The sequence below is a fragment of the Micromonospora sp. NPDC049836 genome (assembly GCF_044465125.1).
In the GTDB taxonomy this organism is placed as follows: domain Bacteria; phylum Actinomycetota; class Actinomycetes; order Mycobacteriales; family Micromonosporaceae; genus Micromonospora.
The window spans coordinates 1-56668 of the sequence record NZ_JBITLH010000020.1; the positions used below are offsets into that span (position 1 = coordinate 1).

Here is a 56668-nt window from a genome sequence, read left to right on the forward strand (position 1 = left end):
CGGGGGTTTTAAGCCCGCCCCCCCCGGGGGTGGTCTGCGGGTTCCCCGCGGCCCGGGTTTACACCGTGCGCTAAACGCTGACCCCCCCCCGGGGGGGGGGGCCCCGCCGGGGGCGCCCCCGCCGCTTCCGTGACCTGACCCGACCCTGACCTGAGGAGCGAGAGATGAGCGACCTGATCTGCACCGAGCGCCTGGTGATCCCGACCTTCAACGCCGAGTTCGCGCCCGAGGAGGACCACGGCCCGTGCGCGGGCACCGCGGTCGCCCGCGTGGTGATCGAGCACGACGGCGAGAAGTGCGGGGACGGCGGGCTGTGCCTGTTCGACCCGGAGGAGGGCCTGGAGCTGGACCCGTGGACGCAGGAGCGCCTGCTGTGCGCCGACCACCTGTACGAGCACGAGCGGGCGGTGGCCGAGCGCGGCGAGCTGGTGGGGGAGACGCTGACCCGCCTGTGACGACCGAGGAGAGCCGCCCGGGACCCCCGGGCGGCCTCGACCTGTTGGAGGGGAAACCGATGGAGAGCAAGACGGTGCCGGACGTGCCGGCACTGCCGAGCGGCGGCCGTGCCGCCGAGGCCGCCGGGTAGGCCGGCGTGGTTCACGTGGAGAAGGTCGACGTGCCGGAGCGGCCGGGCAAGGGCGCGTGGGCGTCGGTGTGGCTGGCGTTCGGTGCCGGGATCGCGGCATCGCTGGCGGCGAACATCGCGCACGCCGGTGCCAGCGGCGGCGCGAAGGCGGTCGCCGGGTGGGCGCCGCTGGCGCTGCTGCTGTGCTCGGAGGTGATGACGAAGGTGCCGGCACCGCGGCAGCGGTGGCTGCGGCGGGTGCAGGTGGTCGGCACGGTGATCGTCGCCGGGGTCGCCGCGCTGGCCAGCTACCGGCACATGCGGGGCCTGGCCTTGGAGTACGGCGAGGACCAGCTGACGGCGAGCACGCTGCCGCTGTCCGTCGACGGCCTGGTGGTCGTGGCGTCGATCGGGCTGGTGGTGCTGTCGCAGCAGCGGCGCGCGGCGATCGCGGCCGATCGTGCCGCCGCCCTCGCGCCTGCCGTGCCGGCGCGGCCGGTGCCGCCGCCCCCGGCGCCGGTGCCGCAGCCCGAGCCGGTGCCGGTGCCGCCGGACGCCGTGCCGGAGCCGGTGCCGGTGCCGGAGCCCGTGCCGGTGCCGCCGGAGCCGGAGCCCGTGCCGGAGCCGGAGCCGGTGCCGCAGTCGGCGCGGGTGCCGCTGCCGTCGCTGGACGTGGTGGTGCCGCCCGAGCCGTGGCCGGCCGGGCAGCCGGTGCCGCCGCCGGACCCGGAGCCGGACCCGGTGCCGCCGGACGGTGCCGACGAGAACGCGGCGGCGCGGAAGGCGTGGCGGGACTCGCTGGCGACCGGCGAGCCGCTGACGGGCAAGGCGCTCGGCGACCGCTTCAAGCGGAGCGAGCGGTGGGGCCGGAACCGCATCGCGGAGGCGAAGGCGGAGCTCCAGGCAGAGCAGGAGGCCGGCGGCGACGTCGCCGGCGGAACCGACCAGCAGGACGCCCGGGTGCCAGTCGGCGCCGGGGTCGAGTAGAGGAGGAGAGACAGATGGTGTCGATGGCGATGATCGCGGCCGCGCGGGCGGCCGAGTTCCCGGCGAGCCCGTACGCCTGGGTGCTGACCCGGGACCGGGACCACGAGCTGCACGGCACGGCGGAGTCGGAGGTCGGCACGACCGGCCCCCGGCAGGCGACCGACGAGATGGTGGAGCGGGCCCGGACGGAGGGCCGCCGGTTCCGGCTGCTCGACGAGGGCGACATCGACGAGGGCGCGATTGCGGACGGTAAGGACGTCGACGAGGCGGAGCGCGGCGTGGTGTACGAGGGGCGGATCTGGACCCAGGACGAGCCGGGCGGCGATCAGGACTTCGGGCCGCTGTACGACTTCGGCACGCCGAACTACGGCTGCGTCGAGATCCAGTACCGGGACGAGCGCGGCCAGTGGGTTTCGCTGTAGTGGCGCACTGTCCGGTCGCAGTGGTTGAATGTGACCGGCCCCATCCCAGGGAGTCGTTCGGTACGCGGTCCCGGTCAGGTGAGCAGTCGGGGGACAGCGAGGTCTGACCGGGGCCGTACCGGCGAAGACGCGAAGAGAGCCCGGCATCCATGCTCAGTGGGTGCCGGGCTCTTTGCATGCGCGCGATTGGATGTCGGGGTGTGGGGGTACGGTGTCGGGAACGTGACAGTCACGCGATGGCAACTCCTACGTACCTGTACGTAGCACGGTGCGGTGGGGCACTGCTAGCTTATAGGCCGGTCGAGTTCAGGCCTGGGGTTGTGTGGGGGTCAGGCATGCGGTGCTACGGGTACGACGAGACAGGCAGGGAGATCATCGACGCCGAGGCGACGGTGATCCGAGACGTCGTGAAGCGGGTCCTCGACGGGGACAGTATGCGATCGGTCGTCGCCGATCTACGGGCGCGGGGAGTAACCACCTCCGCCGGCCGGCCGTGGACGCAGCAGTCGCTGTCGCGGCTGCTGCGCAACCCGCGGCTGGCGGGCCTGCGGACGTACCACGGCGAGGTGGTCGGCCCGGGCCAGTGGGCGCCGATCATCGACCGGGCGACGCACAAGGCGCTGCTGGCGCTGCTGGACGCCCCGGAGCGGAAGCAGCCGCACGCGACGAACGTGCGGAAGTACCTGCTGTCCGGCGGGTTCCTGGTGTGCGGGTACCCGCTGCCCGACGAGAGCGGGACCGGCACGCACATCGACGGGAAGCCGCTCTACACGCAGCCGAGCAACAGCGGCAAGCGCGGGTACGTGTGCCGGGCCGGCAGCCCCAGCTACGGGTGCGGGCGCATCCGGATCGCGGCGGAGAGCCTGGAGGAGGAGGTCGCCGCCCGGGCCATGGCGCGGCTGGCGTCCCCGAAGGTGCGGGCGCGGCTGGAGCGCGCGATCGGCTCGGCGAAGGACGGCGGGGCGACGATGGAGCGGGTGCTCCAGGCGATCGAGGACCGGCTGGCCGAGGCGGGGCAGGCGTACGCGCGGCGCGAGATCAGCCTGGTGACGCTGACGGCGATCGAGTCCGAGGCGAAGCGCGAGCAGAAGCAGGTGCGCGAGCGCCTGGCCCAGGCGGAGCGGTTGCAGTCGCTGCCGGCGACGACGCCGGAGGGCCTGGCCGAGTGGTGGGTCGACGCGCCGCTGGAGCGGCGCCGCGAGCTGCTGGCTCTCGTCCTGGACCGGATCATCGTGAAGCCGGCGACCCGGGCCGGCGCGGCGCAGCTCGACACCGACCGGCTGGAGTTCGTCTGGAAGTAGGAGTGTGACACTGCTCCATATCGGACTATCGGCGGCAGGCTGGCAGATGTAACCACGATTCGGGATTCGTGTGGGAGAAATCTTTCATCGCGGATAGTTGATCTGTTCCTCAGCGTGCCGCCGTGCCTATGATCCACCCCATTGGTCAGTCCAGAGGCGCAGCGTAGCCACCCTGCGGTGTGGGGCCGCAGTGGGATGGCGTGTGCGCATCGAGACGGATGCGGGGAGCTGAGCGGGTTGCATCGCAAGCGCACGATCGAGGTCCAGGAGTTGGCGGGGCGGATCGAGGCCGAGCTGGCCTCGGGGCGGGTGGACGACGCGGACGTCAGCGATGAGCAGGCAGAGAAGATCGCGGAGGTGCTGCGTCCCGCGCCGCCGGCCGACCTGGCGCAGCTGGCCCGCCGGGCAGCGCGCAGCGTGCGCCGTACCGCGGTCTACGTGGCGGCCGGCCCCCTGGTCCCGACGTTCGCCGCCGCCGTGGCGGCTGCCGGTGCGGTCGCGTGATGCGCTCCACGGTCCGGCGTACATAGATTATTGACGGCAAGATCGACTTTCGACTACAATGAATGTGTACGTTTTGGTACCCGTTCACTGTGGAGGAAGCGATGACTGCGACTGCGACCGCGAAGCGCACCGCGACGAAGGGGCCGGTGGTCAAGACCATCCCGGTCGCCAAGATCGAGGCGGACCCGGACCAGCCGCGCAAGCAGTTCACCGAGGAGGAGCTGGCCGAGCTGGCGGCGTCGATGCAGAGCATCGGCCAGCTCCAGCCGGTCGCCGTGCGCAAGACGGCGAAGGCGGGCCAGTACCGCCTGGTCGTCGGCGAGCGGCGCTGGCGGGCCGCCCAGCAGGGCGGTATCGAGGAGCTGCACGCGCTGATCTGGGAGATGGACGACGAGACGGCGTTCATCGCGCAGGTGGCGGAGAACGTCAACCGGCAGGACATGACGCCGATGGAGGAGGCCGCCGCCTACCAGCGCCTTGCGGCGGCCGGCTGGGAGACCGAGCGGATCGCCGAGCTGTTCGGCAAGAGCCAGCCGTACATCGGGTGGCGGATCGACCTGCTCGGGCTGATCGACGACGCGAAGTCGCTCGTCGCCAAGGGGCAGCTGCAGGTGGGCGTCGCCTGGTACGTGTGCCGGCTGTCCGCCGACCAGCAGCGGCGGTTCCTGGTGAAGTGGGCGCGGGGAGAGTTCAGGTCGGCGCGGGACGCCGAGGAGTTTGCGAAGGCGTGCAAGTTGGCTGAGGAGCAGGCCGGGTTCTTCCAGATCGACGAGGAAGAGCACAGCGAGGAGAAGCAGGCGGAGGTCGTCGCCAAGCGCAAGAAGGTGACGAGCAAGATCGACCGCCTGGCGGCGGCCGGCGAGATCCTGGCCGAGCTGGCGGCGATGGACGCGGAGGAGCTGGCGAAGGTCCTCGCCGGCGCCGACGGCGGCGTGGCGGCGTACCGGCAGCGGGTCGACCACCTGCGGTCGGCGGCGGGGAAGGTGTCGGCGAAGCTGCGCAAGGCGCAGGCCCTGGCGGCGTCGGTGACGGTGGAGCTGGACCCGGAGGCCGTGGTGCAGGTGCCGGCCGAGCTGGTCGAAGTGACGCCGGTGCCGACGGTGCCGGTCAACGACGGGTCGATCAAGGTGGACCCGGACTGCGACTGGCCGGGCCACGCCGACGCGGTGGAGGAGTACGGCTTCTGCTCGGTGTGCCAGCACTGAGGACGGTGACAGTGGACGCCCCGCGGGCTGACCCGCGGGGCATCCGCGTGCCGGCGATCCCTGTGCGGGCGCAGTGGGAGTGCGTATGCTCCCGGCGTGGGCGCGGTCATCGGGCCGATCAAGCTGCCGCCGTGCGGCGTCTGCCGGCGTGCCCAGGTGCGGGCCCGGCGGGGCGACCGCGACCCGGTGGTGCTGTGCCTGGCGTGCGACGGCGGGCCGCTGGTGGACAAGGCCCGCGCGGCGCTCTCCGACGACCAGCGGCGGGCTCTGAACCTGTGAGGCGGCCCCGTCGTACCCGCAGGCTCTACGGTCGCAGTTTGACTGCGCGTGCTCTATTGGATACAATGTTTATGTACGACCCCCGGCTGTTGGAGGCGATCGGTGCGGAGCGAGTGGTCACGGTCCTGTGGGCGTGGCCGCTGCCGTCCGGGTCGGCCCGCCTGCGGCAGGCGATGCGACGAGCGCAGGCCGAGCTGTACCGGCAGGCGCGAATGATGAACGCGGTCCCGCTCGGGCCGGCGACCTTCCGGGTCGCCCGACGCGCGGTGTTCGACACTCACGCCGGTCCGGCGCTCGTCGCGGAAGTCAGGGCAGCCCAGCTGCCGAAACCGAACGGAGAGGGGACCACTGTGTCCGCAAGCTGTACGGCCGCAATGGGAGACTGCGGCCAGCGCTGCACGAGGGGTGAGGCGCGATGAGCCTGACCGCGCAGCAGGAAGAGCAGGCCCGCCAGGTGAAGGCGGCCCTGCCGGGCTACCTGGCGGTGCGGGAGACGGCGGCCGCCGTGCTCCTCGCGGCCGGGAAGGACATTGGGCTGCGGCTCGACGAGCGCGACGCCCGGGACCTGGCCGAGGCCGTGGTCGACGCGATCCACAAGGGCGCGGAGGTGCGCGGGATCTCGTTCGCCTGCGACATCGCCGACCAGGAGATGGCCGCCCACGAGCGGTACCTGCTGCGCCCCGCGCGGGAGAAGGCCAAGAGCGGCGACCCGCTGGCCCGCGCGGTCCTGCGCGACCTGGAGCAGCACGTCGAGGGCACGAAGAGGCTGCGTGACGAGCTGGTCGAGCGGCTGGCCCGGGTCGGCGGGCAGTGGCTCGCCGAGCGGCAGCGGATCGTCGCGGTGGTGCCGATGCCGACCCCGGACAAGGGGCAGCACCGGGTCAAGGCGGCGTAGTGGCCGACGAGCCGCAGACGGCGCGGGACCGGGCACTGGCCCGGGCCCGCGCCACCCGGCACGAGACGGGGGCCGAGCTGCCGCCGCGCCGGGGCCGGCCGATGGTGACCCGGCCGCCGGCGGACGCCCCGCCGGTCGACGACCGGGTGGCGACCCTGGCCACGGCGTACATCGTCGAGGGCTACAGCGCCGACGAGGTGGCCGACCGGCTCGGGGTCGACCGCGGATGGTGCCGGGGGATCGCCGCCCGGCTGCGAGGGAGGAGGTAGCCGATGCCCGACCAGGTGGCGGCCGCCGAGGAGATCGTGGAGTGCGAGGACTGCGGACGTCCGCTGCGGACGCCCCGGGCCCGTGCCGAACGGCTCGGACCGAAGTGCCGCCGCAAGCGGCTACTAGCGATGGGAGCAGCAGCGTGACGGCGATCGTGCGGATCGGGGACGGCGTGTACACGCCGATGGTGGAGGCGAGGGCGGTCCTGCCGCTGCCGCCGCTGCCGGACGCGCAGGCCGTCGACGTCGCCCACGGCGACGGGATCCACGAGCTGGAGCTGCTGACCGTGCGGGGTCCGGCCTCGGTCGTCGCGTCCGCCGTGGACGCGCTGGGCGCCTACCTGGACGAGCTGGTCCCGACGATCGGGAAGCTCTACCACGACCACGAAGGGCCTCAACATGGAGGTTGAGTTGCAGCTGTTCACGAACCGCTACCAGCGGTTCAGGCCCGACCAGGGCGCGCCGGTCCGGACGACGGTCGGCAAGCCCCGGTTCCCGTTGCCGTACGACCTGGCCGGGTTCGCCCGGCTCCTGGCGCCGACGTACGGGATGTTGAAGATGCAGCAGGGGCCGTACCGGCACATCTACCTGGAGCGGCTGGAGGCCGCCGGGGTGGATCTGATCTCCGAGCAGCTGGCGGAGATCGCGGACGCGGGCGGCAGTGACCGCCTGGTCCTGCTGTGCTTCTGCGACCTGAACGTGCCGCCGCCGGACAACTGGTGCCACCGGCGCATGTTCGCCGCGTGGTGGGAAGAACAGACCGGGCACGAAGTACGCGAGCTGGACCGGCGGCGCGAAACGCCGGCAGCGACCTTGTTCTGACGACGAAGGAGTTCACGTGGAACTGACTCTTGAACGACCGGAGGCGGGCGTGCCGCTCGACCTCGACACCGACCTCCAGCACGGCGAGTCCGCGTACTTCTCGGGGGAGTGGCTGGAGTACCCGTACGACGGCGGCCGCCGGTTCGAGTCGGCGTACGCGGGCACGCTGGTCCGCCGGTGGAACGGCTGGGCGGTGTGGTCCTGCACCCGCGAGGTGGCCGAGGCGATCGTCACCGACCAGGAGATGTCCCGGCGGCACAACCGGGCGCTGCTGGCGGCCAACGGGCTGGCCGGCGAGAAGCTGGAGCGCTACCTGGACCAGGACGTCGTGCCGATGCGCTGGGACGGCGACGTGATCGTGGTCGACCGCAGGGCGCTCGACGAGGAGGAGCTGCGCATCGAGCCGGACGAGCACGGCCGGTACGTTGTGATGGGCGGCAACTGGATGTGGGAAGAGGTGCCGGTCGACGCGGCCGACACGGTGCATGGGGTCGCTGAGCGACCGTAGCCGTACAGCTGGGGGCCGGTCCGCTGGGCCGGCCCCCTTCGCGTGGGCAAGATCAACGGTGATCCCAGGGGGAGCACCGGCGGGAACAGAGGGCTACAAGCGGCCACAACGGGGCACGAGTAGACACAAGCTGAGCAGGCCGGATACCATCGTCGCAGGTCAACACGTTGGATGTGCGGGGTTCAAGTCCCCCCTCGGACACAACTTTGCGGCACCTGTGCCGTACCTGACGTACTGGTGGTCAAGCGTCATTGACCACGCGAATCTGATCTTCCCCACCACCTTCACCGGCCTCGTGCCGGCCGACGGTGGTGGTCGGTGTGGCTGAGCCCTCGGTGGCTTCCGTCGTCCCTCCGGTCCTGCTTCCGGACCAGGGGCGCTCAGCTCGGACCGGCTCTGGTGGCCCGCTGCGTCGGGCGCCGTTACCGATGCCTGCACTCCCGCGGCAGCGCACCGAGGCGAGGATGTATCGCCTGGCTTCGGTCGACAGCAGTGGCCGGCTCCGTGATCGGTCGATCATCGGAGCAATGGGCTGGGAGCCCGGTGCCCGCCTGGACATCCGTCAAGGTGGTGGCGTCATCGCCGTGCGCCGCGACCCTCAGGGAGTCTTCACTGTCACCGGCCAGGGGCACCTGTTGCTGCCGTCCGCGGTACGGCACTGGTGCGGCCTCTCGGCGGGGGACCGTGTCCTACTGACCGCAGACCCCGCCGCGAACCTGCTCGTGGTGTACCCGCCGATGGCCTTGGACGAGATGATCGCCCAGGCCAAGCGGGCAGTGCTGGGTGGTGATCCGACATGAGCGCGAGCACGGCGAGCAAAGCGGAACTGGAGGCTGCCCGACTGCTGCTGTCGCGGATGGGCATCTCCCCGGCGGACCTGCAAGCAGCGGCGTCGGACCGTCCGCCGGCACCGACGTTCGCCGAGTACGTGCCGGTTGTGGCGGCTGCCGTCACTGCGGGCACGCGGCGGGCGTACGGGTCGTACTGGAAGCGCGTGGTCGAGCAGTGGGGCGCCCGGCGCATTGACGAGCCGACGCCGTCGGAAATCGAGCGACTGGCGGAGTACGTCAAGACGCACGTGGTGGCCCGGCGAAACGCCCGCGGTGGGCGCAGCGCGGCGGAGCATCTGATCGCGTCGTTGCGCTGCCTGTACCGGCGGGCGGTCGCCGACGGGCTTTTGTCGGAGGCGGACAACCCTGCGTTGAAGGTGGCGAAGCCGCGGCGGTTGCCAAGCACCCGGCGGGCGTTGGCGGACACTCGTTTGGCGGAGATCAACGAGGTCGCGGCGTCCACGGGTGATGACCCGGCGCTGGACAGCCTGCTGCTGCGGCTGCACACCGAGACGGCGTGCCGCCGGGGTGGGGCCCTAGCCTTGCGGCCGGTCGACCTGGACCCGGATCAGTGTCTGATCCTGCTGCGCGAGAAGGGCGAGACGGTGCGATGGCAGCCGGTGTCGCCGACGCTCATGCGGTACCTGCTGCGGCATGCGGAGCAGCGGCACGCCACCGAGGCGGGCCCGTTGTTCCGGTACCGCAGCGGGCAGCCGATCACCTACCGGCGCTACGACCATCTGTGGGTGCGAATCGGTGAGCACCTGCCCTGGGTACACGCGCAGCAGATCAGTACCCACTGGCTGCGGCACACCACGTTGACGTGGGTGGAGCGGAACTTCGGCTACGCCATCGCCCGCGCCTACGCCGGCCACTCAGGTAGCGGTGGCGACGTCGGAACCACCGCCACCTACGTACGGGCAAGCATCAACGAGGTAGCCGCCGCGCTGGCGGCACTCACCGGCGAGCCACATCCAATGGCGTAACGGGGTGTCGGGGGCGGGCCCTGGCCAAACGGACTGGGCCCGTCACAACCGGCGGCCGTCGGCACGCACAGGAACCGCCGCTCGAAGAGGTGCTCAACCGTGACGCACGGGCCGCGCACACTAACCGAGGCGCCATCATCGACGCAGCCACCGCCCTTGAGATCGCCCTCGGCCGGCACATCCGCAGCCACGCCGACCAACACGTCAGCAGCTCGCCTGGTGCGGCTGGAGCCTCCGCGCGCCAGGCCAGTTGGACATGCCACCACCTGCCCTCGATAAGGCAAAAGACGCTCGATGTCGACAATGTTGTTGGTAGAAGGCGGCGATGCCGTGCATCCGTGCTGAGGACAACGCCACGGGCTTGTTTGGCCTGCAGGCCATGAATCCTCTGGTCTTATAGATCCTCGACCCGCTGGCCCTTGCCGACGCCGGTGTTCATGACGCCGGGAATGACCGAACGCCCGGAGGTGAGTTCGATTGTGCTGTGCGAGGTGACGACATCGGCGGGGATGTCGTTGTCGGCCACGATCAGCTGAATCCGGTCTTGGTATGCCTGGGCGAGGGTTACCAGGCGGGAGTAGATGCGGCGGCCGAGCGCAAGGTCCGGCTCCGAGTTGCCGAAGCCTTTTCGCGGAGAGTCAATGATGAGCAGGCTCGGCAGCAGGATGTCCGGATGGTCGATCGCGGTGGTGAGCAGGGTCAGGTGGTAGGCGACGTTGAGCGCAGTGCTGGCTCCGCCACCGCTCGCCTGTAGGACTTCGAAGTCGGTGTTCCCCACCAGCGGGAGGAAGCTGTTGGGATCGATGTGTGCGTCACCATCGGCGGGGATGCCGATGCGGTCCACCTCGTCCTTGAACGCCGCGCTGATGTCGTCGAGTTGGGCGCGGGCCTGCAACGCCCGCTCGCGGGAGGTGATGTCGACCTGTAGTTGGCGCTGCGTCTTGCGGTGGGCGGCGACCTCCGCGCGTAGTTGGTCGAGACGGTGCCACATCGTTGTGTGGCGGCCGATCTCGTCGATGCTGTGGCGCAGGGCTTCTGCCTGCCGACTTAAATGTGCGACCGTCTCGATCCGCGGCGATGCGGCTGCGGCGGTCGCCTGGTCGTAGTCGCGGCTGAGCGTGTCTAGTTCGAAGTCCGCGCGGTGTGCCGCCTGCCAGGCTTTATTGAGGGCGGCGTGGTCGGAGGCGAGCAGTGCCTCGGTCTCGGTGACTTGCTCACGGATCCGGTCGAGGTTTCGGTCAGACGGCGCGACATCCGCCACGTCCACCGGTGGGATGGGCTGGCAGCACAGCCGGCAGTCCGTCTCGGGCACATCCCGGGAGTCGAGATCCTGCATGCATCGTGGGCAGGTAACGAACTCGAAGGGTGCGAGCAGGCCGATCGCGGTGCTACGTCGTTCGGCCTTGGTGAGATCGAGGCGCAGCTGGGCAAGGGAGGCCTCGCGTCCACGCACAGTAACGGCGAGCAGGTCGGCTTCTTCGCGGAGCTTCTTCGAGGCGGACAGAGCCAGGGAAAGTTGGGCGCGGCGTTCCTCCTCGGCAGAGGTCAACGCATCGACCTCATTGCGGGTTGCCTGCAGGCTGTCCTCTGCCGCCGCGAGCTGCTGTAACAGATCCATGCGGCGCGCACGCAGCTCGTCGGGATCGGCGATGCCGGCATCGCGGATGAACCGGTCGATCGCTGCGGCGTCCTTTTCCAGCTGCGCGGCGCGGTCACGTGCGATCCCGCGCTGGCGCTTTAGTTCGATCAGCTCTGGGTCGGTCAGGCCAAACATCAGCTCGAACGCGGCGATGCGTTTCGGGTTGTTGTGTGTGTCGAGGTGCCCAACCACTGAGCGGTCGATCTCTTTGGCCTGCAAAAAGCAGTAGCGGAAGATTTCTTTGAAGGTCAGGGCGACTGTCCGGGAGTTGACACCCGCCCGGGAGGTTGGTACGCGTTCGACCGGTATTCCCAGCGTTTCGAGTAGGAACCGGGAGAGGGAGGGCCCGTCGGCTGGCTTTGGGCTCACCGGCCATACGTATTGCACCAGGTTGGAACCTGGCTCGAGGACCTCCACCGCACCGGAATCCGTGCCGATTCTGCGACGCAGAACCAGCGACTGATCTCCCGCCTGGATTGCGACGTCGACGTGGGTGACGTGCTGTACCACCGCCGGCGTTAGGGCCGCGTTGCCTCCGAGGGCATGCTTGATCAGCATCAGCAGCGTCGACTTGCCCATGGTGATCGGGCCGGTGACGAACGTCAGCGAGGACTCGAATCCGAACGTGTGCATTGCGGTGTTTGTGGACACGGTGAGGGACCTGATGCGCAGATTCGTGGCCATCTAAATCTCGCTTCTGAGGGGGAGCGCAATGACGTCCGGCAGCTGGGCGTAGATCATGTTCTTCAGGTCCTGACCGGGCATGTCGAAGTGTTCCCACAGAAACCGCGCTCGCTCGGCAACGATTCCCCACGGGTCGGTTGCTTTGAGGTCGTTGCTCACCTCGCGCCCGGGTCCTGTCAATGTAATCTCAGTTGAACCTTCGACGCGCGCGAACGTCGCCAGCTCCTTACCGACAAGGGCGCCGAGTATGGAATAGTAGCGGTTGTCCCACGGTCCGTACTTGTAGCGGATCATGCGGCTTTCCACCGCCTGCCGTTCGTCGAGAGTCGGCGCGCTATCGGGCCACGACGTACCGGCTGGCAGCAGACGTTCGGCCATGACCGGGTACCGTAGCAGGAAGTCGATCTTCGCCAGCTTGGTCAGGCCGCGGAACGGTTCGCCGGGCGAGGTGAACTCGCTGATTAGGATGAGTACCCGGGCCTCGTGGTAGAGACTTTCCTGGCGAATCGCCAGGGAAGCGGCCGGTGGCAGCAGCGCGGCCATCGTTACCCGCCTGCCGGTCGTGAGAACCCGAACCTGCATAGGTCGCTCAACTCGTAGGCAAATCCGAGGACGTGGAAGTCGTCGAGGGGCACACTGACTTTCGAGCTGAGGTTGGCCTGCCGTAGTTCCTGGTGCAGCATCGCCTGGAAATGGATGCCGTAGTGACCGCTTTTGTCTATCAGCTGTTGACGGATCCGGCGGACGATGTCGAGGATCTCCATCTCCAACCGAAACTCTGTCTCGACATCCTCGGGAAATCCGGTCCTGGCCTGCGGCCAAGCGTGCATCCAGAGGTCGCGTAGGCGCAGGGCGTTCTCCTGCTCGTCAGCGTCGATCCGTGCATCGCGCATTTTCTCGACGAGGCGGTGGCCTCCTGGCGAGCGGGGTGGCGCCTGTCCTGAACGCAGCAGGAGTACCGGGTCGCCGGCAGCCCGTCGCGCGCCGAGGCGCACCGCAGCGAGCACGGCGTCACGCGGCACCGTCCGCCGCTCTATCGTCTGCGCGATCTCCGACTTCGGGTCGTAGGCACCGGGGTTGGTCAGGTACTGGGCCAGATCAGTCGGCCGGCCGCTGTGGTCGCGGGACGCTTCTGAGACGAGGTCGGCGACGGCCCTATAGACGTCGGCGGCTGCGGATGCGGAGAAACCCAGTTTTCCTGTCGCTGGCAGTGCTAGTTGCCGGATGTTGACGTCCTGGATGTCGCGCTTCTTCGGCCGTTCACAGTCGAACTGGCACGCCAGGATGAAGCGTAGGAGCATGTCGAACAGGCCCGCCGGCAGGCCGGTTGGGTCGTGTCTTTTCGCCTTGAGCGGGGTCGGACCGGTGGGTTTGGGGATGTTCTCTAACTCGGTGGACTTCGCTGCCATGTCCATCATGGCCCAGGCCAGGTGTGCGAGTAACGCGGTTCCCCTAGGCGTGGCCAACTTGGCGGCCCGGCAAACCTCGTAGAGAGCACGCGGTGTGTGTTCACCCGGCCTGCCGCCGAGGGGCGTGTTGCTGGCCAACCGCACAGCCGGCCTGCTGGTGTAGCCGAGCCACCGGTCGAAGAGGTGCGCTATCCCACCTTCATCGCACAGCGACTTCATCGTTGTGTAGACGAGCCGGTCATGGTGCTTGACCGACACCAGCTCCAGGAAAGGCGGCTGGTTGCGCACGATGATGAAGTCTTCGTGCCACTCACAGATGATCTTCACGATCGAGGTGTCGGTGGGCATACTCAGGCAAAATGAGGCAATAATTTCGGTCTGATAGTGAGCCTTTTCCAGCCTGATCTTGCAGGTCAGCCCGGGTCGGCAAGGGGTGCTGATCGATGAGGGCGAGGCTCCAGGTAGGACAGCAAATCGACCAAAACCCGATGCCCCGACCGGGAGCCTCGCCATGCTGTCCTACCCTGCCACGATCCCGTTGTCCAACCGGACCCTGAACCACCTCGCCGAGCGAATCCGCGGCCACCGCCAGCAGCGCAAATCCCGGTGGAGGCGACTGACCCCGGGCCGCCAGGCACTACTCGCCCTGGCCCACCTGCGCAACGGCGACACCTACACCCGCCTCGCCGCCGGCTTCGAGATCGGCGTCGCGACCGCCTGGCGCTATGTTCAAGAAGCAATCGCCCTGCTCAGCGCTGCCGCCGAGGACCTGGAAACCGCCATGCGGCGCATCCGACAACTGGCCTACGCGATCCTGGACGGCACGCTGATCCCGATCGACCGGGTCGCCGACCAGAAGCCGTACTACTCCGGCAAGCACAAACGTCACGGCGTGAACGTGCAGGTCATCGCGGATGCGGCCGGGCGTCTCGTCTGGGCATCGGCCGCGCTGCCCGGTTCAACGCATGACCTGACCGCCGCCCGCGCCCACGGCATCATCGAAGCCTTGACCAGCGCCGATGTGATGACCTTCGCGGACAAGGGCTACCAGGGCGCCCGTGGCAGCCTGCGCATCCCGTTCAAGCGGCGCCGCTTCCGGCCGAAGCTGTCACGCCGGCAGAAGACGGTCAACCGGGCGCACGCGAAGATCCGCGCCCGCGGTGAGCGCGCGATCGCCACGCTCAAGACCTGGAAGATCCTGGCCAAGCTTCGCTGCTGCCCGCGCCGCGCTACCGCGATCGTGCAGGCCACCCTCGTCTTGCACCACGTCGAAGCCGCCCGCTACGCAGGATGAAAAAGGCTCAGTGGTAGTTGCCCTGAGTTGGGGCACCTGCGTCCTCGGCCGGCGTCCGAAAGAGGTCAAGCTCGAGTTGCCCGGTCGGGTCCGCGTCTGCGTCGAAGCCATGCCCCTGCTCGACTCCGGCTGCAGCGTCTCCCGTCACGGCAAGCCCACCGTCCTTGCTTCAGGTAAGCAGAAACTCACTAACAGCGAACCCGATCATGGGGTAGTAACGCAATAGCCCATCGGACACCAAAACCGACTTCCGGCCTGATCCGCCGCCTCGGCCCATCTTCAACGGCCGTCCCGGCGACCGGGGGTCAAGGTCTCTGCCGCTTCCTCGTCGGCGTTGCTCAGGTGCAGATACCGCACGAGGCAATGGTTGAGGCGCGGCGGGCTGCGACTGCGGCCGAAGAGTCTGCTGATGTCGCCCCGCAGGTCCTCACAGGTCGAGGCCCGACGCGCGGCGTGTGGCTGAGGCGAGCAGCGCGAGCAGGAGTGCTAGGGGGCGGGATTCATGGACCTGCTCGGATCCGTAGGCGCGGAACGCGGTGGGGGAAGCGCCGCGGCGAGGCCCGAGCAGGCGTGGCCTACTGCCTTGAGCTGTCCGGCTCCTACTCAGTGCCAGGGTGGTGGGTTGGCGTGTTGCTATCGCCCCCTCGGACGGTTTCCTCGACCTGAAGGAGGTTCTCGATGATCACGGCGATGCCGTCTTGGGCGGCCGGTGAGAGCTTGGTGATGGATCGTGCCATCACGCGGACGCGTCGGCTGTGTTCCTCGGGTTCTTCCTGGTCGCCGAGTAGGTAGCCGGCGGGCACGTCAAAGAACTGGGCGAGCGCGCGGAGCGTAGACGCTTTGGGGTTGATCCTGGGTGCGCGCAGCAAGTTGCGGATGCCCTCAGTGGTGATGCGATGGCCGGCCTTCGTGAGTTCCCGGGCAACCTCGGCCTCTGTGTAAGGCGGCCGACCTTCGGTGCTGGCCTCGAAGAGGGTTCGGAGCCTCATCTGGATCAGGTGTGAGGCCGCAGCCTCGGCTTGGTCGGCTGGCATGTCCTTCATGGAGTCCCCCAACTCCAACCACAGTTGGTCACAACAAAAACTGCGGTTGACGCTCTTCTGTGACCTGTGCTTAGCTCTCGGTATCGCTCCCACAACTCCAGTTCGGCTAAAACCAAACTGGAGTTGCCTGGAGCGTAGCGGATCGGGTCGCCGTACGCGAGATGGCAACCCGGCACGCGAGCGACGGCGCAGGAGGGGACGCGTCGTCGCTGCAGGGCCTGCTTCGTCTGGTCAACGTCCAGGTCGTGACAGTAACGGGGGACCGGCCGCCTCGACATCGATGGCGGTCGGTGCTGTACGGCAAGCCTTACGGGGAGGCGGACGTGCAAGGTCCATCGGACGGGCAGCCCAATCAGCTCGCCGCCCGCGTGCCTTCGGGCGGGCACGGCGGTGAGCACGGGGAGCCGGCGGGCAGGGAGAGGGCCCTCCCGCCGGCTCCCACCCCCGAACAGATCGCGGCCCGGGCCCTGGCCTCGGTGCCTTCGGGACCGCGCCTTGTCGGTGAGGCGGCGGTGCGGGAGATCCCGCGGGAGTTCGGCGCGGGGACCCGGGTGGAGAGGCTGTGGTGGCGGGCTGCGTCGCTGCGGTCGGGCTGTCCGCTGGTGTGCGTGTCCTCTGCGGATGGTGGGGTAGGGCGGTCGGTGTTGACCCTCGGGCTCGGCGGGCTGCTGGCTCTTGCTGTTCCCGGTCCGGTGGTGGCGGTCGACGCGACCCTGCGGGCGTGGGGTGGGCTGGAGCATCGGGTGGCCCGGCGCAGCTCGTCGACGGTGTGGGACGCGGTGGCCGCGGATGCCGGCTTGGCGGAGAGCGGGACCGCGGAGCGGCTGACGCAGGTAGGGCCGACAGGGCTGCGGGTGCTGGTGGGGGAGAGCAAGTTGACCGCGCAGCGGCGCCCACCAACCTGGCCGGAGATGTTCGGCGTGATCGGTCATCTGCGGTCGGTGTACCCCTTAGCGCTGCTGGATCTGCCGACGGCCGACAGCACATCGACGTGGCGGGCGCTGGGCTGGTCGACGGTGCCGGTGCTGGTGTCGCGGGCGACGGTGGACGGGGTGCAGCACACGCTGCGGCTGCTGGCCCACATGCGCGGGGCGGGCCTGGCGCATGTGCCGGCCCGGGCAGTGGTGGTGGTTATGGCGACCTCGCCATCCGTGGCTCGTGAGGTGCGGGCGGTGGAGCAGTTGGCGCGGCAGACCGCTGCGGAGCTGGTGCGGGTGCCATATGACCCGGGGCTCGCGCGGGCGGACCTGCTCGACCCACGGGCGCTGAGTAAGGCCACTCGGTCGGCGTTGACCGAGGTCGCCGCAGCGGTGATCGACCGGTGTCCGGTCGAGCCAGCGGCTGTCCTTGGTCCGGGATCGTCGGCCTCGAACGGGGAGGAATAATCGTGTTGCATCAGCTTGCGGCGGCCTTGACCGTCCGCGCCCCGGCGGTGACGGCGCTGCTGGCGCCGACGCCGACGCCCGCACCGTCGGGTGAGGGTTTCGACTTCAGCCGGATCAGCCCGGACCCGTCGGCCGTGCCGCGGTCGGACCTGTTCTACAAGCTGGCCAACGCCGCACTTTTCCTCGGGGTGATCTCGGCGGTGGCGGGGCTGGCGGCGGGGGCGATCGCGTTCGGGATCGGCCCGATCTTCGGCGCGCACATCATCAGTGATCGCGGGAAGTCGATGATGTGGAAAGCCGGCCTGGTGGCGATCGTCGTCGGGTCAGCCACGTCCATCATCGCGTTCCTGCTCACCGAGATCTAGCAGGTGGCGGCCATGAGCAGAGCGGAATTCAAGCCGACTACCGGCCGCCGGATGTCGGTAGTGGTCACCGTACTGGCGGTGGCGCTGTTGGTCGGTGTGGCGGTGTTCGCCGCCGGGCGCGCGAGCACGCCGGAGCGGCAGGTGACCGTGCGGTATGTCGAGCGGATACAGGCCGGGGTGCCGGTGGGTTTCCCGGGCACGCCTCGCGGCGGTGGGGATGCGGCGGCGGCATACACGCAGGCGCTGGCGTCTGCCGGTACGCGACCTGCGACAAGCCGGCAGGCGATGGTGGACCTGATCGCCGCCGAGGGAGCCGCCGCGGCAGTGCAACCCCTTGTCGGGCCGACCGTGGACGGCGAAACGATCTCACAGACAGTCGTGGCGCGGGTCTGGGCGCCTGACGCGGACCTCGACGCGGTGGTGCCCGAGGACCGTGAGGTATCGGTGCGGATGCTCGTCTGCGCCTTGAGCGGCGCCACGACCAGCAGTCCTGCGGATCCGAATATTGGATTGGCAGGCGGCTGGTACGTGCAGTCGGTGACGGTGCGGTGGTCGCAGAGGCGGTGGCGGCTGGTCACCGCGGAGCGCCCGGTGCCGATGCCGCCGCCGGATCAGCGCGGTGCGCGCCGCGACGGCGGACCGCGGGACACGCAGCCCCTCGTCGATGTGCTCAGCGCGCGTTCGTGGGCGCCGGGGACGGTGTGACGGATGGCCGTGGTGCCCGCGATGCTGCGGCTACTGCTGGCAGTGGTGTCGCTGACGACGGTCGGGCTGACTGCTGCGGGACGGGCTGCGGCGGCACCGACCCCAGCCCCGTCACCGTCGGCTTCGGCCTGCTCAGCACCTCCAACCGATGGCCGGCCCGGTAGTGGCGCGGAGCCGCTGGCACAGCCGCAGGTGAATTGGTGCCTGCCATGGGTGCGGTGGCAGACGGGCGATGGTTGGACGACGGTGTGCAGCGCGGCAGCCAGCGCCGCCGACCAGGAACGCTGCGACGCGGTGGCGCTGACCGTGCAGTCACCGTCCCCGGACGGTACGCCATCAGTGCTCGACGAGCGCCTGCCTGCCGCTGGTAAGCAGCCGGTGCGCTGCGAGCGTCTGGACGCGAAGGCAACACAGGACCAGGCGAACGCTGAGCGGTGGAAGGCGAAAGCGGACCGCTGCCGTGCGCTGCGCCCGGTGCTGCTGGCGTCGTCGTCGCTCAAGCCGTCGTCGGAATGTGGCCTGGTGGACGTGTCCTGCAAGGTAGGAGCGCAGGTCAAGGAGGCGGCGCGTACGGGCTTCGAAGGATTGGCCGACGTTGCGGTTGCCGGGTTCGCGTGGGCGCTGGGCAAGCTGGCCGAGGTCGTGTTCACGCAGTCCTCCACCGTCGCCGACGAACCGTTCTACGGCGTCTACAACGACATCAGCGGGGTGCTGATCGTCGTGGTGCTGGTGGTCTTCGTGCTCTCAACGGCGATCAACGGGCTGCGGCTCAGTGGACCTGGGCCGTTGTCGAGCCTGGGCGGGCTGGTCCGGGCGATGTTCGGCATCGCGTTCGCCGGCGGGATCGCATACCTGCTGATGGCGGCCTGGGACGAGGCGACGGTGGCGTTGATCGCCCGCAACCAGCAGCGGGACTGGCAGCCGAGCATGTGGGTCGAGGCGCTCAATACGCTCACCGCCGACACCGGCACGATCCTGCTGGCCTTCATCGTCGCGGTTGTCGGCGTGATCGGGCTGGTGCTGGTGTTCGTGATGCTGCTGTTCCGGTCGTTGCTGGCCGCCGGGGCGGCGCTGTTTGGGGCGATGGCGATGACCGGCCAGGTCATGGCCGAGACGCGCGCGTGGGGCCGGAAGTGGTTCTGGACCTGCAACGCGCTGGCCAGTAGCAAGTTCTTCATCGCCGCGCTCTGGATCTACGGCACCCGCACCACCTACGAGAGCGACAACGTGGTCAACGTGCTGCGCGGCCTGTTCATCATCGTGCTGATGGTCCTCGCGCCGTGGATCCTGCTGCGGCTGACGAGCATGTGGGACGGCTACCTCGCCGACGTCGATGCCCGGGGCTTCCTGACCTCGGCGGCCACGGCCGTGGGGATGGACGCCGCGTCTCGGCGTCTGGCCGAGCCGTTGAGCGGCGGCGGTGGCGACATGGACGCGACGTCACAGATGCAGGGCAACTCCGAGGCCATCCCCACCAGCCCGACCAACCCCGGCGGGCCAGTCGGCGCGCTCGCCGGACTGCCTGACACGGTCGAGGCCCTGCACGGCCGGGGGGACAGTGACCAGTTCGGCGAGCCTGCTGGGCCGGCGGGTGGCGAGCAGGGCGGGGGCGAGAACGCCGACGAGACGGCCGGGGTGGAGCGCGACTCGCGTACAGCGCAGGGGGATATGGCCCACGGTGAGCTCACGCTGCCCGGCGACGCCACCGGCGAGCAGGGTGCGCTGCCGGTGACCCCGCAGGCGGCGCGCGAACAGGCAAGCGCGTTCACCGGGACCGGTGCCCCGGTCGCCGGCAGCCCATCGTCTGCTGGCAGTGGCGCGCCGGGTCCTGGCGGCAGCCCCGAGCTGCCGCCGGTCGACGAGGCCGGTAGCGCAGGCGCGACGCCGACGAGCAGCGGCGCGGCTGCCGGCCAGACGGGCGGGGCGGCGGTAGGGCAGGGCGGTGCTACCGCTGCCGGTGGAGCCGCCGAGATTCCGATCGTGCCCGTCTAGGCGAGCAGAGGAGTAGGGCGTGACACAGTTCCACTTTCCTCCGCGGTCCACCCGCGGGTCGATCCTGGGCTTCTCCTGGGGGCAGATCGGTACGGCGGTGGCCGGGGTGATCTGCCTGGTCATCGCCGCGAACATGCTGGCGGTCGGCCGGCAGGGCGCTGCCGGTGGCCTGCTGCTGGCGGCGGTTTTGCTGCTCACGATGGGGCTGTTGCGGATTCGGGGTCGCCGGGTCACCGAGTGGACGCCGATCGTCGCGGGGGCTTTGGCGCAGCGGGCTGTCCGGCAGGACCGCTACCGCGGCGCGGTGTGGGCGGCGAATCCGGGCACGAAGCATCTGCATTTGCCGGGCCCAGCGGCCGGCTACCAGTGGCTACCGGCGGTAGCTGCGGACGGGCTTACCGAGGTGGGACTGCTGCACCACCAGCGGGAGGGCACGGTGACCGCGACGCTGGCGTGCGCGGGCAGCAACCTCGTCCTGGCGGACACGTCGGTGCAGCATCAGCGGCTCACCGCGTGGGCGGACGTAGCGAACCTACTCGGCACCGAGTACTCCGACAGCGGCCTGGCGCGGTGGTCGCTGACGGCGCGGGCGGTGCCGGACGTCAGCAACCGGGCGCAGCGGTACCTCGCGAAGCAGGCGGTCGACACCAGCACGGCGGCGTACCGGTCGCTGGCCGAGCTCACTGCGGCGGCAGGGCCTGGCACGCAGCGCCACGACGTGTTCCTGACCGTGGTGTTCGACGTGCGGAAGCTGTCCGGAGAGGTCGCGGACGCGGGCGGCACGGACGCGGCTATCGCCACGGTGGTGCTGGACAAGCTGACCGGTGTTCGGGCGGCGGTGCGGGAGGCCGGCATCGAGACTGGGGGCTGGTTGACGCCCCGGCAGTACGCGGCGGTACTGCGTGGCCAGTTCGACCCGGAGGACAGCGACCTCGAGGTGGCGCCGCACACGGCGGGGCCGGTAGCGGCAGAGACCGTGGGCTGGTCGTCGTACCGGCACGACTCCGGGTTCTCGCAGACGCTGTGGGTGTACGAGATGCCCCGCCAGCCGGTGCCGATGACGTGGATGACGCCGCTGTTCACCCGCACCGTTGGCCGGCGCACCGTCGCCGTGGTTGCTGAGCCGGTGCCGGCGCAGTTGGCGCAACTGGCGACGCGACGGGACAAGGTCGCCCGCGCCGGTGACGAGGTAACCAAGCGGCGGATGCGCCTGGTCCGCACCGCACGGGAGGACGAGGAAGCCCGCGCGGTCGAGCAGATCGACCGGGAGCAAGCCGCCGGGCACGTCCGCTACCGGTACGCCGTGCTGGTCACCGTGACGGCCGACAGCCCGGAGCAGCTGCGCCACGACGTGCGCGCCGTCAGGCGGGTGCTGGGACGGTGCGGCTGCCAGGCGGTGGTGCTCTACGGCGAGCAGGACCAAGCATTCGTGGCCGGGGCGCTGCCCCTAGCGCGCGGCCTCAAGCCGATGCGGGGGTGGTTCGCATGACCCGCACACGCAGGAACGCGACGCCCCGGATACGCCGCGAAGGGTCGTGGTCGCAGCGCCTGGCGGATTCCGCCGCCCGGCGCGACCTCGCGGTGGCCCAGGCGGACCTGGCACGGGAGCAGAGGGCGCTGGGGCGGCTGACCGAGCAGCTGCTGGGCCCGCCGTCAGTGGACGGGCGGGGGGCCTTTGGACGGGCCGCGGGGCGGGTGTTCTGGCGGTTGCGGCTGCCGCCGCTGGTCACCACCAGCGCGCAGTTGTGCAGCGTGTACCCGTTCGTCGCCGATCCGGGCCTGGGTGTGGACGGGCCGCTGATCGGGCAGGAGGTGTACTCCCGCGCCGGGTTCGTGTTCTCGGTGCACGAGCTGTATCGGGCGGGCGTGCTCAGCGCCCCCAACATGGTGGTCACCGGGGAGATCGGGTCGGCGAAGTCGTCGCTGCTCAAGAGCATCGCGTTCCGCGGGATCCCGTTCGGTGTGCGGTTCTACATCGTCGACGTCAAAGGCGAGTACGACACCCTCGCCGACGTAGCCGGCATCCAGCCGGTGCGGGTCGGCCCCGGCTCTGGGGTGGTGATGAACCCTCTGGCGGGCATCCGCCGCCTGCCCGATCAGGGTGAGGTGGAGTGGTTGCAGATCCAGCGGGCACGCAGGTTGTTGCTGCTGGAAGGGCTGTTGGAGATCCAGCTCGGCGGGCCGCTGAGCGAGGCGGAACGATCGTTGGTCGAATACGCCCTCGACGCGGTCACCCGCGCCGACGACGGCACCAGCCCGGACCGGATGGCCACCCCGACCCTGTCCCGGGTGCTGACCGCGATGGGCGACCCGGCCCGGTGGGCGCACCGGCTGGTCGGGGTGCACTACGACGTCGACCAGTTCACCGCCGACAGCCGCCGCGTCCGGCTGGCCCTGGAACGGCTGATCACCGGCGCGCTCGGCGGGATCTTCGACGCCCCGGCCGCGTCGACGCTGGCGATCGACTTCGACCAGCCCGGCGCGATCCTGGACCTACGGGCGGTCCGCGCATCGGACCAGATGACGGCGATGGCGATGACCTGCGCGCAGTCGTGGCTGGAGGCGGAGCTGACCCGCCCCAACGCCCCGACCCGGGTCTGCCTGTATGACGAGTTCGTGCTGGTCAGCCGCCACCTCGGGCTGATGAGGCGCATGCGCGAGCAGCTGAAGCTCGCCCGCGCGCTGGGCACCGCGAACATCCTGGCCTTCCACCGTTTCACGGACCTGTCGGCCAGCGGCAGCGCCGACTCCGAGCAGGTCCGCATCGCCCGAGGGCTGATCGAGGACACCGGCGTGCGGGTGTCCTACCGGCAGGCACCCGGCTCCCTGGAGGCGGCACGCGAGTTCCTGGGCACCACGGACGTGGAGACCAACCTGCTGCTGCACCTGCGCCGCGGCGTCGGGCTGTGGAAGGTCGGGCTGCGCTCCTACGTCGTCAAGCACCAGCTCTCGGCGATCGAACGGCGCATGGTCGACACCGACAGCCGGATGCGGCAAACCCCCGATGCTGAGCCGGAGAGGGCGCCGTCGCCGGGGGAGCAGGCCGTCGTGGTCAGGCAGGTGCGGTGATGGCCGGCTCGCTCATGTCCCCGGGACACCGGCTGCCCCGCCGGGGGGTGGCCCGCGCCGACATCCTGGTCCGACTGGCGCTTGCGGGCATCGCGGCGCTGCTGGTGCTGTCGGGCACCGTCACGCTGTGGCTCGCAGGCCAGGCCGGGGGGCTGCTCACCCACGCGGCCTGGCCGGACAGCTCACCAGCGGACGCCCCAAGCATCGCCCTACGGTTCGTCACCAACCCGGGCGACCCGGCGCGGGCGTGGCCGCCCGCCGCCCGAGACACCCTGCCGCCAGCGCCCCTGCTGTACGGGCTGTGGATCGTCCTGCTCAGCGCCACGCTCGTCGGCATCGGAGCGGTGACGATGCGGGTGGCGCGGCGGTGGGTACGCCGGCGCGGGTTCGCCGGCCGTAAGGACCTCGAGCGGGTGGTGACGGCCGAAGCGGTGCTGCGCCGCGTCGACGTGCTGCGGCCGGGCCTGACCATCCGCGACATCGACCCACCCGAGACCGTGATGGTGAAGCAGCGGCGCCGCGCGGACCCACTGGAGGTGGCCCGGCCGCTTGGCCACCATGCGCTGACGGGCGAGCCGCTGTATCTGGCCAACGAGTACACCGAACTGCTGGCCGGGGCGGCCCGGTTCGCCAACAAGACCTCCCGTTACATCATCCCGAGGGTCGCCGACGCCCGCGGAGCGGTCATCTCCACCTCCACCCGCCTCGACGTCGCATCGGTCACCTACGACCTGCGCGGCCAGATCGGCCCGACGTGGATCTTCGAGCCGCAGGGCCAGGTGCCGGGAGTGCCGCGACTGCGTTGGTCACCCATCGACGGCGCCGAGGACCCGGACATCGCGGCGCTGCGCGCCAAAGGCTTCGCCGCAGGCGCAGGCCTCAAGGGCAACGTCGACAACGGCCAGTACTTTCAGGACCAGGCGGCGTCGATCATCCGCGGACTGCTGCACGCCGCCGCCCTGGACGAGCGCGCCACGATGACCGACGTGGCGAGCTGGGCGGCCAACCCCTCCGACCCGCGCGCCGAGCGGATCCTGCGCCACCACGGGCAGACGGTGTGGGCCGATCGGCTCGCTTTTCACCGAGAGACCACGGGCCGAAGCCGCGATGCCATCCAGTCGGTGGTGTTCGGCGCGCTCGACGCGTTCAGCAACCCCCGCATCCTGCACGCGTGCTCGCCGCCGCGCGGGCAGCAGTTCCACCCCGAGCAGTGGCTCGACGAGTCCGGCACCCTCTATCTGGTCGGCACCCGCAGCGGGCAGGCATTGATCGCGCCGCTGTTCGCCGCCATCGCCGAGGACATCATCTACCGCACCCTGCAACGGTCCTTCCTCGCACCAGGCGGCCGGGTCGAGCCCTGCCTGTACCTGATCGGTGACGAGATCACCAACATCGCGCCGCTGCCGTCGCTGCCCGCGCTGGCATCGGAAGGCGGCGGCGCCGGCATCGCCCTGTCGATCGCCTGCCAGAACACCCACCAACTCGAAGAACGGTGGGGCCGCGACGGCGGCCAGGCCCTGCGCGACGGCGCGAACGCCCGCTTCGTGATGGGCGGCACCCAGGACGTCAACGCCCTCAAGGACGCCCAGTCGCTGCTCGGGCAGGTGCAGGAGTTGTCGTCGGCAGCGTCCTGGGGCGGCGGCCGGGCCAGCGTGCAGGAGAACACCCGCCGGGAGCACCTGGTCGACCTGGCGGAGCTGCGCACACTGCCGAGCGGGCACGCCATGGTGCTGCTGGGCAACATGCCACCGGTCGAGGTGGTGCAACCCGCATGGTGGGAACGCCCGGACGCCGACCGGTTTCACAGGGCGCAGGCCGCTTTCACCGCCCGACTGCGGGGAGCACGCTGATGCCGGATCGGACTTTCCTGTTCGACATCCCAGAGCAGGCGTCGCCGCAGGAGCGCGCGACCGCCGAGCTGGCCGGGCTGATCGACACGCTGCGCGGCGCGGTGGAACAACTCGCCGAGGCGCACGTGGCGCTGTCGGACCGCGTCGAGGCGCTCGACAACCCGACCGGATTCGTGCCCGCCAGGCACTGCTGGCGGGACCTTCACCGCGATAACGCCCGCGAGCTGTGGGCGTGGCTGATCGCCTGGACCCGGTGGCTGTCCGACCGGTACGGGCTGGCGCAGGACCTCGGCGCGTGCTGGCCGGCGCATCCGGCCCTGGTGGAGGAGCTGACCGCCCTGGCCGTGTCGTGGCACCACGCCTACTCCGCCAAGGCGGACCCCGACGCACCGCTGCGGTGGCACGAGGCGCTGCACCGCGCACGGACCCGGTGGCAGCAGTGGGACACCACCCGATGCCGGCACGGCCAGCACACCCCCCACAGCCCGGACGCCGTCTGGTCGCAGCCGTGGCCTGATACCGCCGACCAGGCGGTCAGCGAGGACATCCGCGAACGGCCGGCACCTACGGCGGCCCAGGAGACAGGGGGCAGCAGATGACACATCCAGCCGAGATCACCAGCGTCTGGGACTGGCAGCGGTTCGAGGCCGCCCTTACCGGGCTGCGCGTAGGGGTCGACACCCTCGACGACTTCATCGCAGGCATCCACGACGCACGCGACACCTGGCAAGACGACGAAGAGAGGCAGCAGTGGACAGACATCGACGAGCAGACACGACGGGACACGGAGCTGGACTGGGCCAGCGACGGGCACCTCGACGGCGACTACACCCGCGACGTCGACGAGTGACTACAACCATCTCGTTCGACGTTCCGCTCGCTGCGATCAGCACCGGCCTCAGCCAACTGCGCGACGACGTCGGCTCCCTCGTTGACGCGGCCAGCCGGCATCCCACCGCGCAGCGGCGCGCCGCGCTGGTGGACGTCCACCACCAGTTGCGTTTGCTCGGGCAGCGCGTCAACGCCGCACTCGGTGCCCCGCCAGCCCAGGACCCGCCGCCCCACGAGCCCCCGGAGCCGGCATGACCCGCACTCGCTGCCGAGCAGCACTCCTGGTGCTTTCGATGCTGCTGACGGCCGGCTGCACCAGCCGTGCGACCGGAGCTCCCGCCCCGCAGGCAAGCAGCCCTCCGGCGGTGACACCGCAGGCCGACATGCTTCCGGACCCTGACGGTGTCCTGCCCACCCGCTCCACCGCCGCGGACCCCGCAGCCGCGGCCACGGCGACACGGTTCGTCGCCAGGTGGGCACGCCCGGACCTGCCGGCCGCTCAGTGGCGTGCCGACGTGCGCCCCTACGCCGTGCCCGCCTACGCGGACCTGCTCGACACCGTCGAGCCGGCCAACGTGCCCGCCACCCGGATAACCACACCCGGCCGCGTCGTCACCGCCACCCCTGAACGGGCGGAGGTCGACGTCGGCACGGACGCGGGCGTGCTGCGTGTGGTGTGCGTACGCCACGGCCAACGCTGGCTGGTGGCCACCCTCGGTATGCCGAAGGACACCTCGCGATGAACGGGCAGCGGGCCGGCGTCGGCGTCGCCGTGGTGGCTGCGCTGCTGCTGGTGTGTGGTCTGCCGCTGGCTTCGGCGATCACCGAAGCGCCGGCCGCAGCCTGCGCTCCCGCTGCTGCCCAGCCCATGAGCACCGCGGGCACGCGCGCCGGGGTCGGCCGGTGGAACAGCGAGCAGGTCACCAACGCGACCACGATCGTCACCGTCGGCCAGCAGCGGGGGATACCGGCCCGAGGCTGGGTCATCGCCGTGGCCACGGCGATGGTCGAGTCCAGCCTGCGGAACCTGCGCGGCGGCGACCGCGACTCCGTTGGCCTGTTCCAGCAGCGGCCCAGCCAAGGATGGGGCACCCCGGCGCAGATCCTCGACCCGGTCTACGCCGCCGGGAAGTTCTACGACAAGCTGCTGCGCATCCCCGACTGGCAGCAGCTGCCACTGACCGTCGCCGCGCAACGGGTCCAGGTCTCGGCGTTCCCCGACAAGTACGGCGAGTACGAGCAGGACGCCGAGCAGGTCGTCGCGGCCGTGACCGGCGTCGCCACGATCAGCGACCTGCCCGGGGCTAGCCTCGCCGTGTGCGGCAGCGCCCCGCACGTAGCCGCGTCGGGATGGACCCTGCCCGTGCAGGCTGCCGTAGGTAGCGGCTACGGGCCGCGCGCCGGACGGCTGCACGCTGGCGTGGACCTGATCGCCGCCCGCAACACCGTCATCCACGCGGCCAGCGCAGGCGAGGTGGTGTGGTCCGGGTGCGACCCCGGCACCGGCAACTGCGACATCGACGGCAGCCCGAGCACCCGCGGATGCGGCTGGTACGTGGACCTTGTGCACGCCGGCGGCTACGGCACGCGGTATTGCCACATGATTCGCCGCCCCGACGTACGCGTCGGTGAAACCGTGCAAGCGGGCCAGCCGATCGGCCTGGTCGGCACCAGCGGCCATTCCTCCGGCCCGCACCTGCACTTCGAAACGCACCAGGCGGTTTGCGGTGGATCGCGCTGCGACCTCAGCAGCGCCAACTCCACCGACCCGGTGCCCTTCATGCGCGAACGCGGCGCCCCGCTCGACGAGAGCAGGTGAGGCCCGACCTCGTACCAGGACAGCACAGCCGACAGCGCACACATCACGGGGGTGAAACATGCGCACCGACCAGAACCAGCATCCGTGCCTGCCCACACCTGAACCGCCGCCACCGGCCGATCGCGCCGGCAGCAAGGGCCAACATCGCAACCGGCACATCCTTCGCCGACCGCGACACCTGCGGAGGCCACGATGAGCACCTCCACACGGCGGCAGATCGCAGGGATCTACCGTCCACCCGTCAACTCTCGACCGGCCCCGCCGCCGCGCCCGGACGCAGTGGCGCAGCTGTGCCGCACCGCGAACACCGTCCGCGCGCATCTCGAACGCACAGTGCTGCGCGAGGCGGGCATGACCTGGACCAGCTACGACGTGCTGGTGCTCATCTGTGCCCGGCGGGTGGTCGAACCCCGCGACATCACCGTGGAGGTGGGCATCGCCAAAGCCACCCTCACCAACACGCTCAGCGCGCTCGTCGACCGGGACCTCGTGCGCCGCCAGCTACACGAACATGACCGCCGGCGCGTCGTCGTGCGGCCCACTCAGGCCGGCTTGGACCTTGCACGGGAGCTGCAACGTCTCGTTCACGCCCGACAGGCGGAGCTGTTCGCCGGCCCAGGGATGCCACCAAGAGACAACATCGCCCACGTGTTGCGCGTGGTGGCCACCCGCTCCCGCCCAGACGACACCACCCATGGTGGGGAGGAAGCCCGATGACCGGCAGCATCCCTGCTCCTGGGATCGTCGTCGTGCTGACACGGCTCCGTCGAGCTCCCGGCCCTGCGGCCGCCATGCGGGCCGCCGACCCGGGGATTGATCACCGCGCCCCTCTCGGCGACGTCCGTGCCCCTCGAACAGCAGCGCAGGCGGGGATCCGATGACACGGCAGACGACCATGGCGGCAGAGGAGGTCGTTCCCCGTAACGAAGTGCCCATCGCACCCGGACCCGGGTGGCGGCTGGGCGTCCTGTACGGGCCCGCTGTCTACGGCGTCAGCGCCGCCGCCGTCGCGCTCCCGGCCGCCGCCCAGCATCTCCACGCCAGCGGTCCAGCGCTCGCGTGGATCCTCACCGCGTACGCCGTGGGCATCGGCGTCGGTGCGGTCACCGCCGGACGCATCACCGATCTGTGGGGCAGCCGCCCGGTCCTCCTGATCGCCGTCACACTGCTCACCACCGGAGCGCTGGCATGCGCGGTCGCCCCCAACCTGGCCGCCGTCGTAGCCGGTCGAATCCTCCTGGCGGTGGGCTCCGGCGCGGTCAAAGCCACCGCGCTCGCGACGGCCGCCCACCTGCCGGCATCGCAACGCCCGACGGCATTGGCCCGGTTCGGCGCCTGTCTAGCCGCATTCAGTGCCACCGCGCCGCTGGCCGGAGCGGTGGCGGTGGGCTGGTCGTGGCGGGTGGCACTTGCCCTGCCCGTGCTGTCCATCGCTGCAATCCCGCTCTGCTGGCCCCTGACCACCCCACGCCGGCGCCGGGAGCCGCTGGACTGGCCTGGAGCGGCACTGCTCGCGGTCGTCACCGCAGGACTCCTCCTGACCGCCCAAACCGCGGCCCAACACACCAGCGCGGTCACCATCACGGCGACGGCTGCCGCCACCGCAGCCACCGCGCTCATCCTCGCTATCCGCAGCCGGCGCCAACCCAGCGGGTTCGTCCTCGACGGCGTCTTGTCGGCCGCATGGTTTCGGCGCGCGGCGCTCACCGGTGCGGGCGTCTACGCTGGCTTGTTCGCCATCCTCTACGCGGCACCCCACCTGCTGACGAAGCTTGGCTACGGCACCACGCAAATCGGGCTGCTCCTGCTGCCCGGCGCCGCGGTCGGTGCCGCGCTGGCCCGAGGCGCCGCAGCCGCCGCCCGCCGCGTGCCTGCCCGGTACGTCCTGTCGGCGGCGAGCCTGCTGTTCGCGGGTGCGCTGTGCTACGCCGCCGTCGACACTGGTCCGATCGGCGTCGCGGCAGCCGCCACGGCCGCGTTCGCCGTCTCGGCGATCGCGCAGATGCTGCTCACGGCAGAAGCCACCAAACACGCAGCGCCACCTTGCCGCGGCGGCGCGATCGGACTGCTCACCCTGGCCACCTTCGTAGGCGGTGGTGGCGGCACCGCGCTCTGCGCCGGACTGTGGCAGCCATACGGACCAGCCGCCGCGCTGGCCATCACCGCACTGCTGCCCGCCGCAGCCGCCGCAGCGGCCTGGAGACTGCGCCCCTGACGACGGATATGCCTACCCACCCGACTGGCGACGAAGGATGTCCATGTCCCAGACACCCCATCATGAGCCCGACCTGGGACCTCGGCGTTCCGCCCTCTTCGGCAGGCTGACCATCGCACACCGAGCGGACCTGACCGGCAGCACATCCACGAGCGACTTCCGGGCATTCGCACCGCTGCTGGGCTCCGCGCGCCCTCCAACACCGGCGACGCCAACAGCGACCCCGCCCGCCTGAACCACGCCCACGACCTCGAACGCGACATCGGGCTAGGGTCATCGCGTACTCCGTCCTCTGCGTTTGCTTAGTCGATTACACAGAAACTCACTCGATGACTTCTTTCTATCCCGGCGGCACGCCGGAGCAGGTCGGCTTCTACACCATCCTGCGGGACGCAACCTAACGGAGCAGGTCGTCTCGGAATCGGCGTATGCGACCGTGTTGAGCCGCCGGTGCCTCCCCTGCGCGGTCTAGTCTGCTGGCGGTGATGTGTCGCTATGACTGATCTTGTTAGTGGTTCGTGGACCGGCTCCGCCGCGCTGGCGTCGGCAGACGCGGCCCTGGTCGAGCTACGCGACGGCCGAATCGGCCCGGCCGCGCTGGAACTGCTGCGGCGGCTGGGGCGGCAGTGCACGCGATCGTCGCGGACGAACTTCCCCCCGCCAGAAGGCTATGGTCAGTGGAGCGACGACGCCGTTGATCATTTGCTCGCTGACATGTTCGCCCGGCCCGACGCCGACAATCCTGACGAGTGCCACAAGTTCGTCCTTGACTGCTACGCGCGTTCGACAAATGGTCCGTCGCTGGAGCGTCTACTGCTGGCGGCGATCGAGAATTTCTTGAAGGACGAGGCGAAGAAGACGGAGCGTGGCAAGCTTCGCCGACGACTCACCGGGCTACTTCAGAAGGACCCCAGGTTCACGGAGTGTGGTGGTGATCGGTGGGGCTTGGCCAGCGGTTCGCATGAGCCGTGGCAGGGTGACCTGGCGGCGTTGGAGCGAGCGGCGTTCGCGGTGCGCGGCGTGGAGTTGTCGACCTGGAACCATGCTGGTCCGACGCCGCGAGCTACGGTGTCGGCGCTGTTGATCATCACCGAGGCGGTACTCGTCGAGGCCCGTGGCAGGGTCCGAACAGAAGACCTTGCACGCGTGCTCCAGACCCGCTTCCGACTGTTACGCGTGCCGTACCTCGTCTCCTTTGATGACGAGACCACTGGGCTGGCGGAGGTGCCCGATGGCGGGAGGATGGGGGATGTGAAGCTGCGGGCTCGACAGTTCTTCGATGGCTTGACGCAGTCTGAGCGTCGCTTGCTGCCGTTCCTGGCCGAGCGGCAGCGTTGGAGCACCGTGCTGGACGTCGGGCCAGCTACCGCGAGGGCGACCGGGCAGGCGCTGATTGAGAAGGTGCGGTTGGCCACGGTCGACGACGCTGATCATGAAGAGGTGGTCCTGGAGCTGGTGCGGTTGTGCGGCCGGACGGATGCTGAGGGTTAGGTCGTCTGTTCAGGATGGGTGTAGTTGAAGGGCCCGCTTGGCCGAAGGTGAGGATGACTCGATGGCGCAGGGTAGAGAACCAGGCTTGGCCCGACTCCTGCGCGCGGTGAGCACAGTTCGGGTTCCCGATGCGGTGCGTGCGGCGTTTGAGGCAGACCCCGGCGACCCCGCGCCCGGTCAACTGTGGCGGATGCGGTGGGACGAGATGGTGGAACTGGTCCTTCTCCGCGCCGTAGGAGACGAGGACGTATTCGCTGTCCCGGTATCGCTGGACGACCGCCTCGTCGACGAGGACAGCGTGATCCTGCGGCCAGCGCAGACGTCGCTGGGGACGACGGTTGTGGTGTGGGCGGCCTTGGCCCGGCAGCTGCCGATGTGCGTGCTGGACCGGCAGTTGGGTGTCGTTGAGGTCGAGGTTACGGACAGCAACTGGATCGATCGCGTGATTGATGCTGGCGCGGGGCGTGGCCGGGCAACGGTCAGCTCTTTGGACCCGGTGCACGTAGTCGCAGCTCGCACAGCCGACGCCCTCGAAGTTTTGGCCGGAGCAAGCTGGGCGCCGTCAGGATCGGGCGAACTCGGCAGTCTGCTCGCCGCTGCGCAGCTTGGCCCGCCTCAGTTGATCAACTTACTTGACGTGAGTCCCCAGGCAGCCCTCGCACTGCGTCGTGGGCAGGCGGCAGCCACCCCGGACCAAGCGGCCAGGCTCGCGCCGGTATTGCACATGTCCGATCGGGCGATCCTGGAAGCCAATCCTGCGCCGTCACCGAGCCTTGTGCAGAAGATGAGCCGTCCTTGCCGCCGTGCCCAGGTCAACCGACTGGCTGTGAGCCGCGGGATTGAGGAACGCAGTGCGTGGCTGACGGCGACGTACTCGGTGAACGCGATGGCCGCTCGGCAGACCGGCATGCAGGTCGATCCAGCATGGGACGAACGCATCGACCAGTACTTCCAGATCACGTTGGAGTCGTGATGGCCACCGTCGCACGTGACCTTGTCGCGCGTCAGGCAAGCGCCATGGCCGAGGCGCTTGAGCGTCTCCTTCCGAGCATGCGCGATCAGCTCGCGGAAGACCCTTTCGCAGTGCTTGCTTCCCGAAGCGATCTCGTCGTCCGGCTGGTGCCCGGGGCGCAGACCAGGTCCGCCGCTGCAACGCCGGCTTGTAGCGTCGCGGGCGTCTACGTGGACGACCAGGTGCCGCCGGTCCTAGCCGTTGCCGAGGCCGCCAGCGCAGGGCGCCGCGCGTTCACGGTGCTCCACGAACTCGGCCACCATCTGCAACGCACCGAGACAGCGCTCATGGGCCTTTTGTTGGAGCAGCCCGACGACGGGCTGAGACTGGAGGACGCAGCCTGCGATGCGTTCGCCGCCGATGTTCTCCTGCCGGCTGATCTTGTTGACCGTTTCATCGATCGCCGTGGCCCGACAGGTCAGCAGATCGTGGATCTGTGGCACGCTTCGGCCGCATCCCGCGCGGCGGTCTGCGTACGGGCTGCTCAACGGCTACCGAGCCCCGGCCACGTGGTTCTGCTTGACGCCGGTGGTGCAGTCTCGTTCGCCGCCAGCCTGGGGTTGCCACCCCTAACTCGTGGGAGCCGCCAGGAGACTGCGGCAACGGTTCGTGAAGCGTACAGCCGAGCAGGTCGGGCAACCGGACGCACTCGGCTGCGCTACCGAGACGGGATTCTCGGAGATGAACTCCACGCCCAAGTGGTGCCGATGGGCGGCTACCTGCTGCTGGTGGCCGTCACCGATGCCGCCGCCTGGGAGACGTTCTCGCTCCCGTCGCCTCGCCCTGGTCCGGTCGCCGCCGCGCGGAGCTGTGAACACCCCGACTGCGGCCACGAGTTCCGTTCCTTCGACGCCCCGTGCTCCCGGTGCGCGCGGCCTGCGTGCCCAGAGTGCGGGCGGTGCAGCTGCGAGCCCCGGGTCCGGGAGCGGACCTGCGCGGGCTGCTTCCAACGGCTACCCGCGTCGCTGTTCACGGGCTCCTCCGCCAGGTGCTACGACTGCGCCTGAGGAGATTTCTTCGGCGCCGGCCGGTCGGGGCGAGTTACGTCGTCTGTCTTCGGCGAGAGGCGGGGTCAGCTGTGTCTCTCCGAGGACCGCGCTACGCCGACCACGCGAGCCTCGCCGCCCTCAGGTCGCGGATAGGAACTAGATAAACACATGGCACCACGCACAACGGCGGAGGCGTTCGACGAGTTCGACGCCTCGCTGAACCTTTACCCGCGCGAACGGGAGCAGGCTCAGCGTCGCCACCAGGAGATCACTGACGTTCTGACTGCGGCGGGTATCGCCAAGTCGACCTTCTTGCAGGGCAGCTTCGCCCGCAAGACCATGCCCAAGCCGCTCAAGGACGTCGACATGGTCGTCGTGCTGGCCGAGGTCTACCGCGCGCTGTGGTTCGGCTCCGGGCGGGGTGGCCCGGCCGCGGCGATGGCCGCAATCCGCGCCGTCGTCGCCGCCCACTGGCCGGAGGCGCGCTTCGACGTGGACAAGCAGCCCGCCCACGCGCTTCAGGTGACCTTTCCCGACTGCACCTTCACCGTCGACCTGGTCCCGGCCTTCGATGACCTGAACGGTAGTGAGGACGTGTTCATCGCCGACCGGGACCTCGACCGGTGGGAGCGGTCGAACACCCGCACGCTGCGGCGGGTGATCAGCGAACGCAACCTGGCCACGACCGGGGTATTCGTGCACCAGGTCCGCATGGGCAAGGCGTTCAAGTCCCATCAGCCCGCGCTGGAGAAGCTGTGCGGCCTGGTCATCGAGTCGCTGTGGTACGCGGCGATCACGAAGAAGATGCCGCACGCCACCGCCATGGTCACCGCCTTCGAGAACGCGGCCTCGGCGGTTTTGGGAGAGGTGCGCGACCCGACCGGCGCCGACGATCTCACGAAGGACTGGACCCCGAGCGAACGCTCCACGTTCAGCCGGACCTTCGCACTCGCGGCCAAGCGTGGCCAAGAGGCCCTGCGGCTGGCCGCCGATGGCGAGCACCAGGGCGCGATCGAGATCTGGTTCGCTCTGTTCGGCGAGCCGTTCCCGGCGCCGTCCGCGCAGACCGCCGCCCAGACGCTGTCCGCGCTCAAGGCGGGCAGCATCACCTCCACCGGCCGTGCCGTGACCTCGCAGCGCGGCGCGCAGACGAACCGGCCGGCGAGGTCATGGCGTACCCGGTGAGCGCAGTGCTCGACGATCCCGCCGCAGCTGCGGACCACCTCCTGCGCCACGCCGACCTGTTCGGCGTGGCGCAGGCCACCGGCCGGACCGGGCCCTTCGGCTGCGCGCTTCTCGAACTGACCCTGCTGCCGCTCCCTGCACTCGCGGCCGAGGCCTACCCGATAGAGCAGGTAAGGCTGGTCGTCATGCCGCCCGGCGACCGGGTCCACGCCTACCCGCGCACCGGACGCGGCCGACCCTACAAGCACCGCAATGCGCAGATCGCGGACCTGTGCCTCCAGTACGACCGTGACGACCCAGCCCTGCGATGGCTGCCCGCCGATGGCCTGGAACCCCTGGTCACCCTCGTCCACCGGCACCTCATCTTCGAGGAGGCCTGGCGGCGTACCGGCGACTGGCCCTGCGAAGATGCCCCACACGGAGACGACCGGCGCGCCCCGCACCGCGTTGCCACCACCACGATGCGAAGGGAGCTCGTCCGATGGTCGCGGACCTAATGACCGTCGCCCAGCCCGCGACCAACACCGGGCCAGGACAGACACCCGCCCTCACCATCGCCCTGTCCATCCTCGGCTCCAGCGTCGTCGCCGGCCTGATCGGCACCATCCTCGGCAACACCCGCGCGAACGCCACCGCGCGCCGCGAGCGATACGCGCAGGCCGTCCGAACTCTCGTCGCCTGGGCCGAATACCCGTACCGCATCCGCCGTCGCACGACCGACGAGGCCGCCACCCTCACCGCCCTAGCTGACCGAGGGCACAGCCTGCAGGAACAGCTGGCGGAATCCCGCGCCTGGATTGCCGCGGAGAGCCGCGCCATGAGCGAGGTCTTCGACGGCTGCCTACGCGAGATCACCGCCCTCGTCGGACCAGCCTGCGGCACCGCCTGGCAGGAGGCACCCATCGCGACGAGCGCTGATATGAACCTCGGCGACTTCGGGCCGCGCGGTATCGATCGCATCGTCGCGCGCATGGAATGCGCGGTCATCTACCGTTTCGGGCTCCGCCGCCTCATGTGGCGCAGCTGGGTACTTCACAACCTCCGACGCCGCGCCTGCCTGCCCGAGGCACCCGTTGCTGGAGGCCCAAGGTCCTGAGCCTCCGCGACGCGAGCGGCGGCCTCGTGTCCGCGGTGTCACAGCTCGCCTGAGTGGTAGGGCTAGCCGCGTGCTGCGGCGCTGGCGAGGGCTGGGTGACGTCGTCTTGGTCGACGATGACGGCGGACATGAGGTAGGTGGCGTGGTTGCCACCAGGACTCGTCAACGAAGGCGCTGGGGTGCATCAGTCGATCTCCGTCTCATTGTTAGCGGGATGGTTGTTGATGCGCTCCTGCGCGTCCTGCGCGTGCTGGCGCAGGTGCTCGGGGACGGGTGTTGTGTGGGGCGTCCGGCGGGTGTCGTTGACGGCGTGGACGCGGGCGGTGGTGGCGGCGACGGCGCCGGCGAGCGCGGCGGTGCGGCTGGCGGCCCGCCGGGCCTGTTCGGCGGCGGCGGCGAGGCCGGCGTAGCGCGTCGGTAGGGCGCTGTCGTACCAGCGTTTCCACGCTGCGTGTTGGGTGTCCAGGACCGCGGCGCGTCGGCTGTGTTCGGCGATCTGGTGGTCGAGGCTGGCCAGTTTCTGCTGAAGGCTGCCGACCTGTTCAGCCGCTGCGGCGGCACGCGTGTGTAGGTCGCGTTTCGCAGTAAGGCGTCGGGTGCGTGAGGGGCCGCGGTGCCACCAGCGGGGTTGCAACCGTTGCGCGCGCAGCACGGTATGGCGGTGGGTGGCGTCGGCGGTGGCGAGCACCTGGGTGAGTTCGTGGCGGTGGTGTTCGGTGTCGGTGAGGGCGCGGTAGGTGGTGCGCAGCTCATCGGCGACGTAGGCGGGTGCGGTGCCCTCGGCGTCGCGTTGCGCGGTGATGAGTCGGGTGATTTCGGCGTCGGGTGCGGTGGTGAGCTTGCCGGCGAGGGTGGCGGCGCCGAGGACGAGTCGGGCCCGGTGCCAGGCGTTCCAGCGGGCGATGTCGCTGGTTCGGGGTTCGGGCCCAATGGGGTGGTTGCTGGTGAGCTGGTAGGTGTCGCGGTAGGCGGAGACGACCTCGGCGCGGGTGAGCCATTGTTGGCGGCCGGTGTCGTCGGTGGGGATGTCGCCGAGGGCGAGGCTCCAGGCGGGTCGGGTCTGTGCGGCGAGGTGCGCGAGTGCTTCGGCGCGGCGATCGCAGATGGCAGCGACCTGGCGTAGCGCGTCACCGATGTCTCCGGTGAGGTCGGTCGGGAGGCGGTCGGTGTAGGTGCGCCAGTGTTCTGGACGTTCGGCGACGGCGGAGTCGGCGGTGGCTCGTTGCATGAGGCGGTCGATGCGCCAGGTCAGGACGGCGGCGATGTCGTCTGCGGTGTCGAGTTCGCGTACCCGGATGACGCGGCGGAGGACGTCGCGGGGTTCGTGGCCGGCGGCGGCGTAGGTGGTGAGTTGGCTGATGAGCGCCGGTAGGGCGAGGTCGTGCGCGAGCCGGTCGGCGAGGGCGGGGCCGCTGAGTTGGCGGACGATGGCGAGGTATTCGGGGATGCGGGCGCGGGCGGTGAGGTCGTCGTAGATGGGCGTCCAGGTGTGCAGGGCGTCGGCGTCGGCCCAGAGCTGCTGTTCGGTTTCGGTGGCGGAGCGCTCGGGTGCGCCGCGGCGCATGATGTCGGCGAGAATGGCGACGCGGGCGGTGGGCGGGGCGGGTGGGGTGCCTTCGCGGGGGTCGTCGTCGGTGACGGCGTACGCCTCGTTGAGCGTTCGGCCGCGGGTGAGCATGACGTAGACGCGGGCGAGTGAGGTGTTGTCGTCGATGAGGGCGCGGGCGGTGTGGACGGTCTGCCCTTGGACCGAGTCGACGGTTTGGGCGTACGCGAGGTGGGTGTGCCGGGCGGTGTAGGCGGCGGGCAGGACGGCAGGTGTGCCGGTGGCGATGTTGGTGACGTGGAGTTGTCCGTCGCGGGTGATGGCCTTGATGCGCCACTGGTGGCGGTTGGTGACGTAGTCGGGGCCGGCGGCGATGCGCCGGTCGTTGCGGCGGGTGACGATGATGTCGCCCACGCTGGCCAGGTTGCCGTCGCGTAGGCGGACGGCGCGGCCGGGCTGCACGTGGCCTGCGGTGATGAGCAGGTTGCGCGCGTGGTGGGCGATGTCGCTGGCCTCTTCGGTGGTGTCGACGAGCATCATGCTGCGGCGGCCGGCGGTGATGTCGGCGAGCCACCGGGTGAGCATCTGCTCGACGAGGTGGCGGCGGTGCCCGCCGATAAGGCGCCCACGCCGGTCGTACTCCTCTAGCACGGTGGGGTCGCCGTGGCGGAGCCGTAGCGAAGCGGGGCCTTCCCAGGCGTGAGCGAAGCGATGCACGTGCGACAGGGAAGTGGTGACGCCGAGGGTGGCGAGATAGCGGAGCAGCCCACCGGGTCCGACGGCGGATGTCTGGTTGGGGTCGCCGACGAGGATGAGCTTGCCGCCTACCTGGTCGAGCTGGGCGGTGATGCGGGCCAGATCGTGGCTGGAGACCTGGGATGCCTCGTCGACGATGACCCATTGCCCGGGTGCGAACGTCCAGTGGCGGGCTCGGGTGCCGGGCGGGGGACGATGTTGGGCGTGCAGCCACCGCGCGACGTTCTCGGTGCGCAGGGTGGTCCCGTCGGGTTGACGGGTGGCGTCAGCGAGCAGGTTGGCCGCGGCCTGACCGACGGTGAGGCCTAGCACCGGTACGCCAGCGGCGTGGGCTGCGGCGACGACGGCCCGCTGAAGGTGCGTTTTGCCGGTGCCGGCGGGACCGATGACGCCGGTGATGCGCCGATCATCGCCGATGAGGAACCGCAGCACCTCGGCTTTCTCTCCGGACAGGTCCAACTGTTCGATGGCGGCGTTGATGACCTCGGCGGGGGCGGGCCGCGCGCCGCGTCGACGGGCGTAGGCGATGACTTGGTGTTCGGCGGCGAGGACGGCGTGGGTGGTGAGGTGCAGGTCCCGGTGGCGGGTGTATTCGCTGTGCAGGTCGCTGGCGCGCTGCAGGTTTGGTCCCCACTGCGCGAGCGCTGGGGGAGTCAGGACGCGCAGGCCAGCAGCCCCTTCGGTGACGGCGCGCGCGGTGAGGCGCTGCACGCGTTGCCAGTCCGCAGCGGGCGAGTGCCCGGGTGTGATGTCGAGGACCTGACCGATGGCGAGTTCGAGGTGGTCGCGGCCGAAGACGGCGCGCTGACGGCTGAGCGTGTGCACGGCCCGGGCGACCGCCAACCGGTCGTCGGCGCGAACGGCGGCGTCGATGACGCGCGGGCGGTGCGCGCGGGCGACGCGAAGCTGGGCGGCGGCGTTCCGGAGCGTGGCCTCGTCCAGGGCGGCGGGGTCGGCTGCGAGACGGCGGGCCTGGTGCAGCACCCGCAGCGCGATGGTGGCGGTGTCATCGTGCGCGTGACCGGCGAGAAGACGTTGGATCTGCCCGCTGGTGTCAAGGCCTATCTTGCGGTCTTCGGCGAGCCAACGGCGTACGGCCTCGCGGGTCGACTCGGCGCCTTTGTGAGGGCGGCGGGTGCGCAGGGTGGCGTCCTGTGCGCGATTGCGCCACCGTCGCGGTGCCATGCGCTGCAGCGGGTACGCGCCGCGGTGGATCTCCTCAGTGATGGCGGCGCGGCGTTTGGCGTAGTGGCGCAGAGAGTCGTCGCTGATGCCGACGATTTCACGGATGCCGGTGTCGGGCCGTGGGGCGAAGGTGATGCCGCGGCGCTGGCGTAGCTCGGCTTCGATCGCGCGTTCATAGGCGACGCGGGCGCCGATCGCGGCGCGGTAGAGGGCCCGGCCGTCGAGGGCGAGCCACTGGGGTTTCGCGTTGTGGCTGTGGGCCTGAACTTTGGCGGAGACCACGATGTGCGCGTGGAGTTGGGGGTCACGTTCACGGCTGAGGCGGTGGTCGAAGACCACGGCCGCCAGGCCAGCGGTGTCGAGTTGGCGGACGCCCCCGGCGCCGGCGCGGGCGTAGGCGCCGTGGCGTTGCAGGTGGTCGAGCACGACCCGTACCCCGGCGTGGTGGGCGGCCATGACGTCGCGTTTGAGGTCGTCGTCGCCGAAGGCCCACAGCAGCGACACGGACTTGACCGGAGACACGGTGACGTCGAACGCGGACACCGCGCGGCGCTCCGGGGCGGTCATCGCGTCGTACCACGCCTTGTCTCGCTGTTCGACCGTGGCGTCGTCGGGCAGGAGTGACAGCGCTCGCTGTGCGGTTGCGGCCCGGTACGCGTCTGTCTGCGGCGTGTACGTGCGCCACCGCTGTCCGAGCTGATAGCCGGCGCGGGGATGGCGCCCCTGGCCGACGAGGAAGCGCATCTGGCTCTCGGTGACCCAGCCGCTCATTCCGAGGACCGCGGCGCCGTCGCCAGCCCACCAGCCCGAGCTCTCACCCCGCGCCGTCGGGTCCATGTAGTACGGGGCCGGGCCCCCGGCGGTCGGAGCGCGCATGTCGTGCCGGCCGGCCGCGACCTGCTCCATCAGATAGCGATATCCGCTCCCGGGCGAGATTCGCGTGATGGACAACATGCGAAAACCGTAAAAGATCAACTAGAAGGTGGGTGGCGGAGAATGCAAGAGGGTGTGTCGCCTTTAAGGGAGTGAGAATCGTGAGGATGGGCGTTCGTGCAGTTCGGAGGCTGTGTGGCTGGTCCGAGTGAAGTTCCGGGGTGGTTCCTGAAATTGCGGCCAGGATCGAACGAATAGGCAAGATGGCGGGCTCGGGATGTGTTGGTGGGATCGGAAAGTCGCTACGGTCGGGATATGGCGAGTCGAACGGGGAATGATGCGGTCCGTGCGCTTCGGGCGCGGCAGGAGGTCGAGCGGCGTGCCGTGCGGGCTGTCGAGCAGTCTGCCTCGGCGCTTGCGGATGCTGCCGAGCGGCGGCGCGAGTTGCTGGCAAAGGTAGACGGGGAGGTTGGGGACGCATCGGCGGCACACGAACTGTCGGTGGTGGTCCTCGCGGCGATTCTCCGTGACGACGGGTTGGCCGCAGAGTTGGCCGGTGTGGACGTGAGCAGGGTCCGGGCGCTGCGGCGGACGGTGGACGGTAAGGCGGTGCGCGAGCGCATCGCGCAGTTGGGGTCGGTGGTGCCGCGTCGTGGTCGGCAGCCTGCGTCGGAGGTCGGGTCGCGCGGGGGCGCGGTGGGTGATGCCGAGCCGGCCGCCGGCCTGGTGGACGGCGGCTGACCCGCAACGGCGCTGGGGGACGTGGGGTGAGAGTCGGGAGCGGCAGCCGGCGGCGGCGTGCTCGGTGCGCGCCGACGACGTCCTGGGTGTGCCGCCCGGCCGCTGCGCGCGGCCGGGCGGGCGCGGGGTCAGGGTTGCTGGCCGAGCAGGCGTCCGGGGTCGCCGGTGGTGGTCCATCCGGCGCAGTCGCTGAACAGTCGGTGCGCGCTGTGGGCGAGCGTGATCGGGTAGAGGTTGGGGCGCTGCACGTAGTGCTTGCCGTGCTGCCAGAGGTCGAGCAGCATCGCGGCCAGTCGCAGGGTGGCGCGCATTCGTCCGGGGTTGCAGTCCTCGCAGTGGTGCCGGCGGGCGTACTTGATTAGCGCGACGGTTGCGGCGCGCAGTTGTACAGCGGTGGCCAGGTCGTGGACCGGCTCGGTGGGCCACGCTGGGCGGTGGTCGCACAGGTGCAGGTAACCGATGACGTGCGCCATACGGCGGCGGGCGTCTTCAAGCATGGTCAGGACTTGGCCGGCGCGAGAGACGGCGGGCGTTGCCGCCGGTATCAACGTCGTGGGTGCCGTGAGGGCAGACATGGGGGCTCCTCGTGTTGGTGTTCGTGTGGGGCGGTGTTCGCCGTTCCGCCCGGATGGCGCGGGTGGTGAGGGAGGGGCGGCCCGGGTGGGGTGACCCGGGCCGCCCTGGGGGTTTAGCGGTAGCGGCGGCGTGAGGTGGCTGCCTTGGTGGCGGTGGTCGCGGTGGTGTGGTGCCACACCTGGACGGCTGCGCCGTGGCGCTTGGCGTCGTACATGGCGGCGTCAGCCCGGGTGAGCAGGTCGGAGGCCGTACGGGTGCCGTGGTCGGCTATCGCGAGGCCGATGCTTGCGCGGCAGTTGACGGGCTCACCGAAGATCGCGAGCGTGCTGCGGTCGAGGGCATCGGCGGCGGCGGTGGCGTTCTCGCGGCTGGTGCGTTCGCCGTCGTCGGTGATGATCAAGAACTCGTCGCCGCTCATTCGGCCGATGTAGGCGGCTGGTAGGTCGAGTGCGGTGAGGGTGTCTGCGACGTGGATGAGCAGGCTGTCGCCTGCGGCGTGCCCGTGTTGGTCGTTGATCGCTTTGAAGTCGTTGAGGTCGAGCAGGGCGACGCTGACGGGTCGGGTGCGGTCGGCCAGGAGCGCGTTCAGGTGGCGTAGCAGCGCGCGGCGGTTGGGCAGGCCGGTCAGCGGGTCGTGGTCGGCCTCGTGGCGGGCGGTCGCGAGGGCGCTGCGAAGTCGTCGGTTTTGTAGCAGGAGTGCGACGAGGTTGGCGGTGGTAAGTGCGAGCAGGATCGTTTGCCACGCCGAGTGCATTCGGGTGCTCCCTGGGTTGGGGTTTGTGTGGTGCGCGGTGGGGGTTCGCCGTCCCCTCCGAGCAATCATTACTATACCTAACCTGATGGTGTCGGTCTATCCAATTCGGCCCGCACGGTCGAGAAACCTCAGTGACTTTGATGTGCCGGCGGCTACGTCGATCACGCACTTACTTGTCCAGGTGTTGCCGTTGAGGGGTAACAGGGGAGCCGGGGCGGCCGGCTCCCCTGTTACGTTTCTACGGCTCGTGTCGCTGGCGGATGTCGCCGAGTACGTGAACCTGATCGGTCAGGACGAGCGGGGCGTCGGCCGGTCCCTTGATGTGAGGACGGACGTAGGTTCGGCGGCGCAGTGCGCGGCCGGGGCCGTAGGGCTGCTGCCGAAAGAACCCGGCGACCCACCATCGGCGGGTGTAGACGCGCGTGGTCGTGCCGTCGGGGCTGTCCTGGCGGGCCTGCTGCTTGCGTCGTAGCCGCACCAGCCGCACCGTTGGCGCGGGTCGGTTGGCGCGCTGGTATGCCTTGCGCGTCGCCTTGTCGGCTGGTTCCTCGGTGACTTCGGCGTCGGGCTGGGTCGACAGGATCCAGGTGGCGATCAGCGAGCACAGCATCACGCGCGTCTGTTCGCTGTTGGGTGCGTACGGCTGACCGAAGCGCAGTCCAGCCCCGCTGCTGACTGGGGCGAGCCAGCCGATGCGCTCGCGTAGCCCCTGCAATTCCAACTCGGCGGGCTGCTGACCCTGTAGGAGGGTTTCTGCGGGGGTGTAGAAGGTGATCCAAACGCCACCGGGGATCGGTCCCCACTGCGCCGCGACGATTGGCACCATCAAGCCGGTCTGCGGCTCTACCGGCCGATAGATCGGCGTGTGCCAGACGAGCAGGCCGTCGGATGCCGGCATCTCGACCTGCTCGACGCGCACGTCAGGAAGATCGCGCGCCGCGTGCGCGGCGAGGGCGGTGAAATCGGGGTCGATCCAGAACACGCGTCCGTTCTCCGCATGGTTTGCCATCAGGGCGGTGTACTGGCGCAGTGCTTCGGGGTTGCGGGCGTCAACGATCGCGGCGGGGGCGTCGACTGGGGCACCGGGGAACAGGTGCCCGGGGATCTTGTACGTCTCGCCGCTGTCGAGCAGGCGCAGGAGATACGAGCCGCCGGACGTGCGCCAGAAACGCACGAGCCGGTCCCGCACCTTTGGCAGCATCTGCGGGCGCAGCGACCGTACCTCGGGGGCGGGAGCGGCGTCCTGCGCGGGAGGGCAACTGCGGTTGTTCGCCCCGTAGGGGAGCGGTTGTCGTGCCGGTGTGCTGGGAGTGGCGGCGAAGAGGGCTTGGTGCAGGGGTCGGAAGAAGCTCTGCGCGTCATCCGACAGGCCACGGCGGCGGGCGCGTTTGACGGCGCGAGCGGTCAGCCCTTCGGGGTCGCGCTGCTCGACCAGGCGCGCGCATCCCTCGCACGCTGCCCAACTGCCGCCGAGGTTGTGCATCGCCATGCCGCTGACGTCGGGTGCGGTCGTCATGGCGATTTCGAGCTTTGCGAAGGTGAACGACGCCACCGGGCGAGGCGCGGAGCAAAAATCGCAGGTCATTTCGACGTGCGCGAGCTGTGCGAGCGGCACCGGGTTGGGTTCGTGGTCGTCGTTGCTGCTGCGGGGATGAAGGAACGTCCTTCCGCCGCCCTGGGTGGTGATCACGGTGAGGGGTACGCCGCACGTCGTGCAGCCGTACCCCTCGACGATCGGCGGAGTGCCGACGTCGTGGGAGTCCATGCGTCTCCTTTGGGTTGGGGTTTGTGTGATGTGCGGTGGGGGTTCGCCGTCCCCTCCGAACAATCATTACTATACCTCTTCTGATGGTATGGATCTATCCGATTCGGCCTGGATGGTCGAGAAATTTCGATGATCTTGACGGTGGTTTGCCGGCGGCTACGCCGATCACGCTGCCGTGTACGGACACGGCGCGTCCCCCCACTTCCTTTGGCGGTGGGGGGCGAGTTCACTCGACCCGCGGCGCGCGCAGTGGAGGTCAAGTCCGGGCGCGGGGTTTCGAGGAAAGATCATGCGGGGTGTGCATGATGTTTCCGAGCCGCGCCCGGACTTGACCGGAGCGAGCACGTCGCTAGCCTGTCGCGGCCCCCACCGGTGAAGGGGTTTGGGCAGTGCGGCCGGAGGCCGCTTCCGGTTTACCCGGCCCGCCAGGGCCGGGCGTCTCGTGAGCGGAAGTACGGTGATCGGTCGGGGTCGGCGGCAGCCCTACGCCGAGGGCTAGCTGAGCAGATCAGGGGTGGGGGGTGTGCCCTGCTCGTCCAGGATGGCCCACAGCGTTTCGCGCCTCCACTTGCGGCGGTAGCGCCCCTTTGGGCCTGCTGTCTGCTCATCGGCGCGCTCCAGCACGCGACTGGGTAGGGCGTTGGCGGTGCTGTAGCCGAGCACTCGGGCGGCTTCGGCTTTGCCCACCAGTTCGTCCGGCTTGCCGGAGCGGTCGGGGTGGCCGTGGGGAGTGCCGGCTGGCCGTCCGGTTCGCGTCGCGCCTCCCTTGCCGATGCGGTTTTCCGCGATCTCCCACACGGTGCGGCGCTTCCACCGTCTGCGTTTGCGGCCGGATGGGGTCGACGATTCGTCATCCACCTGCTGCTGCAGCCGTAGCCACACGGGGTTGTTTCCGGCGAGGGCGCTTCGGTCGCGGTAGCCGAGGATGCGGGCCGCTGTCGCGGTGTCGACCAACTCGTCCGGGTCCCCGGAGCGGTCGACGCTGTCGCGTGCGCTGCGCGTGGCCTGTTCGCGTGGCAGTTCGTATTTGGCGATGTCCTGACGGTGCCATGTGCGGCCGTCGGCGGCGCGCTCGGGGAAGCCGTTGCTGTCGCGCTCGCGGTAGAGCCGGTCGAGGTGGCTGACGGAGATGCCGAGCATCGCCGCTGCTTCGACCCGGTTGACGACATCGCGGCCGTGTGGGGAGCGCGTGGACATGGAGTGATGATGCCGTACGCACTGGTGGGCGAGCCGCATGGTCGGCGGATGGCGGCTGAGGACGCTTCTCATGGTCTGCTTCACGGCCGATGGTTGGGGGCTGCCGTACGATGGGCGGCACGCGTCCGGCGTAAGGGTTCGTTGGGGCCCGTGTGGCGTCGGATGCCAGGCGGCCGGGGGGAGTTCGCCAAACTAACCCCCCGGCCTCCGCCGAGCAGTCGCCCCAAGGGCGCTGGGGCGCTGTGGTCACTGGCCCCGCGGTGGGTGGTGCCGGGCATTGGGAAGGCACCGTCGCGCGGCGCGCGCCAGGACCCCGTATTGCGTGTCGCCCCTGGCGATCACCTGCCCGGTCGGCAGCCTGCGCGCCACGTACTCGCAGCGCTGGGCGTCCCATCCCCCGAGGCAGACGGGCGATGGTTCGGTGATCATGTCCCATCGTTCACCGTCGGTGCCGTTGATGTGGACGTGGAACTCGCGAGTGAGAGTCCACCTGTCGCTGTAGGTATCGAGCCGGAGGCCGTGGGGATTGTTGTCCCGGAAGAGGCGCCAGCGGCCATCGCCTCCGAGCAGCCGCGCGATATCCCGCTGTCCGTCGAGCGGGGCTTGGCCAGGTGGGTGCCGTACTGGTGTGGTGGTCGCGTTCTGGCTGAGCGGCCGGTTTGGCATGGTCGAACCCCGTGGGTGGTGTGGTGGGCCCCCGGAGGTTCGCCGTCTCCGGAGAGAGTCATTACTACACAGGCATCGAGTGTGTGGGCTGAGCGCGGATTGTGGCGCACGCGGAGCTGGCAGGGCGGGCCGGCAGCGGACCTGATGGGACGCGGACGTGTTCCGGCCCGCCCGGTGGCCGCGGGAGCAACGGCCTGGAGCACGACGGGCTCGGGACAAAATTGGTCTTGGGTGGTGCCGGTCGGGAGCCGGTTGTGGCCCCCGACCGGCAGCGGCTAGGCGGCGAGGTTGCACCCGGTGTCGGGGTCCGCCTCCGTGTCGGCAACTGCGGTGTCAGCAGCAGCGGCGGTTGCCGCGTCAACGCCGTGGCCCTCGCTCTCTGCCTGCTCGGGTTCGGCCTCGGGGCGGGCAGGCTGCGGGTCGTCTGGCTCCGTGTTCGTGGCTACGGCGGGGGCCGTTCGCCGGTTCGTGGCGCGGTTGACGACGCCGTCGATGATGAGCTGTTCGACCTTGCCGACCTGGAAGCCGTTGGTGATGCACCACTGCAACCACTTCGCGACGGCCGGGTCCGGGGCACGCCAGGAGGTGCGGGTGATGGCGCTTTCGTTCGCGGCGGCGATGGCGGCCAGGGAGATGACCGTGTAGCGGGCGTCGCTGACGCGGGCCGGGACGCGGCTGGTGCCGGCGCGCTTGGTCTTGCCAGGCGAGAGGAGGTCGTCCAGCATCTTCCGGCCGCCGTTGACCCAGGTGGACAGGAGGTAGCCGGAGTCGGCCAGCATCTCCGCGATGAGCTTGTTGGTGCCCTTGGGTGGGGTCTTGCCAGCGAGCAGGTTGGTCAGCCACTCACGGCGGACGGTGTTCGCGGCTTCCATCAGTTTGTTGTTCTCGATGACGCGCCGCCGCTCGGCCTTTTCTCCCTCGGTCATGGGGCCGCTGCGAGTGGTGGTGCTGTAGCTGTACTGGGTGTGTCCGTGCTTGCGCCAGTCGGTGCAGTAGGTGCGCTCGGTGAGGCGGTGGTCGTAGGCCAGGTACAGCAGGACGGCGTGGCCGGGGCAGTCGCTGTGGTCCTCGGCGGTGATGCGCTGGCCTTCGGCGTCGCGGAGGTCGCTGATCTCCTTGACCTTCGCGTCGTGGTAGCTGGGGTGTTCGGTCAGCAGGGCCACCCCGGCGGTGGTCAGCTCGGCGCGGCGTGCGGCTTCGGCTTCGCGGGCGTTACGGGCGGAGCGGGCCTGTTCGACTGCTCGGGCGAACGCGAACGGTCCGGCGTCTTCGGCTTCCTGCAACAGCGTTTCGATGGTGTCGGGTTCGTCGGTGAACTCGGCGAGGGCGGCAGCCTGGGTGAAATCCAGTCCGAGTGCGTGGGTGCGCTCGGCGGTGTGCTTGTCCAGGGTGGCGACGCAGCGGCCGGCCTTGACCTGTTCGGGGTGGTAGCCGGTGCTGCGGGCGATCTCCTCGTCGCTCATGCCCTCAAGTGCGAGCTGCTGGATGCCTCGGGACACCTGTGCGGCGGTGGGGTCCTTGCGGTGGACTTGCCGCAACATGCTGATGATCTGCTCGCGGTTGCCGGCCAGGTCGTCCCGGACGATGGCCGGGATGTACTCCTGCTCGGCTTCGACGGCGGACCAGTATCGCTGCTCGCCGTCGATGATCAGGTACGTGTCGTCGTCAAGCGGCGTGACGATGACCGGGGCGAGCAGCCCGCGAACGCCGTCCTCTTGCAGGTTCTCCACGATGCCGCGCAGGGCTTGGGCGTCGTCGCGAACGTTGTCGGGGTTGGGCTTGATCTGCTTGATGGGCAGCAGTTCGTAGCCGCCGGGCAGGGCGGGCTTGGCGACGGTGTGCTCGGTGTCGGCTGCCTCCGCCGGGTCGGTGGAGGTGGTCGACAGGTCGGGCAGCCCGTCCGGGATGGGCTGGTCGGTCTCCGCGCTGGGCTGCGCGCCGGTTGCGGTGATCGTGAGCACCGGTGTGCTCCCTTCGGTTGTGGGTTTGTTGGTTGGCCGGTCAGGCCCGGGTTGCCGTCCGGGCCTGACCGGTGGTTTCGAGGCCGCTGCGTTCAGCGGCGCTGGCGGATCCGTGTCGGGTCGCTGCGAAGTTGCCACTGAAAGGAGGAACGTCGCACGGCTGTTAGGCGGCTGTGGCGACGGCGGTGAAGCGGGGGCGGGCGGCTGGTGCGGGCATCGTGCATTCGGTGCAGGTGGCGCTGTTCCAGCGGTGAGGGCTTACGCCGTCGCCGGCTGGGCAGGGGCGGGTTTGCAGGTCGCGGATGTCGGCGGCGTTGAGGCAGGTGGGGCAGAGCCCCCAATTGGCGGTCGAGGGACCGGCGATGGGGGAGTCACATTGGGCGCAGTACAAGCCGGCTTGGCGCAGTGCCTGGCCGATCACGTCGGCGGTGATGACTGCACGGCGGGCTGTTGCCGCGAGGTTCTTCCATGCGGCGGTGTTCTGGACGCGGCGCCACTCCTCGGTGTTCAGGGCTGGGTCGTGGAGGCTGCCGGGGTCGTCGGCCTGGGCGCGTAGGTACGCCTCGACTTCTGCCCGGCCGAACAGCGGTCCGGTCCATTGGTAGGTGCGGGCGAGCACGGAGACGAGGTGTCGGGCGTCGGGCTCGGCAAGGTTGCGGGGCAGGGACACGCCGTGGGGCAACCCGATGAACAGGGGCATGGCTTCTCCCAAGGTGCGCAGCGGTGGGTTTGCAGCGCACGGCTGCGGGCGGGTTGAAGGCCCGATGGCTGTGGCCGTGCGGTGCGGGAGCGGTAGCCCGCGTCGGCGTGCTCGATGCGCGTCGACGCGGTCAGCCGTGCGGCTGGGCGCTGGGTCCGGGTGCCGCTGGCGGGTTGCGCCAGCGGCACCCGGAGCTCGGGTCAGAGCGTGGCTGCGATTTCCATCGCCCGGATGCCGACGCCCTCCATCTCGTACGCGGCGTCGGGGTCGGTGAGGGTCTTTGCGGCGCTGGTGACGGCGTGCATGATGCCTCCGGCCGTGCGGTCGCCGCCGTCGATGAAGTGGTTCAGGACGAGCCGCTGCTCGTCCTCGGTGAACCGCAGCCGCTGGGCGATGACCCGGATGGTGTGGTCGGGGTCGGGGACGCGGCGGCCGGCCTTCTCCTCGATCTCTTCGATCTTGCGCTGCACGTAGCGGACGTCGAGGAAGCGGCGCACCGCGTCGCGGGTCTGCTTGCCGATCAGGTTGAGGTTCGCCTGGTGGGTGTCGTTGCTCCAGCGGATGGTGCCCTCGTCCATCTTCGCGCCGAGGTGCACTGCTCGCAGGGCGTCTTTGGTGATGGTGAGGCCGTTGTCGCAGACCTGTACGACGATGCGGGGAGTGACGGTGAACGCGCCAGAGCCTGTCTCGCTGTTCGTGAAGACGAGACCGGCGAAGACGGTCGGGTTGTCCGCGCCGGTGGCTCCGGTGAAGGGGCTGCGGTAGTTGCGCAGCAGGTTGCGGGCGAGGGTCTTGATGGCCTCGGAGTGCACGCGGACGACCATCCGGCGCTCGCTTAGGTCGCAATCCAATTTGACGTTCATGCCCGACTCGCGGATGCCGGACAGGACGGCCATCAGCACGTCGAGGTTGTCGATGATCTTGTATCCGTCGCTAAGGAAGGCGCGCAGGATGCCGCCACCGTTGCCGTCGGACAGGCAGCGGGCGAGATAGCGCTTGCCCTGGCTGAGGTCGAGCCAGCCGTTGATGTTGGCGTCGTAGAGGTGCAGTGCCTGCGCGCGGGTCTTGCGCAGGTAGCTGGTGGGGATGCCGAGCTTTTCGCCGAGTCCCGCGTCGCCCAGTTCGGTGGGCCGGTAGAGCCCGTCGGAGGGGGTGACACCCGATTCGCTGAGGATGGGTTCCGCGCCGGTGATGCGCAGGTGTCCGGCCTCGGCTCGCAGCATCGCCGTGCCGGCGACGATGTCGAGCTTGTGCGCCTGCTGGAGGTCGAGGATGCGGTGCAGGTCCGGCAGCGTCGCGTGCCGGGCGGCCAGGGGGATGGTGTCGAGCGCGTTGCTCACCGTTGATCCCTTTCGGTTGGGGTGTTGGCTGCGAGGGCGGGGGTTGCCGTCCCCTCCCTCATGTATTTAATGATACATGACCAGCCCCGCAGAGTCCACTTGAGACCGTTCAATTCGTGAAATTCCAGCGTGGCCAATGTGTAACCGTCGGTAATTAATAACGCATGATCTACTAACGTTTCTCTACGTGCTGATTGGTGAATTGGTCGGCGCAGCCGGTTATGTGATGTGCGTCAGAGAGCCTTCCCGGTGGCCTGATCTTTGATCGACCATGTTTGGCTGTGGGGGTCAAGCCTGGGGTGTGGCTTGACCCCCACAGCCAAACATGGTTGGCACTGTGGGGTCAGGTCGCCGGGAAGGATCGGCGCTGCCTCCCCCTTCCCGGAGCCTGCCTCGCCGGCGAGGCGCCGCGGTTCAGCGGCGGGACGCTGACCCGGCTGGAGGCCATCGACCGAAGGTCGATTCAGCCCAAGCGGCGAGACGGCTGTCGGACCGGGCGGGCTAGCGGGCGTCGAGTGGTGCGAATGGGTCTACATCCGGAAGCAGTCGTCTTGCCTTACGGCAAATTCGCTTCAGGCAGCGGCTGCATTAGGAGTCACTGGTTGGCAAATCGGGCGGCGTGGCGCTGAGCACCTTCCCGCTCCGGGTGTTGATCCATTCCTGCACGCGTCTGCGTTTCCAGTAACGAGTAGATCCCTGTACTGGTGCGGGTTCTTCGCGGTCAGGCATGGGAAGGTAGCCGTCCTCGCCGCGGTCCCACACGGCCTTGCTCATTCCGACGTACTTGTCCCACCCGCCCTGCGTGATGGTGAGAATCTCCCGGAACTCGGTGGCGGAGATGAGCTCCTCGGGGTCGCCGTTGAGGTCGACATGATGGACCCGCGCTCGGGAGGATTCCACGATCTGCGGTAGGAGGACATCCCGGACGTGCTTCAGCTCGTCGATGGGAAGCCACGCCTTCTTGTCCTGCTTGACCGACGCGGGCCAGCCTGACCCTTGGGCGCGCTGCTTCGGTGACGTCTTGAGCCGCACCGTCTGTTCGGACCGTCCGGTCAGCTCGGCTGCGCCGGCTATGTCCGTGTGTGGCCGGCCACCAATGTTCCGGATTTCCATGCCTACCCCTGCCTGCATCGGTGGCCAGCGGTTGGAACGGCCGGGGGAACATCGTCCGCGAACGAACGAAGCGGCAACCCCCCGGCCGCGTGATCCAACCAACAGCCCCACCCACAAGTCCACCGCTAAGCGGCGGACGTGTGGCCGAAGCGGTGCAGATGGTAGCAGCCTGGCTCTCGGTCGCCTGGGAGATCGGCGGGTTGATGCCGTACTTGAGAGCCGTGCTCCCCCTGACGAAGCCCGGCAAAGACGATCGGCAAAGAGCGCCACCGGCTGCGGCCAGGAGCAGCGCTGTGCGCCCAGAGAGGACGGACGCCGTTCAGCTGCCCCGCGGGACGGCTGGTAGAGCGCCCGAAGGGGCACGGATTACCGATTCGGCCATGTCGAGCGCGCGGAGCAGGGCTCTTTGCTGCGCCGCCGACAGGGTGCCTGCGTCCAAGCCGCATGTTGATACGAGCGTCTTGAGCTGATTGACCCGTTGATGGTGGGCGGCGGCGAGGCAAGTGGGATGAGTCAGTAGATCGCGTGCGGCGTACCCGTCGCCAGCAGCGTGTTGGATCAGTTCGACGCCGAGCTGCTCGGCGGCTGGGTGATCGTTATCGAGGGCGTCTAGAAGGGTGAGGCCAAGCCGGGTGTGGAAGACGGTGAGTCCGGGCTTGGCGGGTCCGAGGGCGTGGTAGGCGGTCAGCGCCTTGTTCGCCTGGTCGTCTGCGGGATCGGAGTCTGGCATCAGCAGGAGCAGGCAGGCAGTGACGGCGTCTTCCCATGGTTCGCCCGGTTGGGTGGCGTCTAGCATCGCGCGTGCCTGGCGGTAGCGGCCTGCTGTGGCATGGGCTATGACGCTGATCTGCCTGCCGTCGAGCATGCGTGCGCCGATGCCGTTGTATTGGGTGAGGCGGTGGCTGGCGTCGTCCCACCGTCCGGCGCTGGCGAGGGCGTGGGCGCCGGTGCCGAGCAGGACGGCCCATAGCCAGGTTCGTGTCTTGGTGTGGGCACCGGGTGCCTCGGTGAGGCGGGCGACGGGGATGGTGAGGCCGTCGATCAGGGTGTCGGTGCGGGTGTCGATGGCCTGGAACAGGGTTTCCAACAGGGCCCAGGCGGCGGGGCCGTCGCCCGCGCGGATGCGGAGGCGGGCGAGGTTCACGATCGGTTCGAGTGCGTGCTGGGGATCGCTGCCGTGGTCGAGTGCCGCGGTGGCGAGCCGGTGGCACCAGGTGTGGGCCAGGTCGGGCATGTCACAGTCCGAGGCTAGGAGCGCGGCGAGGTTGAAGACCGCGGTCGCGGCGGCCACGTCACCGCTGTGGTAGGCGAGGTCGGCGCGTTCCTCGAGGTCGGCGATGCGCTGGGGCAGGGGTGTGCATACGGGGCGGGGCCGGGCGATCAGCGGGAATCTACGGGCTATTGCGGGGTTCATGAGTCACCGCCCGGGGCCGAGGGCGCGGTGGGGTTGGTGCCGAAGATGATGTTTCTGGCGGCGGTGGCGAGTGCCGCTTGGTGCAGGCCAGGAATGCTGCGCCGGTTCCAGGCGAAGATCACGTGGTGGGCGAGGGTTGCGCGGAGGCCGCGCTGCAACTGTCCTGTCCGGTTGAGCCGGTTGAGAGTGTCGCCGGCGGCGATGTAAGCCTCGAACCAGCTGCGAGTGGCGGCCAGCGGCGCCCCCTGGTGGGTGAGGCTGGCTGGATCGGCAGTGAGGAGCCGTTTCACCGCGTGCAGCAGGTTGTTGACGAGCGTGGGCTGGGGTGGGTCTCGGTGGTTGGCGACGCGGGCCCAGACGTCGCCTTGTTCGTACCAGTCAAGGCCTGCGGCTCGCATCATGGCCGCGGCGAGCATGATCGACAGCTCGGGGTGCCGCGCGGCTAGGTGGTTGGAGCCGGGGGTGAGTAGCTGGCGGCTGTCGTGATGCCACAGATGGTGGGTGGTGTCCATGGCTCTGGTGCCGCCGAAGGCGTAGGTCTCGGGCTCGTAGATTCCCGGAACGGCGGCGCTGATATGGCGGTCGTGGCGTAGGCGGGCCAGCTGGCTGGCCAAGTAGTGGTCGGCGGTGGTGGAGGCGGGAAGGTAGCGCAGCCGCCAAGTGCCTTTCCGGACGTAGAACCAGGTGGTGATGAGCTGGCGGGTTTCGGCGTCGACGAGGATCGGCGCGAGATGGGCGGTGGCTACTTGGTCTGCGGCGTGGGGGTCGGGGAAGGCGATGGTGGTCTGCCGCCATTTGGGTGGCGTCATGTTCGTTTCCCTTGGGTTCAGGCGAGGGCGAGGAAGGTGTCCCAGCTGGTCGCCGGGCTGCCGGTGACGGCGGTCTGCAGCGCCAGCACGGCACCGGCCGTGCCGTTCAGCAGCTCTGGATCACCTTGGGCTTGGCTGGCGAGCTGGTTGGCGAGTTCGGCCGCCAGGCCGGGCAGCTCGGCGGTGAGCTGACCCGCGCGGTGCGGGTCGGTGCTGGCGGCGGCCAAGCGGCTGGCAGCCTGCAGGAGGCCGGCTTTGCCGTGGCAGAGGCCGATCTCGGGCAGCCGGGCGCGTTGGGCGGCGTCTCGCAGCACGGCGAGCACAGCCTCTTCTGCCCGTTGCTGGCGGGCCGTATCTCGCAGGGCGAGCCCGGCGAGTTGCTGAGCGCGGGCGATGCCGGGGGTGCCGTAGCACCAGGAGGGCCGGTGCCGCCGTGGGGTGGTGTCGGGGGTGACGTAGCCGGGCCACCATGTTCCGGCCGGGTCGTCTTGGCGGTGGTGGTCGGTCCAGTCGCATAGAGCGGCGAGGGCGTTGCGGGCTGCGGGGGTGTCGTGGCCGTGGAGGATGGCGTAGGCGAGCAGGGCGATGAGGGCGCTGATGCCGTGGGCTACGCCGATGTTGCCGTGCCCGTGGGGAAAGTCTGGGTGTGGTGTGCCGCCGAGCCCCGATGGCAGCCACCACGGCGGCTGCGTGGAGCCGTTGCCGAGGGGTTCGGTGATGCGGGCCAGGTAGGTCATCACGTCGCGGCTGATGGGGTGCTCGGGGTGGGCGTGCAGGTGGTAGAGCCCGAGCCCGGTCAGGCCGTGGACGAGGTCGAACTCGTACATCGTCAGCGGGTCGCGGCGGTCTATGCGGGCGTGTGCGGCGACGAGCCGTTGTCTGGTGAGGGTGATCGTGGCGTCGTTGAGGCTGGCGAAGGCGCGGTGGTAGCCGCCGAGGGGGCGGGCGGTGTGCAGCATGAACGCCAGCGCGGGGGCGCCGTGGAAGGGGTCGGAGTTGCGGCCGATGCTGACCGGCTCGCTGCCGGCGGCGCGTATCCAGCGGTGGGCGGTGGCTTCGTTGCCGTGTCCGGAGACGGCCCGCTCGATGTGCAGCAGGGCGATGCCCACCGCGCCTCCGGCCAGCGATTGCGGCCGGGTCCGCCCGTCGCGTGACGGGCCGACGATGGAGGGGCTGGCGAGTCTGGCGCAGACCGCCGCGAGCACATCCGAGGGGTTGGCGGTGGTGGTCGGGGTGGTCACGTGATGCTCCTTGTCGTCCAGCTCAGCGCGGCGGCGCGGGCGAGGTGCAGGCAGGCTCGTTCGCTGTCGAGGTCGGCCCCGGCGACGCGGACGTGGTGCAGGTGCAGCAGGTCGGGCAGCAGCTCGGCCGGCGGCATGGTGCTGACGGTGGGCAGGCTGTCGCGCCAGGCGGCCACGGTGCGGCGGCGCCGAGCCCAGCGGTCCGTCAGGTTCTCGCCGCCGGTCAGGGACGCCACGGCGGTGGGGTCGTACGGGTTGGCCAGGCGGATGGCCTGGTCGTAGACGGCTCGTGGGGGTGCTGGCCGGTGCGCGCGGGTACGGGCTATCAGCCATCGCAGGGCGTCGTGTGGGTCGCCGATGACCGCCGTGACGAGGTCGACCATGCTCGCGGCGGTCAACGCCTGCCAGCCCAGGGTGGGACGTCGCGTGGTGACGGCCAGTTGGGCGAGCGCGGCTGCGGAGTCCGCCGCGAACACGGCTGCCGTTGCCTGGTACGCGGCCAGGCTGCCGAAGCGGCCAGGCTCGCCGAAGTCGGTGTCCCACTGGACTCGCTGGGTCAGGTCGGCGTCGGTCAGCTCCTGCGTCCAGCCGGTGATGGCTTCGATGGGCAAGCCGCTGATACGCAGCCGCAGGTGCGGCTCCGGGTCGGCGTGGCGCAGGAACCACCACCTGCCCGCCGGCGGGAGTTGCACGACAAGCCGAGGCAGGTGGGCGGTAAGGATGGTGGTCTGTTCTTCCGGCCGGGCGTAGATCTTCAGGTAGTGGTGGTCGCGGCCAGGCAAGCTGCCGTGGGTACGGACATCGACCAGGGGGCTGGTGAGGCGGGGCGCTGGTGGTCTCGCGGTGGTGGCGGTCAACGGGATGACGATTTCGTGGGGATGCCCGCCGATCCAGGCGGCGCCTTCGGGGATGAGATGCAGCAGTGCGGTGGGGTTGCGGGTCAGGTGGTCGCGTAGCAGCGCCCGGTGAGCGGGCTTGTCCAGGTCGAGGCCGAGGGTCTGGTCGCCGATACCAAGCGAGACGGCGGTAGGGCAGCCTGTGGCCTTGAGCCAGGTGGTCAGCGCGCGGTCCCAGTGCTGCCAGCCGGCATGCCGGTCGGGCAGTTCGGCGGCGCTCAGGTGCCACCGCCCGGGGCTCAAGAGGGTCCGGCCGTACCGCAGCGCGGGCAGGAACGGCAAGCCCTTGGCCGCTGGCCCCCACTCCAGCGGTGAGCACGGGGTAGCGAGGGCCACGGGCGCTTCGGCCAGGAAGCGGGCCAGAGGGTGGGCGTGTCGTACGGGCTCGACCGCGTTGACTGCGACCGGCTGCAGCGCCCGTCGGCGAGAGATCGACACCAGGTACAGGCGGTGCGCGTCGGCGGTTACCGCGATGTCGTCCAAGCCGATCGCGGCCTGCGACGGGGCGTGGTACTCGCCGACGGGGATCAGATGCGGCAGCACCTGGGGGGCGCGGTTGACGTCCAGGCTGATGGTGTAGCGGGTGACCGCGGACAGCTGGGCCAGCAACGCGCCGGCGCTGGCTGGGCTGTCGGCGGCGCAGGAGGCCATCCGGTGCCGGTCGGTCTCGCCGAACATGTCTAGGAACCGGCCCGCGGTGGAGAAGGCTTGCGCTGAAGCACGTACGACCGACAGCAGGAAGTCGCCGCCGGCGATGGCTTGGAGGGAGTCGGCGTGGACGCGCACGGTGAGCTCGGCGGTCGGCGGGATCTCGGTCGGCGCCGGGCCGGCCAGCCTGTCCAGGAGGACGTCGTCGAGGTCGACCTCGTGTTCACGGTGCAGGGCGGCACGTTGCGCCAAGGCGAGTAGCCTCCGGTCCCTGTCGGTCAACGCGGGCGAATCATCGGCCGGCTCGCCGGTGAAGCCGTCCGGATAGCCGAGGCCCACCTGGGCATCGATCGCATCCAGGAGCGGGACGAGGGCGTGCAGGCCGTACCGGTTCAAGAAACGCGTATGCCAGTCCCGCCACCGAAGCGATGTCGGCCGGGCGAGGCGGGTCAGCGCGGCAGCGGCGCGGCATGCCTCGGCCGTCACCGTCGTCGGCACCACGAGGTCGCAGTCCAGCCGCAAATCGACACCGACCGCCTGCCCGGGCTGGATCACGGCGGCGGCTCTGCCGAGGTCCCGGCGGCGGGCATCAGCCGTGGCCTCGTCCGGTGCGCGGTCGTGTCGGGCTTTGAGATCGCGAACGCGACGCAGCGGATCAAGTAGCTCGCCTACGTCGCCGCCTTCGGCTGCGGCGGTCTCCAGCTGATCCACGAGATGCGCCAGGGGGTCGGTCTCGGTCGACGGCGGGCGCAGGCTGGTCAACAGCAACCGCTGCGTCACCATTTGGCCGACCAGCCGCTGCGCGCCTTCCTGCGGCGCCCCACATTCGGCCGTCAGCTTG

54 protein-coding genes and 1 pseudogene (1 of these 55 cut by a window edge) are annotated in these 56668 nt (G+C 69.9%); 37 read left to right on the forward strand and 18 right to left on the reverse strand.

Features of this window, described 5'->3' with window-relative positions:
• The first annotated feature begins 164 nt into the window (after positions 1-164).
• The 15 genes from ACIBPB_RS31580 to ACIBPB_RS31650 all read left to right on the forward strand — a co-directional run bounded on the left by ACIBPB_RS31580 (position 165) and on the right by ACIBPB_RS31650 (position 9573).
• A complete protein-coding gene (locus ACIBPB_RS31580) occupies positions 165-455 on the forward strand; it encodes a hypothetical protein (protein WP_349876228.1) in 291 nt (96 codons plus the stop codon).
• A 137-nt stretch (positions 456-592) separates the two neighbouring features.
• Positions 593-1552 (forward strand): DUF2637 domain-containing protein, encoded by a 960-nt coding sequence (locus ACIBPB_RS31585; RefSeq protein ID WP_396842990.1) that lies wholly within the window; start codon positions 593-595, stop codon positions 1550-1552.
• 14 nt (positions 1553-1566) lie between these two features.
• Positions 1567-1974, forward strand: a complete 408-nt coding sequence (locus ACIBPB_RS31590) for a hypothetical protein (protein WP_396842991.1) — start codon at positions 1567-1569, stop codon at positions 1972-1974.
• A gap of 335 nt (positions 1975-2309) precedes the next feature.
• Positions 2310-3275 carry a recombinase family protein gene (locus ACIBPB_RS31595; RefSeq protein ID WP_396842992.1) on the forward strand — a complete coding sequence of 322 codons (966 nt, stop codon included), beginning with the start codon at positions 2310-2312 and terminating at the stop codon, positions 3273-3275.
• A 237-nt stretch (positions 3276-3512) separates the two neighbouring features.
• Positions 3513-3779 carry a hypothetical protein gene (locus tag ACIBPB_RS31600; protein ID WP_396842993.1) on the forward strand — a complete coding sequence of 89 codons (267 nt, stop codon included), beginning with the start codon at positions 3513-3515 and terminating at the stop codon, positions 3777-3779.
• Positions 3780-3880: 101 nt separating this feature from the next.
• Positions 3881-4984: a ParB/RepB/Spo0J family partition protein gene (locus ACIBPB_RS31605; RefSeq protein WP_396842994.1), complete on the forward strand. Its 1104-nt coding sequence runs from the start codon at positions 3881-3883 to the stop codon at positions 4982-4984.
• 96 nt (positions 4985-5080) lie between these two features.
• Positions 5081-5263, forward strand: coding sequence for a hypothetical protein (locus ACIBPB_RS31610; RefSeq protein ID WP_396842995.1), 183 nt, complete (start codon positions 5081-5083; stop codon positions 5261-5263).
• A gap of 415 nt (positions 5264-5678) precedes the next feature.
• Positions 5679-6158 (forward strand): hypothetical protein, encoded by a 480-nt coding sequence (locus ACIBPB_RS31615; RefSeq protein WP_349876239.1) that lies wholly within the window; start codon positions 5679-5681, stop codon positions 6156-6158.
• Positions 6158-6427, forward strand: a complete 270-nt coding sequence (locus ACIBPB_RS31620; protein WP_396842996.1) for a hypothetical protein — start codon at positions 6158-6160, stop codon at positions 6425-6427. The genes ACIBPB_RS31615 and ACIBPB_RS31620 overlap by 1 nt, the downstream gene beginning before the upstream one ends.
• A 3-nt stretch (positions 6428-6430) precedes the next feature.
• Positions 6431-6574, forward strand: coding sequence for a DUF6011 domain-containing protein (locus tag ACIBPB_RS31625; protein ID WP_230650381.1), 144 nt, complete (start codon positions 6431-6433; stop codon positions 6572-6574).
• Positions 6571-6837, forward strand: coding sequence for a hypothetical protein (locus ACIBPB_RS31630; RefSeq protein ID WP_349876241.1), 267 nt, complete (start codon positions 6571-6573; stop codon positions 6835-6837). Before ACIBPB_RS31625 ends, ACIBPB_RS31630 begins: the two co-directional genes overlap by 4 nt.
• Positions 6827-7249 (forward strand): hypothetical protein, encoded by a 423-nt coding sequence (locus ACIBPB_RS31635; protein ID WP_349876242.1) that lies wholly within the window; start codon positions 6827-6829, stop codon positions 7247-7249. Before ACIBPB_RS31630 ends, ACIBPB_RS31635 begins: the two co-directional genes overlap by 11 nt.
• A 16-nt stretch (positions 7250-7265) precedes the next feature.
• Positions 7266-7757, forward strand: a complete 492-nt coding sequence (locus ACIBPB_RS31640) for a hypothetical protein (protein ID WP_396842997.1) — start codon at positions 7266-7268, stop codon at positions 7755-7757.
• Between the two features lie 464 nt (positions 7758-8221).
• Positions 8222-8557, forward strand: a complete 336-nt coding sequence (locus ACIBPB_RS31645; RefSeq protein WP_030500380.1) for a hypothetical protein — start codon at positions 8222-8224, stop codon at positions 8555-8557.
• Positions 8554-9573 carry a site-specific integrase gene (locus tag ACIBPB_RS31650; protein ID WP_030500381.1) on the forward strand — a complete coding sequence of 340 codons (1020 nt, stop codon included), beginning with the start codon at positions 8554-8556 and terminating at the stop codon, positions 9571-9573. The genes ACIBPB_RS31645 and ACIBPB_RS31650 overlap by 4 nt, the downstream gene beginning before the upstream one ends.
• A gap of 394 nt (positions 9574-9967) precedes the next feature.
• Here the strand turns inward: ACIBPB_RS31650 and ACIBPB_RS31655 are convergent, their stop codons facing one another.
• Genes ACIBPB_RS31655 through ACIBPB_RS31665 form a run of 3 tightly spaced genes read right to left on the reverse strand, consistent with a single transcriptional unit; the run spans position 9968 to position 13653 of the window.
• A complete protein-coding gene (locus ACIBPB_RS31655; RefSeq protein ID WP_030500382.1) occupies positions 9968-11896 on the reverse strand; it encodes a hypothetical protein in 1929 nt (642 codons plus the stop codon).
• Positions 11897-12439 carry a hypothetical protein gene (locus ACIBPB_RS31660; RefSeq protein WP_030500383.1) on the reverse strand — a complete coding sequence of 181 codons (543 nt, stop codon included), beginning with the start codon at positions 12437-12439 and terminating at the stop codon, positions 11897-11899.
• 2 nt (positions 12440-12441) lie between these two features.
• Positions 12442-13653 (reverse strand): hypothetical protein, encoded by a 1212-nt coding sequence (locus tag ACIBPB_RS31665; RefSeq protein WP_030500384.1) that lies wholly within the window; start codon positions 13651-13653, stop codon positions 12442-12444.
• Between the two features lie 163 nt (positions 13654-13816).
• Between ACIBPB_RS31665 and ACIBPB_RS31670 the strand changes: the two genes are divergently transcribed.
• A complete protein-coding gene (locus ACIBPB_RS31670; protein ID WP_030500385.1) occupies positions 13817-14599 on the forward strand; it encodes an IS5/IS1182 family transposase in 783 nt (260 codons plus the stop codon).
• Positions 14600-15198: 599 nt separating this feature from the next.
• On the opposite strand, the gene ACIBPB_RS31675 is transcribed toward ACIBPB_RS31670, so the two are convergent.
• A complete protein-coding gene (locus ACIBPB_RS31675; protein WP_227457203.1) occupies positions 15199-15642 on the reverse strand; it encodes a hypothetical protein in 444 nt (147 codons plus the stop codon).
• A gap of 290 nt (positions 15643-15932) precedes the next feature.
• On the opposite strand from ACIBPB_RS31675, the gene ACIBPB_RS31680 reads away from it, so the two are divergent.
• The 20 genes from ACIBPB_RS31680 to ACIBPB_RS31775 all read left to right on the forward strand — a co-directional run bounded on the left by ACIBPB_RS31680 (position 15933) and on the right by ACIBPB_RS31775 (position 35646).
• A complete protein-coding gene (locus tag ACIBPB_RS31680) occupies positions 15933-17027 on the forward strand; it encodes a hypothetical protein (RefSeq protein ID WP_030500387.1) in 1095 nt (364 codons plus the stop codon).
• Between the two features lie 2 nt (positions 17028-17029).
• Entirely contained in the window at positions 17030-17392 is a 363-nt protein-coding gene (locus tag ACIBPB_RS31685; protein WP_227457204.1) for a hypothetical protein, read from the forward strand.
• Between the two features lie 12 nt (positions 17393-17404).
• A complete protein-coding gene (locus tag ACIBPB_RS31690; protein ID WP_396824904.1) occupies positions 17405-18097 on the forward strand; it encodes a hypothetical protein in 693 nt (230 codons plus the stop codon).
• Between the two features lie 3 nt (positions 18098-18100).
• Positions 18101-20089: a hypothetical protein gene (locus ACIBPB_RS31695; RefSeq protein WP_141722608.1), complete on the forward strand. Its 1989-nt coding sequence runs from the start codon at positions 18101-18103 to the stop codon at positions 20087-20089.
• A gap of 19 nt (positions 20090-20108) precedes the next feature.
• Positions 20109-21578, forward strand: coding sequence for an SCO6880 family protein (locus tag ACIBPB_RS31700; protein ID WP_030500391.1), 1470 nt, complete (start codon positions 20109-20111; stop codon positions 21576-21578).
• A complete protein-coding gene (locus ACIBPB_RS31705) occupies positions 21575-23158 on the forward strand; it encodes a hypothetical protein (RefSeq protein WP_227457205.1) in 1584 nt (527 codons plus the stop codon). The genes ACIBPB_RS31700 and ACIBPB_RS31705 overlap by 4 nt, the downstream gene beginning before the upstream one ends.
• Complete coding sequence (locus ACIBPB_RS31710) at positions 23158-25008, forward strand: type IV secretory system conjugative DNA transfer family protein (protein ID WP_227457206.1); 1851 nt, start codon at positions 23158-23160, stop codon at positions 25006-25008. The genes ACIBPB_RS31705 and ACIBPB_RS31710 overlap by 1 nt, the downstream gene beginning before the upstream one ends.
• Positions 25008-25607 (forward strand): hypothetical protein, encoded by a 600-nt coding sequence (locus tag ACIBPB_RS31715; protein ID WP_030500394.1) that lies wholly within the window; start codon positions 25008-25010, stop codon positions 25605-25607. Before ACIBPB_RS31710 ends, ACIBPB_RS31715 begins: the two co-directional genes overlap by 1 nt.
• Positions 25604-25858: a hypothetical protein gene (locus ACIBPB_RS31720; RefSeq protein ID WP_030500395.1), complete on the forward strand. Its 255-nt coding sequence runs from the start codon at positions 25604-25606 to the stop codon at positions 25856-25858. Before ACIBPB_RS31715 ends, ACIBPB_RS31720 begins: the two co-directional genes overlap by 4 nt.
• A complete protein-coding gene (locus ACIBPB_RS31725) occupies positions 25855-26094 on the forward strand; it encodes a hypothetical protein (protein WP_030500396.1) in 240 nt (79 codons plus the stop codon). Before ACIBPB_RS31720 ends, ACIBPB_RS31725 begins: the two co-directional genes overlap by 4 nt.
• Positions 26095-26132: 38 nt before the next feature.
• Entirely contained in the window at positions 26133-26582 is a 450-nt protein-coding gene (locus ACIBPB_RS31730) for a hypothetical protein (protein ID WP_396842998.1), read from the forward strand.
• The gene (locus ACIBPB_RS31735) at positions 26579-27658 is read left to right on the forward strand and encodes a M23 family metallopeptidase (protein ID WP_030500398.1); all 1080 of its coding nucleotides are present in this window, start codon (positions 26579-26581) and stop codon (positions 27656-27658) included. Before ACIBPB_RS31730 ends, ACIBPB_RS31735 begins: the two co-directional genes overlap by 4 nt.
• Positions 27659-27850: 192 nt before the next feature.
• Positions 27851-28375 carry a MarR family winged helix-turn-helix transcriptional regulator gene (locus tag ACIBPB_RS31740; protein ID WP_030500399.1) on the forward strand — a complete coding sequence of 175 codons (525 nt, stop codon included), beginning with the start codon at positions 27851-27853 and terminating at the stop codon, positions 28373-28375.
• A 178-nt stretch (positions 28376-28553) separates the two neighbouring features.
• The gene (locus ACIBPB_RS31745) at positions 28554-29873 is read left to right on the forward strand and encodes an MFS transporter (protein WP_030500400.1); all 1320 of its coding nucleotides are present in this window, start codon (positions 28554-28556) and stop codon (positions 29871-29873) included.
• A 495-nt stretch (positions 29874-30368) separates the two neighbouring features.
• Positions 30369-31364, forward strand: a complete 996-nt coding sequence (locus tag ACIBPB_RS31750; RefSeq protein ID WP_052165552.1) for a hypothetical protein — start codon at positions 30369-30371, stop codon at positions 31362-31364.
• A gap of 85 nt (positions 31365-31449) precedes the next feature.
• Positions 31450-32337, forward strand: a complete 888-nt coding sequence (locus ACIBPB_RS31755; protein WP_141722609.1) for a hypothetical protein — start codon at positions 31450-31452, stop codon at positions 32335-32337.
• 77 nt (positions 32338-32414) lie between these two features.
• Positions 32415-33383 carry an ImmA/IrrE family metallo-endopeptidase gene (locus tag ACIBPB_RS31760; RefSeq protein ID WP_227457218.1) on the forward strand — a complete coding sequence of 323 codons (969 nt, stop codon included), beginning with the start codon at positions 32415-32417 and terminating at the stop codon, positions 33381-33383.
• 150 nt (positions 33384-33533) lie between these two features.
• On the forward strand, positions 33534-34550 hold the full coding sequence (locus ACIBPB_RS31765) for a nucleotidyltransferase (protein ID WP_030500404.1): 1017 nt from the start codon (positions 33534-33536) through the stop codon (positions 34548-34550).
• Positions 34547-35047 (forward strand): hypothetical protein, encoded by a 501-nt coding sequence (locus ACIBPB_RS31770; protein WP_227457208.1) that lies wholly within the window; start codon positions 34547-34549, stop codon positions 35045-35047. Before ACIBPB_RS31765 ends, ACIBPB_RS31770 begins: the two co-directional genes overlap by 4 nt.
• Positions 35032-35646, forward strand: coding sequence for a hypothetical protein (locus tag ACIBPB_RS31775; RefSeq protein WP_036342660.1), 615 nt, complete (start codon positions 35032-35034; stop codon positions 35644-35646). The genes ACIBPB_RS31770 and ACIBPB_RS31775 overlap by 16 nt, the downstream gene beginning before the upstream one ends.
• A 184-nt stretch (positions 35647-35830) precedes the next feature.
• Here the strand turns inward: ACIBPB_RS31775 and ACIBPB_RS31780 are convergent, their stop codons facing one another.
• Both ACIBPB_RS31780 and mobF read right to left on the reverse strand, forming a co-directional pair.
• Complete coding sequence (locus ACIBPB_RS31780; RefSeq protein ID WP_396824907.1) at positions 35831-38659, reverse strand: AAA family ATPase; 2829 nt, start codon at positions 38657-38659, stop codon at positions 35831-35833.
• A 366-nt stretch (positions 38660-39025) separates the two neighbouring features.
• A pseudogene (gene mobF / locus ACIBPB_RS31785) lies at positions 39026-40087 on the reverse strand (MobF family relaxase); the annotation flags it as partial.
• Between the two features lie 234 nt (positions 40088-40321).
• Here mobF and ACIBPB_RS31790 point away from each other — a divergent pair.
• The gene (locus ACIBPB_RS31790) at positions 40322-40747 is read left to right on the forward strand and encodes a hypothetical protein (protein WP_141722610.1); all 426 of its coding nucleotides are present in this window, start codon (positions 40322-40324) and stop codon (positions 40745-40747) included.
• Between the two features lie 128 nt (positions 40748-40875).
• On the opposite strand, the gene ACIBPB_RS31795 is transcribed toward ACIBPB_RS31790, so the two are convergent.
• From ACIBPB_RS31795 to ACIBPB_RS31850, 12 genes are all read right to left on the reverse strand, one after another.
• On the reverse strand, positions 40876-41244 hold the full coding sequence (locus ACIBPB_RS31795) for a hypothetical protein (protein ID WP_152332171.1): 369 nt from the start codon (positions 41242-41244) through the stop codon (positions 40876-40878).
• 191 nt (positions 41245-41435) lie between these two features.
• On the reverse strand, positions 41436-42077 hold the full coding sequence (locus ACIBPB_RS31800; RefSeq protein WP_052165554.1) for a GGDEF domain-containing protein: 642 nt from the start codon (positions 42075-42077) through the stop codon (positions 41436-41438).
• A gap of 238 nt (positions 42078-42315) precedes the next feature.
• On the reverse strand, positions 42316-43842 hold the full coding sequence (locus tag ACIBPB_RS31805; protein ID WP_030500409.1) for a hypothetical protein: 1527 nt from the start codon (positions 43840-43842) through the stop codon (positions 42316-42318).
• A gap of 495 nt (positions 43843-44337) precedes the next feature.
• The gene (locus ACIBPB_RS31810) at positions 44338-45039 is read right to left on the reverse strand and encodes a hypothetical protein (protein ID WP_143025372.1); all 702 of its coding nucleotides are present in this window, start codon (positions 45037-45039) and stop codon (positions 44338-44340) included.
• Positions 45040-45980: 941 nt separating this feature from the next.
• Positions 45981-47666 (reverse strand): ParB/RepB/Spo0J family partition protein, encoded by a 1686-nt coding sequence (locus ACIBPB_RS31815; RefSeq protein ID WP_082171427.1) that lies wholly within the window; start codon positions 47664-47666, stop codon positions 45981-45983.
• A 163-nt stretch (positions 47667-47829) separates the two neighbouring features.
• Entirely contained in the window at positions 47830-48366 is a 537-nt protein-coding gene (locus tag ACIBPB_RS31820; RefSeq protein WP_030500412.1) for a hypothetical protein, read from the reverse strand.
• A 200-nt stretch (positions 48367-48566) separates the two neighbouring features.
• Positions 48567-49706: a DUF932 domain-containing protein gene (locus ACIBPB_RS31825; RefSeq protein ID WP_030500413.1), complete on the reverse strand. Its 1140-nt coding sequence runs from the start codon at positions 49704-49706 to the stop codon at positions 48567-48569.
• 588 nt (positions 49707-50294) lie between these two features.
• Positions 50295-50819: a hypothetical protein gene (locus ACIBPB_RS31830; RefSeq protein ID WP_047894145.1), complete on the reverse strand. Its 525-nt coding sequence runs from the start codon at positions 50817-50819 to the stop codon at positions 50295-50297.
• Positions 50820-51138: 319 nt separating this feature from the next.
• On the reverse strand, positions 51139-52110 hold the full coding sequence (locus ACIBPB_RS31835) for a hypothetical protein (protein WP_141722613.1): 972 nt from the start codon (positions 52108-52110) through the stop codon (positions 51139-51141).
• A 119-nt stretch (positions 52111-52229) separates the two neighbouring features.
• Complete coding sequence (locus tag ACIBPB_RS31840; protein ID WP_030500416.1) at positions 52230-53042, reverse strand: thiopeptide-type bacteriocin biosynthesis protein; 813 nt, start codon at positions 53040-53042, stop codon at positions 52230-52232.
• A gap of 17 nt (positions 53043-53059) precedes the next feature.
• On the reverse strand, positions 53060-54283 hold the full coding sequence (locus ACIBPB_RS31845) for a lanthionine synthetase C family protein (RefSeq protein ID WP_052165555.1): 1224 nt from the start codon (positions 54281-54283) through the stop codon (positions 53060-53062).
• Positions 54280-56668 carry the 3' portion of a lantibiotic dehydratase gene (locus ACIBPB_RS31850; protein WP_030500418.1) on the reverse strand. Its footprint extends 623 nt past the window's final position, so 2389 of the gene's 3012 nt are visible here — the last part of the coding sequence; the start codon falls outside the window, past its right edge; it ends in the stop codon at positions 54280-54282. Before ACIBPB_RS31850 ends, ACIBPB_RS31845 begins: the two co-directional genes overlap by 4 nt.

Bases quoted from the DNA above. Each gene is read 5' to 3' on its own strand.
- ACIBPB_RS31580 (WP_349876228.1), top strand. From the start codon at position 165: ATGAGCGACCTGATCTGCACCGAGCGCCTGGTGATCCCGACCTTCAAC.
- ACIBPB_RS31760 (WP_227457218.1), top strand. From the start codon at position 32,415: ATGCGCGATCAGCTCGCGGAAGACCCTTTCGCAGTGCTTGCTTCCCGA.
- ACIBPB_RS31795 (WP_152332171.1), bottom strand. From the start codon at position 41,244: ATGCTTGAAGACGCCCGCCGCCGTATGGCGCACGTCATCGGTTACCTG.
- ACIBPB_RS31775 (WP_036342660.1), top strand. From the start codon at position 35,032: ATGGTCGCGGACCTAATGACCGTCGCCCAGCCCGCGACCAACACCGGG.
- ACIBPB_RS31625 (WP_230650381.1), top strand. From the start codon at position 6,431: ATGCCCGACCAGGTGGCGGCCGCCGAGGAGATCGTGGAGTGCGAGGAC.
- ACIBPB_RS31790 (WP_141722610.1), top strand. From the start codon at position 40,322: ATGGCGAGTCGAACGGGGAATGATGCGGTCCGTGCGCTTCGGGCGCGG.
- ACIBPB_RS31615 (WP_349876239.1), top strand. From the start codon at position 5,679: ATGAGCCTGACCGCGCAGCAGGAAGAGCAGGCCCGCCAGGTGAAGGCG.
- ACIBPB_RS31740 (WP_030500399.1), top strand. From the start codon at position 27,851: ATGAGCACCTCCACACGGCGGCAGATCGCAGGGATCTACCGTCCACCC.
- ACIBPB_RS31810 (WP_143025372.1), bottom strand. From the start codon at position 45,039: ATGTCCACGCGCTCCCCACACGGCCGCGATGTCGTCAACCGGGTCGAA.
- ACIBPB_RS31645 (WP_030500380.1), top strand. From the start codon at position 8,222: ATGTATCGCCTGGCTTCGGTCGACAGCAGTGGCCGGCTCCGTGATCGG.
- ACIBPB_RS31605 (WP_396842994.1), top strand. From the start codon at position 3,881: ATGACTGCGACTGCGACCGCGAAGCGCACCGCGACGAAGGGGCCGGTG.
- ACIBPB_RS31750 (WP_052165552.1), top strand. From the start codon at position 30,369: ATGACTGATCTTGTTAGTGGTTCGTGGACCGGCTCCGCCGCGCTGGCG.
- ACIBPB_RS31800 (WP_052165554.1), bottom strand. From the start codon at position 42,077: ATGCACTCGGCGTGGCAAACGATCCTGCTCGCACTTACCACCGCCAAC.
- ACIBPB_RS31840 (WP_030500416.1), bottom strand. From the start codon at position 53,042: ATGACGCCACCCAAATGGCGGCAGACCACCATCGCCTTCCCCGACCCC.
- ACIBPB_RS31720 (WP_030500395.1), top strand. From the start codon at position 25,604: ATGACACATCCAGCCGAGATCACCAGCGTCTGGGACTGGCAGCGGTTC.
- ACIBPB_RS31650 (WP_030500381.1), top strand. From the start codon at position 8,554: ATGAGCGCGAGCACGGCGAGCAAAGCGGAACTGGAGGCTGCCCGACTG.
- ACIBPB_RS31735 (WP_030500398.1), top strand. From the start codon at position 26,579: ATGAACGGGCAGCGGGCCGGCGTCGGCGTCGCCGTGGTGGCTGCGCTG.
- ACIBPB_RS31820 (WP_030500412.1), bottom strand. From the start codon at position 48,366: ATGCCCCTGTTCATCGGGTTGCCCCACGGCGTGTCCCTGCCCCGCAAC.
- ACIBPB_RS31675 (WP_227457203.1), bottom strand. From the start codon at position 15,642: ATGAAGGACATGCCAGCCGACCAAGCCGAGGCTGCGGCCTCACACCTG.
- ACIBPB_RS31595 (WP_396842992.1), top strand. From the start codon at position 2,310: ATGCGGTGCTACGGGTACGACGAGACAGGCAGGGAGATCATCGACGCC.
- ACIBPB_RS31590 (WP_396842991.1), top strand. From the start codon at position 1,567: ATGGTGTCGATGGCGATGATCGCGGCCGCGCGGGCGGCCGAGTTCCCG.
- ACIBPB_RS31730 (WP_396842998.1), top strand. From the start codon at position 26,133: ATGCTGCTGACGGCCGGCTGCACCAGCCGTGCGACCGGAGCTCCCGCC.
- ACIBPB_RS31765 (WP_030500404.1), top strand. From the start codon at position 33,534: ATGGCACCACGCACAACGGCGGAGGCGTTCGACGAGTTCGACGCCTCG.
- ACIBPB_RS31670 (WP_030500385.1), top strand. From the start codon at position 13,817: ATGCTGTCCTACCCTGCCACGATCCCGTTGTCCAACCGGACCCTGAAC.
- ACIBPB_RS31665 (WP_030500384.1), bottom strand. From the start codon at position 13,653: ATGCCCACCGACACCTCGATCGTGAAGATCATCTGTGAGTGGCACGAA.
- ACIBPB_RS31690 (WP_396824904.1), top strand. From the start codon at position 17,405: ATGAGCAGAGCGGAATTCAAGCCGACTACCGGCCGCCGGATGTCGGTA.
- ACIBPB_RS31660 (WP_030500383.1), bottom strand. From the start codon at position 12,439: ATGGCCGCGCTGCTGCCACCGGCCGCTTCCCTGGCGATTCGCCAGGAA.
- ACIBPB_RS31705 (WP_227457205.1), top strand. From the start codon at position 21,575: ATGACCCGCACACGCAGGAACGCGACGCCCCGGATACGCCGCGAAGGG.
- ACIBPB_RS31655 (WP_030500382.1), bottom strand. From the start codon at position 11,896: ATGGCCACGAATCTGCGCATCAGGTCCCTCACCGTGTCCACAAACACC.
- ACIBPB_RS31745 (WP_030500400.1), top strand. From the start codon at position 28,554: ATGGCGGCAGAGGAGGTCGTTCCCCGTAACGAAGTGCCCATCGCACCC.
- ACIBPB_RS31830 (WP_047894145.1), bottom strand. From the start codon at position 50,819: ATGGAAATCCGGAACATTGGTGGCCGGCCACACACGGACATAGCCGGC.
- ACIBPB_RS31695 (WP_141722608.1), top strand. From the start codon at position 18,101: ATGGCCGTGGTGCCCGCGATGCTGCGGCTACTGCTGGCAGTGGTGTCG.
- ACIBPB_RS31635 (WP_349876242.1), top strand. From the start codon at position 6,827: ATGGAGGTTGAGTTGCAGCTGTTCACGAACCGCTACCAGCGGTTCAGG.
- ACIBPB_RS31715 (WP_030500394.1), top strand. From the start codon at position 25,008: ATGCCGGATCGGACTTTCCTGTTCGACATCCCAGAGCAGGCGTCGCCG.
- ACIBPB_RS31805 (WP_030500409.1), bottom strand. From the start codon at position 43,842: ATGGACTCCCACGACGTCGGCACTCCGCCGATCGTCGAGGGGTACGGC.
- ACIBPB_RS31710 (WP_227457206.1), top strand. From the start codon at position 23,158: ATGGCCGGCTCGCTCATGTCCCCGGGACACCGGCTGCCCCGCCGGGGG.